The sequence below is a fragment of the Streptomyces fumanus genome, assembly GCF_014655295.1.
In the GTDB taxonomy this organism is placed as follows: domain Bacteria; phylum Actinomycetota; class Actinomycetes; order Streptomycetales; family Streptomycetaceae; genus Streptomyces; species Streptomyces fumanus.
Genome location: NZ_BNBI01000003.1, coordinates 450986 through 508656 on the forward strand (window position 1 = coordinate 450986; position 57671 = coordinate 508656).

Sequence of the window (57671 nt, forward strand, 5' to 3'; positions counted from 1 at the left end):
TAGACGGACCGGGTGAGGTCCTCGGCGGCCCGCAGCGCGGCGGTGATCCGCGCGTCGTGGCGGCCGGTGCGCCGGCTCCACTCCAGCAGGGCCCGGTCGGCGCCGTGCGCGGCCAGCAGGTCCGCCGGGAGGTAGACCCGGCCCCGGTCGAGGTCCTCGCCGACGTCCCGCAGGAAGTTGGTCAGTTGGAAGGCGACGCCGAGGGCGGCGGCGTGCGGGGCGGCGGTGGCGCGGGCGGTGACGGTGCCCAGCACCGGCAGCATCTGCAGGCCGATGACCGCGGCCGAGCCGTGCATGTAGGCGCGCAGGTCGGCGTAGGTGGCGTAGTCGGTGACCGTGAGGTCGCTGCGCATGGACGCCATGAAGTCGGTGAAGTGCGCGGGGTCGATGGCGTACCGGGCGGCGGTGTCGGCGACGGCGAGGACCACCGGCTCACCGGCCGGGCGGCCGCCCGCCAGGGCCGCGCGCAGCCGGGCGTCGAGCCGGTCCAGGGCGGCGGCGCGCTCGGCGGCGGTGGCGTCCGCGTGGAGGTCGTCGACGATGTCGTCGGCGTGGCGGGCGAACCCGTACAGGGCGTGCACGGCCGGCCGGCGGTCGGCGGGCAGCAGCCGGGTGGCCAGGAAGTAGGTGCGGCCGTGGCGGGCGTTGAGCCGCCGGCAGCGGGCGTAGGCGGCGCGCAGGCGGGGGTCGGTGACGCCGGCCGCGTCGAGTTCGCGGCGGGTCACCGGGGGCCGCCCGGCCGGCCGGTGATGCGGGCGGCGGCGAGCTTGCCGGAGAGCAGCACGGTGGGCACGCCGACGCCGGGGGTGGTGCCGCAGCCCGCGAGGACCGCGTTGGCGGTGCCGCGCACCAGGTTGCGGGGCCGGAAGGGGCCGGTCTGGGCGAAGGTGTGGGCCACCGAGAACGGGGTTCCGGCGGCGTGCCCCAGGGCGGTCCAGTCGGCGGGGGTCACCAGGCACTCCTCCTCGATGGCGGCGGCCAGTCCGGTCAGCCCCCGGCGTTCCAGGGTGGCGAGCAGGCTCGCCCGGTAGCGGGGCCCGAGGGCGTGCCAGGTGTCGGCGGCCGGTCCGATGTCGGTGTTGGGGCAGGGCGCGAGGACGTAGTGGAGGTGCCGGCCCTGGGGGGCGAGCGTGGGGTCGCCGGCCGTGGGGCGGGTGATCAGCAGGGACGGGTCGCTCATCAGGGTGCCGGTGCGGGTGAGTTCGTCGAAGGTGCGCTCCCAGGCGGCGCCGAAGGACAGGGTGTGGTGCGCCAGGTGGGGCCAGGTGCGGGTGGTGCCGGCGTGCAGGACGACGGCGGACGGGGCGTGCCGCAGACGGACCGGGCGGCGCGGGCGGCGGCCCAGCAGCTTGTGGACGACCGGCAGGTCGGGGGTGAGGACGACGGCGTCGCAGGGCACCCGGCCGGCGGTGGTGACGACGGCGGTGACGCGGTCGCCGGAGCGTTCCAGCGCGGTGACGTCCTGGCCCAGGCGCAGCTCGGCGCCGGCGCCGGCGGCCGCGGCGGCCAGCGCCCGGGGCAGCGCGTGCATGCCGCCGCGCGGGAACCAGACCCCGGCGACGGTGTCCATGTAGGCGATGACGGCGTACGCGGCCAGCGCCCGGGCCGGTGCCACCCCGGCGTACAGGGACTGGAAGGAGAACACCCGGCGCAGCTTCTCGTCGCGCAGGAACCGGCCGATGCGCGCATCCAGCCTGCCGAAGCCGCCGAGGGCGGCCAGCTTGGCCAGGTCGGGGGTGAGCAGACCGAGCGGGGAGTCGAAGTTGGCGTCGATGAACCGGCGCCGCTGCACGGCGTACAGCCGGGTCAGCCAGGTCCGCAGCCTCCGGTATCCGGCCGCCTCCCGGGCCCCGGCGAACCGTTCGACCTCCGCCTCCATGGCGGCCGCGTCGGTGTGCACGTCCAGGGAGCTGCCGTCGGCGAAGCGGGCCCGGTAGGCGGGGTGCAGCGGGATCAGGTCGACGTGGTCGCGCAGCCGTTCGCCGACTGCCGCGAACGCCTCGTCGGCCAGGTCCGGCATGGTCAGCACGGTGGGCCCGGTGTCCATGCGGTAGCCGCCGCGCTCCAGGCGCCCGGCCCGTCCGCCGGGCAGCGCCTCGCGCTCCACGACGGTGACCCGCCGCCCGGCGCCGAGCAGGTGCAGGGCGGCGGAGAGCCCGGCGAGCCCCGCGCCGACCACCACGACGTGATCGGTGCGCCCGGGCACGGTCCGGGTCATCGCGGCCCCCGGCGGGCGCGTACCCGGCCGGGTCGGGTCCCCTGCATCCCGTGTCCTCTCGTCGCTGGGCTCGCCGGAACGGTACGGCGCTACACCTTCCCCGGCCGGGAGAGGCGGCACCCGGGTTGGTCCGATCACGTACGCCGCTCACCCGCGCGGCGGACACCCGGCGCGCCGCCCGCCGCGTGCCCCGGTCCGGGCCGGGCACGCGCGGGGCATACTCCCGGGCGGCGGGCCGACGGCGAGGAGGCGGGTGTGCGGGACGCGGACATCGTGATCGTCGGCGCCGGGGCGGCCGGCCTGTCGCTGGCGCACCGGCTGCCGGTGCCCGCGCCGCACCGCCCGGCCCCGTCCGTCGTCCTGCTCACCGCGCCCGCCGGGCCGCTGACCCCGCCCGCGCGGACCTGGTGCTTCTGGGAGCCGGGCGCGGGCCGCTTCGACCGGGCGGTGACGGCGTCCTGGGAGTGGCTGCGGGTGCGCGGCCGGGACGGGACGGTGGTGCGGCGGCACATCGCGCCGGAGCGGTACAAGATGATCCGCTCCGACGACTTCGAGGCCCTGGTCGACTCCGATCTGGCCGGGCGCCCGGGGCTGCGGCGCCTGACCGCCACGGTCGGCGCGGTGACCGCGCTGCCCGGCGGGGGCGCGCGGGTGCGGGCCACCGGTGCGGACGGCGCCCCGCTGGAGCTGCGGGCCCGCTGGGTGTTCGACTCCCGTCCGCCGGAGCGCCCGCCGCCCGCCCGGACCCGGCTGCTCCAGCACTTCCGCGGCTGGTTCGTGCGCACCGAACGGCCGGTGTTCGACCCCGGGGTGGTGGAGCTGATGGACTTCCGCACCCGGCAGCCCGAGCGGGGCCTGTCCTTCGGGTACGTCCTGCCCACCGGCCGCCGCACGGCCCTGGTCGAGTACACCGAGTTCGGGCCCGCCCCGCTCACCCCGGAGGCGTACGACCTGGCCCTGGACGACTACACCGGCCGCGTCCTGGGCGCCGGGGCCGCCCGGGTCCTGGCGACGGAACAGGGCGTCATCCCGATGACCGACGCCGCCTGGCCCCGGCCGTCCGGACCGGTCTTCCGGATCGGCGTGGCGGGCGGGGCGACCCGGCCCGCCACCGGCTACACCTTCGCCGCCGTGCAGCGGCAGACGGAGGCGGTCGCCACCGCCGTGCGCGCCGGCCGCCACCCGGCGCCGCCGGCCGCGCACCGGGGCCGGGCCCGGCTGATGGACGCGGTGCTGCTGCGCGCCCTGGACACCGGCCGGGTCGACGGCCCCGACCTCTTCCTGCGCCTGTTCGCCCGGGTGCCGGCCGGGCGCCTGCTGCGCTTCCTCGACGGCCGGACCGGGCTGTACGAGGACCTCGCGGTCGGCGTCCGGGTCCCCGTCCCGCCCATGCTGCGCACCGCGGCGGAACTGCCCTGGCTGCGCCGCCGCCCCGCCCCCTGACCCAGGAGCCCCGCCCATGCCCCCGTACCCGTACCTCACCGTCCCGCGAGCGGGCCGCGCCCCCCGGCCGCCGGGCCGGGACCGGCGGGCCCGGATGCTGGCGCCGCCGCCGGGGCGGGAGCGGATCGGCGGCGGGGCGCCGTCCGTGGGGGTGGTCGGGGGCGGCATCGCGGGACTGGCGGCGGCGGCCGTGCTCGCCGAGCGCGGGGTGCGCGTGGTGCTGTACGAACGCGAACCCGTGCTGGGCGGCCGGGTCGCCGGGTGGCCGGTCGCGCTGCCCGACGGCACCCGGGCCACGATGAGCCGGGGCTTCCACGCCTTCTTCCGCCAGTACTACAACCTGCGGTGCCTGCTGCGCCGGACCGACCCCGGCCTGGACCGGCTGACCGGGCTGCCCGACTACCCGCTGGTGCACGCCGACGGCTTCCGCGACGGCTTCCGGCGGGTGCCGCGCACCCCGCCGTGGAGCGCCCTCGGCTTCGTCGCGCTCAGCCCCAGCTTCGGGCTCCGGGACCTGGCCGCGCTGCGCCCGGCCGCCGCGCTGCCCCTGCTGGACATCAGCACCCGCGCGGTCCACGCCCGCTACGACCACGTCAGCGCCCAGGACTTCCTGGACGCCCTGCGGTTTCCCGCCGCCGCCCGGCACCTGGCCTTCGAGGTGTTCTCGCGGAGCTTCTTCGCCGACCCCCGGGAGCTGTCGGCCGCCGAGATGGCGCTGATGTTCCACATCTACTTCCTCGGCTCCAGCGAGGGCCTGCTGTTCGACGTGGTGCGCGAGCCGTTCCCGCAGGCCCTGTGGGACCCGCTGGCCGGGTACCTCGCCGCGCACGGCGTGGAGCTGCGCACGGCCACCGAGGTCGCGTCGGTACGTCCGCTGCCCGGCGGCGGGCACGAGGTGGACGGCGGCTCCGGCACCCGGCGCCACGACGCCGTCGTGCTGGCGCTGGACACCGGGGGGCTGAAGGCGGTGGTGGGCCGCTCCCCCGGGCTCGGCGACGCCGGGTGGCGGGAGCGGGTGGCGGGGCTGCGGACCGCGCCGCCGTTCCTGGTCTCCCGGCTCTGGCTGGACCGGCCGGTGGCACCGGACCGCCCCGGGTTCCTCGGCACCGGCGGCTACGGGACGCTGGACAACATCAGCGTCCTGGACCGCTGGGAGGGCGAGGCGGCCCGCTGGGCGGCCCGGACCGGCGGCTCGGTCGTCGAACTGCACGCCTACGCGCTGCCCGCCGCGGCCGTCCCGGACGTCGAGGCCAAGCGGCTCGTCGGGCAGTTGCACCGCGTCTACCCGGAGACCCGGGACGCGGGGGTCGTCGGCGCCCGGCACGAGTGGCGCGCGGACTGCCCGCTGTTCCCGGTCGGCGGCTACCGGGACCGCCCCGGCGTCCGCACCCCCGACCCGTCGCTGGTCGTCGCCGGGGACCTGGTCCGCACCGGGCTGCCGGTCGCCCTGATGGAACGCGCCGCCACCTCCGGAATGCTCGCCGCCAACGCCCTGCTGGCCCGCTGGGGCGTCCGGGGCGAGACGCTGTGGACGGTGCCCGACCGGGGCCGCTCGCCGCTGCTGCGCGCCCTGGCCCGCGCGGGCGGCGCCGCGCACCGGCGACGGCGCGGGGCGTGAGCCGCTACCGCCCCGGTGCCGTCCGGTCCGCCCGGCCGCCCGCGCCGAGCGGACCGGTCGGGTCGAGGACGCCCCGGGCCTCCAGCCGGGCCACGTCCCGCCGGTACACCCGCAGCACCAGGGACGGCAGCGCGGCCCGCGCCATCTGCCCGAACCGCACGAACCCGGGGACGTACACGGCGGTACGGCGGCGCTCGATCGCCCGGACCAGCCGGGCGGCGACGTGCTCGGGCGAGCTGATGCCCCGGGCCGGGCGCGGCAGGCCGGCGCGCACCTGGCGCAGGACGGCGTACCGGTCCGCGTCGCGGATCATGTCGGTGTCGATCCAGTTGAGGTAGGCGAAGCCCACCGCGACCCCGTGGTGGACGACCTCGGCGCGCAGCGCGTGGGCGAAGGCTTCGACGCCCGCCTTGGAGGCGCAGTAGGCGCTCATCATGGGGGCCGCGCCGATCGCCGCGGAGGAGCCGATCTGGAGGTGGTAGCCGGCCGTCTCCAGCAGGTCCGGCAGGAAGGCGCGGGCCGTGTGGGCGCTGCCGATGAGGTTGACGTCGACGACCCGGCGCCAGGCGTCGGGGTCGGAGGTGAGGAACGCCTCGCCCCTGGCGATGCCGGCGTTGGCGACGACCACCGAGGGCGGGCCGAGCCGGGCCCGCACCCGGCCGGCCGCCTCGTCCAGCGCCGCCGGGTCGGTGACGTCGGCCTCGCAGGTCACCGCCGGGGTCGGCAGGGTGGCGGCGACCGCGTCGAGGCCGGGCTTCTCGTGGCCGACCAGGGCGAGCCGGGCCCCGCGCCCGGCACAGGCGCGGGCCAGCGCGGCGCCCAGCCCGCGGGCGGCTCCCGTCACCACGACGGTACGGTCACGCAGCGGGCTGTCCGTCATCGCCGGCTCCTTATCCGATCAGACGCCGGTCGCCGCTGCGGTCGCGGCGGGTCAGCAGGCGCTGCAGCCGTTCCGGGGCGGCCCAGCGGTTGCGGCGCAGCACCGCGCGGGCGGCGTTGGCGCCGGGCGCCCCGTGCACGCCGCCGCCCGGGTGGGCGCCGGCCGAGGCGAGGAAGAGCCCGGCGACCGGGGTCTCGGGGCGGCCGGTGCCGGGCAGCGGCCGGAAGAACAGTTGCTGGTGCATGGCGGTGGTGCCGCCGTTGATGGCCCCGCCGTGCAGGTTGCGGTCCATGGTCTGCAGGGTCGGCGGGGCGAGGATGCGGCGGGCGCGGATCACCGAGCGGAAGCCGGGCGCGAACCGCTCCACCTGGCGTTCGACCCGGTCGGCCATGATCTCCTGCTCCTTGGCGTCCCACCGTCCGGTGAGCCCCTCGTCGCCGGCGTCGCCGCGGACGTCGTGCGGGAGGTGGGTGTACGCCCAGGCGGACTCGGTGCCGTCCGGGGAGCGGGACGGGTCGGCGGTCGTCATCTGCCCGAACAGCGAGAACGGCCGGTCGGGGATCTGCCGGCGGCTGATCTGGGACATGAACCGGGTCAGCTCGTCGACGCCGTCGGCCAGGTGCACGGTGCCGGCCCCGGCCGCCTCCGGGGAGCGCCAGGGCACGGGTCCGTCCAGCGCCCAGTCGACCTTGAAGGTGGCGAAGTCCCACTGGAAGCGCCGCAGGTCGTCGAGGACCTGGGCGGGCAGGTCGGCGGCGTCGACGAGTTCGCCGTACAGGGCGGGCACGGACACGTCGGCGAGGACGGCGTGCCGGGCGGTGACCGTGCCGCCGTCGGCGGTGCGTACGCCGACCGCGCGGCCGTCGCGGACCAGGACCCGCTCGACCCGCCGCCCGCAGGTCAGGGTGGCGCCCCGGGAGCGCAGCCGGTGGACCAGGGCGGCCGTCAGCGCGCCCGCGCCGCCGACCGGGACGGGGAAGCCGTACGTCTGGCCGAGCATGGACATCAGCCAGCCGAAGCCGCCGCTGCCCGCGGCCTCGGGCGCGAGGTCGGCGTGCAGGGCGTTGCCGGCCAGGATCAGCCGGCCGCCCTCGCCCCGGAACTCCTCCTCGCCCAGGCGGCGCACCGGCAGCACCAGGGTGCGGGCCAGCCGCAGCCCGCCCCCGCCGCGCAGCCGGGCGGCCAGCCGGGCGGTGGCCCGGACCGGCGGGAACGGCGTGAACAGGGCGTCCAGGATGTCCCGCCGGTTGCGTTCCCACACGTCGTGCAGCCGGTGCCAGGACCGGCCGTCGCCGGGGGCGAAGGCGTCGAGGGAGGCGGCGGTGGTGCGCACGTCCCGGTCGAGGACCGCGCAGGTGCCGTCGGTGAGCGGGTGGGCCAGCACGTGCGGGGCGTGGCTCCAGCGCAGGCCGTGGTCCTGCAGGCGCAGCCCGGCGAGGACCGGCGAGGCGGCGGCGAGCGGGTAGAAGGAGCTGAACAGGTCGTTGACGAAGCCGGGGGCCACCTGGTCGTCGTGGCGCACCGCCCCGCCGGGTTCGGGCTGCTCCTCCAGGACGTGCACGTCCCAGCCGGCGTCGGCCAGCAGGTTGGCGGCGACCAGCCCGTTGGGCCCGGCGCCGATCACGACGGCGTCAGGCACGGCTCGCTCCGGGCCGCGCGGAGGCCGTCCCGGGACCGGCCGCGTGACCGGCCTCGGACTCGCACAGCTTGGCCAGCCGGGCCAGCATGGCGCGGTGCCGCAGATGGATCAGCAGGTCGACGCCCGTGTTGTGGACCAGGCCGCCGGGGCCGCGCAGCGGGTGCTCGTCGACGAGGACGAGGGTGTCCCGGCCCCAGGGGCGCAGCTCGATGGCGATCCGGGCGGTGCCGAGCGGGCCCGCCTTGGCCTCCAGCTCCAGCACGGAGCCCTCCTCGCAGCGCCGGACGACCGTCTCGTTGGTCAGTTTCAGGGGCCCGAGGGGCACCGCGTACCGGATGGTGGAGTCCACCTCGGGCCAGTTTCCCCGGTCGGGGGTGACGTCGGAGGTGCCCACCACCCACTCCGCGTACCGCTCGCCGTCCGCGAGCACGGCCCACACCTCCTGCGGGCTCGCCTGGATCAGTCGATGCCGAACTGCCACGCGCTCCTCCAAGTTCCCGGATCGCGACTGCCGCGTCCCGCACTGAGTGCCCCGTCCGGGGCCGGCCAACCGGAGCACGGCGGGCGCGTTACGGGAGGCGCCGCGCGCGGCGGGGTGACCTCGCCGCTCGCCGCCGTCGGCGCCCGGAGGCCACGGGCGGGCGCGGCTGCCCCGGCCGTGGCGGCGAGCCGCCACGCGCGCGTTACGGGAGGTGGTGCCGCGCTCGGGAGGGATGCGCTGGCCGTCCGTTGCGGTTGCCGTCCGGAGGCCACCGGTGACCATGGGCCCGACCCGGACCTTCCGGCGAGCCGCCACGCGCGCGTTACGGGACGCGCCGCGCGCGGGAGGGATGACCTCGCCGCTCGTTGCCGTTGCCGTTGCCGTCCGGAGGTCGCCGATGTCCATGGAGCCGGAGCCCGCCCTGCGGCAGGCCGTCGAGGCGGTCGCCGCGCTGTCGGCGGACGCGACGCCGGTCGCCGAGCACACCGCGGGCGGGCTGTGGCGGCTGCCCCGGGCCGCCGACGCCGTGACCCGCGCGCTGCGCTCCGGTGACCGGGCGGTGCGCGACCGGGGCTGGCTGATGGTACGGACCCGGGTGGCCGAGGAGATCGGCTCGGGCCGCGACTGGACCCGGGAGGCGGCCACCTGGCTGGCGTGCGGGGACGCCCGCTGGGAGGAGTCGGCCCGGATCACCGCCGATCTGGCGTGGCGGGCGCGGGCCGAGGGGCGCAGCGCCCTGCTGTTCCTGACCGGCGGCCACGTGGCCGCGACCGATCCGGCGACGCCGTACGGACGCGCCCTGTGGCACTGCTTCCTGACCACCCTGCGCTACGACTTCCGCTGCGCGGCGATCGAGGAGTTCTTCACCGGCGTGGACCGGCCCCTGGACCCGTACAGCGAGGCCATGCGTGCCTTCGCCCTGCTCGGCCGCTCCCGCCCCGAGGGGCTGGGACTGCTGACGGCCGTCATGGCCCGCGCGGCCCACGACGAGAAGGTCGTGCACGCCCTGCTGCACGGGCTCTGGCTCGGCGAGGACCTGCCCGGACAGCCGGAACGGATGCTCGAACTGCTCCGCGCCCCGGCCTTCGCCGACGGCCTCGGGGCGGAGGCCCTGTACCGCAGGGCGTCGGCCCTGCGTCGGCTGCGCCGGTTCGACGAGGCGCTGACCGCCGTGCAAACCGCCATCGACTCCCTCGACCCCGGTCAGACCGTCGTCCACGCCGACTGCGTCCGCGAACGCGCCCTGATCCTCGCCGAACGCGATCTGCACCGCGACGGGGGGACGCGCTTCGGCTGACGGGGTGGGAGGGGGCGGGACGCGGGGCTGCGCGGAGGGGAGACGCTCAAGTCATCGCATTGGCATGGACCTATCAACATCGGCTCGCTAAGCTGCCCTCCTGAGAGCGCTCTCACACCGTGGTTGTTCCACCACCCCCACCCTGCTGGAACGACGAGAGGCATCCCCCTCCATGAGACGCAGCAGATTCCGGCACGCCGGACTGGCCCTCCTCCTCGTCCTCGGCGGTTGGACCGCCGCCGGTTCCCTGCCCGCCGCCGCGGACGACTCCCCCACCCCGCCGGCCTCCCCCGGCCTCCTCCAGGCCATGCAGCGCGACCTGGGCCTGACCCGGGCCGAGGCCGAGGACCGGCTGGCGGCCGAGCGCCGCGCCACCGACCTGGAACCGGCGGCGCGCCGGGCCGCCGGTGACGCCTACGGCGGCTCCTGGTTCGACGCCGAGGAGGGCCGGCTGACCGTGGCCGTCACCTCCGACGCCCCCGCCACGACGGTACGGGCCGTGCGGTCCACCGGCGCGGCGGTCCGCACCGTCGAGCACAGCGCCCGCGCCCTGGACACCGCCCGGGCCCGCCTCGACCGGCTCGACGCGCCCCCGGGCGTCAGCGGCTGGCACGTCGACCCGGCCGCCAACTCCCTGGTCGTCGAGGTCGTCGCGGCCGAGCGCGCCGACAACGATGTCCGGCGCTTCCTGGACCGGGCCCGCGCGGCCGGTCCGGTCACCGTGCGCACGGTGCCGGGCACGCCGCGCACGTACGCGGCCGGCACGGTCGGCGGCGACCCCTACTACACGGGCAACGTGCGCTGCTCCATCGGTTTCTCGGTGCACGGCGGGTTCGTGACGGCCGGTCACTGCGGCGGGCCCGGGGCCGGGGTGAGCGGCTGGGACCGCTCGTACATCGGGACGTTCCAGGGCTCCTCGTTCCCCGACAACGACTACGCCTGGGTCAGCGTGGGCAGCGGCTGGTGGACGGTGCCGGTCGTGCTCGGCTGGGGCACCGTCCCCGACCAGCTCGTGCGCGGCTCGGCGGAGGCGCCCGTCGGCGCGTCGGTCTGCCGGTCCGGGTCGACCACGCACTGGCACTGCGGCACCGTGCTGGCCAAGAACGAGACGGTCAACTACAGCCAGGGTGCCGTCCACCAGATGACCAAGACCAGCGTCTGCGCCGAACCCGGTGACTCGGGCGGCTCGTTCATCAGCGGCGACCAGGCGCAGGGCGTCACGTCCGGCGGCTGGGGCAACTGCTCCAGCGGCGGCGAGACCTGGTTCCAGCCGGTCAACGAGATCCTCAACCGGTACGGGCTGACGCTGCACACGGCCTGATCCCACCCCTGTCCGGGCCCGCGGCCCGGTACCGCCCCCCGTCCGGGGCCCGTTCGCGCGGCGGCGGGTCCCGGGCTCATTCGTAGTACGGGACGGGCTCACGCGGGGTACGGGCCCCGGGCTCACTCGGGATACGGGTCGCGGATCTCGCCTCCCCGGGCGGTGCTCAGCCGGCGGTAGGCGGCGCGGGCGTGGACCACCCGGGCCAGGGCCGTGCCGGCCACGGCCGCGGCGAACAGGCAGGCCAGCCAGAGGGTGTCCCGGGAGCCGGTCCAGGTGAGGGTGCCCGCGGGCGGGACGGCGAAGCCGTTGAGGGACAGCCAGCACAGCACGGCCGTGCCGGGGGCCGCCGTGAACCGGGCGCAGAGCCCCAGCAGGCCGGCCAGCAGGGACAGCACCGACAGGGCGAGGCCCGGGCGGCCGGGCCCGACGACGGTGTTGAGCACCGCCACCAGGACCAGCGCCCCCGCGAAGGCCGCCGCCCACACCAGGGGGGCCGCGACGGGCCGGGGAACCGGCCTCGGACCACTGCCCAGGGGCACCCACTCGATCATGCTGACGGCTCCTTCCGGTCCCGGGCGGCGTCGGCCACCGCCGGCCCTCCGGAAGGATTGTCCTACCGAGGGCCGGTCCGGGCGGCGGCCAGGGTGACCGGACGCACCACGGGACCCGGCGGGGCCGCCTACCGCTCGGCCTCCACCGGCCGGCGTGCCGGAGCGGGTTCCGCCGCACTGTCGTCGGGCGGCGCGCCCCCGGCCGGGAGCGGTACCCGGGCGGCGCGCAGGCCGGCCGCGAGCACCTGGGCCCGGCCGGCGACGATGGGGCCGAGGACGGCGAGCACGAGGACGTATCCGGCGATGAAGGGCGCGAGCCGGGGGTCGAGTCCGGCGCTCGCGGCCATCGCGGCGAGGACCAGCGCGAACTCGCCGCGGGCCACCAGGGTGGTGGCGATCTCGGCGGCCGGTTCGGGCCCGTAGCGGTACAGCTTGGCGACGCACAGCCCGGCGAGGACGTTCATGACCAGGGTCAGCACCGCCGCCGCGGCGACCGGTCCGGCGACGGAGGCCAGGTCGCCCGGGTCGATGGCGAGCCCGAAGGCGAAGAAGAAGATCGCGGCGAAGGCGTCGCGCAGCGGGTGCACCAGTTCCCGCACGCGCGGCCCGGAGGGCGTCCCGGCGATGATGAGGCCGACCATGAACGCGCCGATGGCGTCGGCGACCCCCAGCAGCTCGGAGACCCCGGCGACGAAGACGGCGGCGCCGAGGAAGCTGATGACCAGCAGTTCGTCGTCCCGGGTGGCGATCAGGCGGCCGACGAGCCGGGTGCCGAAGCGGGCCGCGGCGGCCAGCAGCAGCAGGAACCCGAACGCCTTGCCCGCCTGCAGCGCCGTCTCCCCGGCGCCCTGGGCCCCGCTGATGACCGGCTGGAGGGCGGCGAGGTAGAGGGCGAGGAAGATGTCCTCCACGACGATGACGCCGAGGATCAGCCGGGTCTCGGGGCGGCCGAGGCGGCCGGTGTCGATGAGGATCTTGGTGACGATCGCGGAGGACGAGATGCCCAGCACCCCGGCGAGGACCAGGGCCTCCCGCGTCCCCCAGCCCAGGGCGAAGCCGAAGCCGAGTCCGGCGCCGACGTTGAGCAGCAGGTAGACGCCGCCGGCGGTGAGCAGCTTGCGGCCGCCGCCGCGGAGGTCGTCGAGGTGGAACTCCAGGCCCAGGTAGAACAGCAGCAGCACCAGGCCGAGCGCCGAGAGCATCTCGAAGTCGTGCGCGTCCTGGACCAGGACGACACCCGGGGTGTGCGGGCCGAGCAGGATGCCGGCGAGCATGAACAGCGGGATGGTCGGCAGTCCGATCCGGCCGCCGAGCCGGGCCAGGACGGCGGCGGCCAGGAAGGCGCCGCCCATGGCGAGCAGGGTGTCAGCGTGTCCCACGGCTCACCGCCTTCGACCGCGCGGCGGGTCGGGATCTCTGCGTGTTTCGGGGATGGATGCGGGTCCTCCTCGGTCTGTCGTCGTGCGGCCGGAAGACACCGGGCACGGGGGTGTGGGGGGCGGCTCCGCTGCCGTGGGAGCGCGGAGCGCGGCGTTCCTCAACCCTCACCGGACGGGGCGGGGGAGGCCATCGGGGTCGGCACCCATTTCCCCGGCCGGTCGACACCCACGCGCGCCCGCCGGTCGTCGACACCCACACGCGTCCGCCGGTCGGCACCCACGCGGGACCGGTCGCCGACGCCCGTGCGGGACGGGGCGGACCCGGAGGCGGGCCGCAGCCGACTCGGGGATCCCGGCTGCGGCCCACCGGCCGACCCGGACGCGGGAGGACGGCACGCCCGGGTACTCCCTTCGGCTTCCCGGGCCCCCCGCCCCGACACTCGGCCGGGCGGGTGATCGGTCCCCGACGGGTCAGGACGCGCGGTGGGTCATCGCACGGGCGAGGGCGTGCAGTTGCCGGCAGGCGTCCGCGGTGGGCCGGGCCTGGGCGAGGGCGCGCAGGGCCGCCGCCGACTGGCGGTGCGCCTCCTCCTCGGCGGCCCGCCGTCCGCCGGTCTCCTCCAGCAGGCGGCGGGCGAGGGCGATGTCGTCCGCGCCGAGGGGGCCGGGGGCGCGGTACAGGTCCCGCAGCCGACGGGAGGCGGCGCCGGGCGCGGCGAGGGCGGCGACCACGGGGAGGGACTTCTTGCGGGCGGCCAGGTCGGCGCCCACCGGCTTGCCGCTGAGCGCGCTGCGGCCCCAGATGCCGAGGATGTCGTCGGCGCACTGGAAGGCCACGCCGAGGCGGCGGCCGAACTCGCGCAGCCCGGCCACCCGGTCGGGGTCCGCGCCGCCCAGGACGCCGCCGAGGGCGCAGGCGCAGCCGATCAGCGCGCCGGTCTTGCCGGTCGCCATGGCGAGGTAGTCGGCCACCGACACCTCGGACGCCTGCTCGAAGGCGACGTCGCGGCTCTGGCCCTCGACCAGTTCCAGCAGCGCGCCGACAAGTTCCTGGGCGGCGGGCCCGTTTCCGCCGGGGGCGTCGGTCAGCGCGCGCAGCGCGGCGACGAGCAGCGCGTCGCCGGTCAGGACGGCCGCGGGGGTACCGAACAGCGACCAGGCGGCGGGGCGGTGGCGGCGCAGCGCGTCGCCGTCGATGACGTCGTCGTGCAGCAGCGTGAAGTCGTGCACCAGCTCCACCGCGACGGCGCCGGGCACCGCCGCCGAGGGGCGCGCGCCGACCGCGAGGGCGCAGAGCAGCGTCAGCGCGGGCCGTACCGCCTTGCCGCCGCCGGGCGCCGCGGAGCGGGGAGCGCCGTCGGCCTCGCACCAGCCCCGGTGGTAGCGGGCCACCAGGCGCTCGGCCGCCGGGAGTGCCTCGACCGCCGCCCGCAGCGCGGGGGTCAGCGCCTCGTCGACCCAGTCCAGGCGCGGGAAGTCGGCAACGGGGGCCGAGTCGGTGGACTGCGACACGGACAACTCCTCACACGGGCGGGACGGAAGAGGCGGACCGGAACACGGGCGGGACGAAGAGGCGGACCGAGCCGGGGCGGAGACGGTCCGCCGCCGGACCACCGGGCCACCCGGCCGCCAGGCCGCCAAGCCACCCGGCCACCCGGCCACCCGGCCACCCGGCCACCCGGCCACCCGGCCACCCGGCCAGTCAATCGGCCGACCCCGCCGCCTCACCGCCCCGCAGCACCGCACCCGGCCAAGAATCACCACAGCAGCGCAGCTCCGCCCCCCCCGCCGCCCGTACGTACGCCGGCCCCGCCGCGGGCTGCGGCGGGGCCGGCACAGGGTACGAGGAGGACGTCACCGCTCCACGGGTCACCGGGCACGTGACCCGCGGGGCGGCCACCGTCGCTGACGGGTCGTCAGCACGGCGTGGTAGCCATCAGTTTCTCGAAGGAGGCCATGCAGTCGGGGCAGTGCCGTGCCCGTTCACCGTCGGTGGCCGCGACGCGTTGGCGGAGTTGCTGACCGCACAACGTGGCCGCGGCCTGCTTGGCCATCACATGCCACACCAAGGCTCCGCCCGGCTTTTCCGGGCCCACACACATCTCGTACATCTCGGCCTCCCAGGGTGGACGCCGCTGTCACCCTCAAGGAGACACCGGATCGGCCGTGACCTGAAACGTGCGGGGTCCAATCGGGTGAACGCCCCCCTGCGGCCGGGGCGGAGACAAGACCCGGCGGGCCACCCGCCGGAGAGAAAACGATCAGCCATCCGGCCCCGCACGTGTGGCCACCTGACGTCCCGTCGGAACGGCGGACCGGCCGGTCCTCGCTCAGGCGCTGACGGCGTCCTTGGCGCCGGCGGGGGCGCGGACGCCGGTGAGGACCACGCCGCTGCGGGGGCGGGTGGGCATCCGCCGCAGCGGGATGGACAGGTCCTGCTCGGGCAGCGTGTACTCCAGGCGGGCCAGCCGGACCGCGAGGGCCTCCAGCAGGCCGACGGTGACCCGTTCGCCGGGGCAGCGGTGGCCGGTGCGGGGGTCGCCGCCGCCCTGCGGTATCAGGTCGTCGGCCCGGACGGCCCGGTCCAGGAACCGTTCCGGGCGGAAGGCGTACGGGTCGCCCCAGAGCGCCTCGTCGTGGTTCTGCCCGTAGACGTCGAGCAGGACGAGGCCGCCGGCCGGCAGGGAGTGGCCGTGCCAGGTCAGATCGCGGACGGCTCGGCCGCCGAGGAACGGCGCGAACGGGTAGAAGCGCCGCACCTCGTGCGCCCAGGCGGTGGCGAAGGCGGCGTCGCCCGACCGCAGGGGCTCGCGGTGGTGCGGCCACCGGTGCAGGGCGTGCGCGGAGAAGGCGACGAACCAGCTCACGGCGGTCGTGGGGCGGATGACGTTCAGCAGTTCCACCGCGGCCGTCTTCGCGTCCAGCGGCTCGCCCGACAGGTCGCGGTGGCGGACCACCCGGTCGAGCATCGAGCCGTCGGGCGCGGTGGCCGCACCGGCGCGTACGTCCTCGACCAGGCGGGCGAGGCGGTCCTGCTGCCGGCCGCGGGCGCGGCGGGCCCGCCAGTGCCGGGGGCCCGCGGTGGCGAACCCGTCGACCATCGCGAGCAGGTCGGCGGCGGTCCGCCGGGTCTCCGGCGCGTCGGCGGCGGGGAGCCCGGCCCAGCGGCCGACGCCCTGGGAGAGGGCCACGGCGGCCTCGTCGAACAGCACGACGCGGGGGCGTCCGCCCCAGGAGCGGACCGCCTCGTCCCAGGCCGCGGTGACGTGCTCGGTGACGCCGGCGACGCTGCCCGGGTCGAGCAGCGGCAGGAAGTACTCCTTGCGGGCGCGGTGGGGGGCACCGTCGAGGGTGTGCACCGCGCCGTGTCCGAAGAGGGTGCCGAGCACCGGTTCGGGCAGGGCGCCGTGCCGCCGGACACGGGTCTCGTCGTAGAAGAACCGCACCGCGTCCGGTCCCCGCACGGCCAGCGCGGGCCGGCCCATCAGCCGGGTCGGCATCACCGGTCCGGGGCTGTCGCGCATGCGGTTGGGCAGCCACGCGTAACCCTCGGCGAGCAGCGGCAGGGAACGGTCGATCAGGGGGCGGCGCTGTGCGTTCATGGCGCACGGGTGCCCCCGGCCGGTCCCGGGACACCTGGGACGGCCGGGGCGCGAGGGGCGTTCAGGCGGCGCTGTGCCGGGCCTGTTCCTCCAGGCGCAGCAGGCTGGTGTCGAGGGCGTCGGTGACCTCGCGGGGGCCCGGGTCGTGGTCGTCGTCGAAGAACGACAGGTGCACGATCACCTCGCTCTCCCCGCTGCCGATGCCGGCCACCTGGAGCCAGCCCGCGTACGCGCCTCCCTCGCGGGTGCCCCACTCGACCCGCATCTGCTCGGGCCGGGCGCGCAGCAGCGCGGCGGTGTCCGCGCCGGTGCGGTCCTCGTGCACGGTGACGGCGGGCGGGTCCTCGACGTGGACGTGCAGGGCACGGGGCAGCCAACTGTCCATCCGGCCGGCGTCGGCGGCCTCGGCGAAGACCCGGTCCGGCGGGACGGGCATGGTGCGGGAACGCTCGTACTCGGTCATGGGCACACCCCTTCTCGGCTCGGTGTCGTACCCCGCACCGCGTGCCCGGTACGGCGCGGCCGAAGCGTCCGGGCGCGGTCCCGCTCGGCGCGCGGGCGGCGGCGCCCGGTGCCAGACTGCTGCGCGGACGTGCCCCACCACCGCGACGGGTTCCCGACGAGGGGAGACGAGGTGACCGCGCAAGAGCCGGGCGACACGCTGCTCCAGGAGTTCCTCGCCGACCCGGAGCATCTGACGATGGACCTGTCCACCGTGGTGGCGCGCTGCGCCAAGGCGATGTGCCTCCAGCACGCCGTGGTCTACCTCACCGATCTGCAGCAGCGCCACCTCGTCCCGCACACCGACGTGGCCGCGTCGCTGCCCATCGACGGCTCGCTGGCGGGCTGGGCGTACCGCACCCAGTCGCTGCGGGTGGAGGAGGCCGAGACGGAGGGGGTGACCGCCTGGTTCCCGCTGCTGGACGGGGCCGAGCGGCTGGGGGTGCTGGCCGTGAACCAGACGGCGCTGACCGCGGGCTCGCTCACCCGGGGCCGGGCGCTGGCCTCGCTGCTGGCCATGCTGATCTCCTCCAAGCGGGCGTACGAGGACTCCTTCGTCCGGCGGACCCGCACCGAGAAGATGCAGTTGCCCGCCGAGATGCTGCGGGCCTTCCTGCCGCCGCGCACCATCGGCAACGCCCAGGTGGTGTCGACGGCCGTGCTGGAACCGGCGTACGAGATCGGCGGTGACGCCTTCGACCACTCGCTCACCGAGACGGCGCTGCACACCACCGTGCTGGACGCCATGGGGCACGACCTGGCGTCCGGGCTGACCAGCGCGGTGTCGCTGGCCGCCTGCCGCAACGCCCGGCGCAGCGGTGCCGACCTGCCCGAGCTGGTGGAGTCCGTCGACCACGCGCTGGCCACCTGGCTGCCGGACAAGTTCTGCACCGCGGTCATCGCCCAGCTCGACCTGGCCACCGGGGTGCTGCGGTGGAGCAACTGCGGGCATCCGGCGCCGCTGCTGATCCGGGACGACCGGCTGCTCATCGACGCCCTGGAGCGCGAACCCGATCCGCCCATGGGCCTGCCCGCGAGGCTCGCCTCGCGGCCCCGGCAGATCCACGAGTACTCCCTGGAGCCGGGCGACCGGGTGCTGATGTACACCGACGGGATCACCGAGGCCCGCACCCGGGAGGCGAACCTGATGGGCCTGGAGCGGTTCGCGGACTACGTCATCCGGGCCACGGCCGGCGGCGAGCTGGCACCGGAGTCGCTGCGCCGGCTGATCCACTCGTTGCTGGACGCGCAGACCGACCGGCTGCGGGACGACGCGACGCTGCTGATGTTCGAGTGGCGGCCCCCGCTGCGCTGAGCGGGGGCCGGGCGGGTCTCACACCGGGTGGCCGTGGTCGCGCAGCCACCGGTGGACGGTGTCCTTGTCGCCCGGGGTGATCCGGACGGGCGCGTCCACCCGGGGTCCCTCGTCCGCGTTGAAGGCGGTGTCGGTGACCCGGGCGGTGACCCAGGTGGCCAGGTCCTCGGCGGCCCGGCCGGACAGTGAGCCGTCCCGCCAGCCCGCGCGGGCCCGTTCGGCCGCGGTCCGGTCGTGCCGTTCGGTCTCCGCCAGCCAGGCCGTCACGACCCGCTCGACGGTCGCGTCCCGGGCGTCCTGCTTCTCGTTGCTGTTCATGCCGTCCGGGTGCCCACGGCGGCGCGATACGCCCCTCCCGGGCCGCCCGGGCCGTGTCGGCGGTGCCGTGCCGGGTACCCGCACAGCCACGATCGACCGGAACCACCGGGACACCGGGAAAGGGGACAGGAATGACGCAGCCCGCCGACGAGCACGCTCTCGACCCGCGCGCCGGCGTGTCCGAGCTACGTCCGGCGGGGGACGCCGTACTGGTGCCGGCCGCGGAGATCCGCGAGGAGGATCTGCCCGCCGACCGCAACCAGGCGATCCTCCAGGCGGCCAAGCAGGTCGGGGCGCTGCTGAAGAAGACCGGGCTGCCGTTCGCGCTCGCGGGCAGCGTCGCGGTGTACGCGCACGGCGGCACCCAGAACCTCCAGCACGACGTGGACTTCTGCATCCGGCCGCAGGACGCCGACGCGGTGGCCGGGGCGCTGGCGGAGGCGGGCCTGACCGTCTACACGCCGCCGGAGGACTGGCTGCTGAAGGCCACCTGCCTCGGCCAGCAGGTCGACCTGATCTTCGAGCTGGCGCACGAGCCGGTCAGCACCGAACTCCTGGACCGTGCCGAGGAGCTGTCCGTCGACTCGGTGCTGATGCCGGTGCTGTCGCCGACCGATCTGCTGGGCGGCCTGCTCGCGGCCTTCTCCGAGCACCACTGCGACTTCGGCGCGGTCCTGCCGATCGCCCGCACCCTGCGGGAGAAGATCGACTGGGACGCGCTGCGCCGCGCCCGCGGGGACGAGCCGATGCCCGCCGCCTTCTTCTACATCCTGGAACGGCTGGAGATCGTTCCGCCGAAGGAGGACCACTCATGAGCGACCCCGTCGCACCCCGGGAAGGCACCGGCGGGAACGTCGAGTACCGCGTCGCCCACCTGCACGACCGGCTCGCCGCCGAGGAACTGGGCGAACTCGGCGTCCGGGCGGAGATCCGGGCCGGGGCGATCGCGGTCACCGGCACCGTGCCGTCGGCGCAGTGCCGCGAGACACTGCTGCGCGTCGTCCGGGAGGAGCTGACCGGGCTGACCGTGCACACGGACATCGTGGTCGCCGCGACCACCGGCCCCGACCACGCGGAGGAGCTGTGAACATGCGCGTCGCCGCCGTCGGTGACATCCACATGGGGGCGGACAGCCAGGGCCTGCTGCGGCCCGCCTTCGAGACCCTGGACGACTGTGCCGACCTGCTGCTGCTCGCCGGTGACCTGACCCGGCACGGCACCCCGGCGGAGGCCGAGGTGGTGGCCCGGGAGGTACGGGACCTGCCGGTGCCGGTGGTGGCCGTGCTCGGCAACCACGACCACCACGACGAACGGCCCGAGGAGGTCACCGCGATCCTCCAGGACGCCGGGGTGACGGTCCTGGAGGGCACGGCGACGGTCGTCGAGTGCGCCGGGGCCCGGGTGGGCATCGCCGGGACGAAGGGGTTCGGCGGCGGGTTCGTCGGGCGCAGCGCCGGGGAGTTCGGCGAGCCGGTGATGAAGGAGTTCGTCCGCACCACGCGGCGCAGCGCCGACTCGCTGTGCGCCGCGCTGAAGGACCTCGACGGGCAGGACTGCGCGGCGCGGATCGCGCTGACGCACTTCTCCCCCGTCGCCGACACCCTCGCGGGCGAGCCGCCGGAGATCCACCCGTTCCTCGGCAGCTATCTGCTGGCCGAGGCCATCGACACGGCCGGCGCGGACCTCGCGATCCACGGCCACGCCCACCTGGGCTCCGAGCACGGCATGACGGCCGGCGGGGTCCGGGTGCGCAACGTGGCCCAGCCGGTGATCCGGCGGGCGTTCAACGTCTACCACCTGGGCGGTGAGGGCTGACCGCCCGCGCGGCGCCTACTCCACGGCGGTGGCCCGTCCGAGGGTGGTGACCTCGGACGGGTACCGCGCGACCGGTATCTCCCGGAAGCCGAGCCGGTCGTAGAAGGCCCGGGCGGAGGTGTTGGCCGTGGACATCACCAGGTGGACGCGGGGCACCCCGCGCTCGTGCAGGGCCTTGAGGAACCGGTGCATGAGGGCCCGGCCGTGCCCCTTGCCCTGCCACTCGGGCAGCAGGTCGATGTGCAGATGGGCCGGGTGGTCGGCGAGCTCCGGGGCGATCATGCGCTCGGGGTCGTGCAGCAGCCCCGCCATCGTCTCGTCGGGGCCGGCCGGCGGGCCCTCGGGCGCCGGGTAGCGGCCGGCGACCCGAGGCAGCCAGCGGGTACGGAACTCGGTGACGAAGCGCGGGGTGTCGGCGGTGCCCAGGATGTAGCCGACCGCGCGGCCGGTGCCGTCGTCCAGCACGAAGGCCAGCTCGGGCTCCAGGTGCACGTACGGGGCGGCGAAGATCGCGGGCAGGATGCCCGGGTCCCGGTAGACGGGCCGGGCGTCCAGGCCGTTGTGGGCGGTGCGGACGCAGATGTCGTCCAGGGCCTCGGCGTCCTCGGGACGGTACGGGCGTACGGTGGCGGTCGCAGACGTGGTCACCGCAGTATCGTGCCTGCTCTGGGAACGTACCCACAATGCCTTTCCGCCACCGGCCGCGCGGCGGGTACGGGCCCGGGGCCGGCGGCCGGGCGGAGCGTCCGGCCGGAGCCGGCTCGGGAGCCGTGCGGCGGCATTCCGCCGCCGCACGGGTGGCGTGCCGAATGGCGGCGGCCCGGTGGGGAACCCGGCGGTCAGCGAAAGGCGCGACCCCTGAGCCGTCTGGAGAAACACCATGAGTCTTCTGCGCGTGGCCGGCCGTCCGATGCTCGCCTCGATGTTCATCGCCGGCGGTCTGCACTCCTACCGCCGCCCCCAGGACGTGGCCCCGGCGGCCGAGCCCGTCGTCCGTCCGCTGGCCGAACGGGTCTCCGCGCTGCCGGACGGCACCGAGCAGTTGGTGAAGATCAACGGTGCGGTGCAGGTGGTGGGCGGTGTGCTGCTGGGCATCGGACGCTTCCCGCGGCTGTCCGCGCTCGCCATCGCGGCGACGGTGGTGCCCACCACCCTCGCCGCGCACCGCTTCTGGGAGGCGGAGGACCCGGGCGAGCGCGCCCAGCAGCGCATCCAGTTCCTGAAGAACCTGTCCATGCTCGGCGGCCTGCTGATCGCGGCCGACGACACCGGCAGCGCGCCCTCGGTGCTGTGGCGCGGCCGGCACGCCGCGCACGAGCTGCGGCGCGACGCCCGTCTGGTACGGCGTTCGGTCCGGGCGACGGCGCGGCCGGCGACCGCCGCCGGGAGCGTACGGGCGAAGCTCGCCCACTGACCCGCCCTCCGGTGTGGACCTGCCCGTGCCGTGGCCCCGGTGGTCACGGCACCGGCGTGTCCGGGGTGCCGGGGGTGCCGGGGTCGCACAGCAGGTCCAGGGCGAGGGCGGCGGTCCAGGAGAAGTGGCGGGCGCCTCGCGGGGTGCCGGTGACGGGGTCGACGTACTCGGCGAACGCGGTGCGCCCGGCCTCGGTGAGCACGGCACGCCGCAGGCGCTCGGCGTCGGTGTCCAGACGGTGGGTGCGCAGGCCCCGCTGGATCAGCCAGGCGGTGTTGAACCAGGCGGGGCCGCGCCAGTAGCGCTGCGGGTCGAAGGCGGGGCCGGTGAGGTCGTAGCTGGGGACCAGCCCGGTGGCCGGGGCGCGGAAGCCGGGGCCCGTGAGGGTGGCGCGCAGCGCGGCGGCGACGCCGGCCGGCAGGTGCGGGACGATCAGCGGGACCAGGCCGGTGACCGCGCGTTCGGGGACGAGGGTGTCGGTGCGCAGGTCGCGGGCGCGGAAGAGACCGGCGTCGGCGTCCCACAGGCGGGTCACCAGGTGCCGGGTGAGCGCGTCGGCGCGGGCGGTGTGCGGGGTGCCGTCGCGGCCGAGGGCGCGGGCGGTGGCGGCGAGGGCGTGCTCGCCGGCGATCAGCAGGGCGTTGAAGCAGGGGTCCTCCAGGGCGAACCCGTGGGCCGCCCGCCGGTCGTCGTAGCCGGCCTCGCGGTAGTCGGCGGCGAGGCGGACGTAGCGCCCGTAGTCGAGGTCGGTGGGCCGGTCGGCGGCCCGGCCGTGGGCCAGGTCGGCGCGGCGGAAGGCGTCCGGCGGGGCGGGCTCGACGCGGGCGAGGGCGCGGTCCCAGCAGGGGCTGTTGTCGGTGCCGGGCTCCCAGGGGTGGACGACCGCCGCGAGGCCCCCGCCGCCCAGGTCGCGGCGGGTGAGGAGGTAGTCGTGCCAGGCGGTGAGCCGGGGGTAGAGCCGGGCGAGGAAGCCCCGGCGGCGGGACCGGTCGGGGTCCGCCCGGTGCACCAGCCAGGCGGCCAGGGCGTGCACGGGCGGCTGGACGATGCCGGAGGTCTCCGGGGCGGGGGGCGCGCCCGCCGGGTGGCCGGCCCGGGAGGACCGCCAGAAGCCGGGGCCCGGAAAGTAGGCGTCCTCGGGGACGGCGGGGTTGAAGACGATGTGCGGGACCCGGCCGTCGGCCCACTGGGCGGCGAACAGCGACTCCAGTTCGCGCTGGGCGCGGCGGACCGAGAGGTGGCGCAGGCCGATGGCGACGAACGCCGAGTCCCAGCTCCACTGGTGGGGGTAGAGGGTGCGGGAGGGCACGGTGGAGGCGCCGGTCCAGTTGCCGAGGAGGACCCCGGTGGCGCCCCGCCGCAGGGCCTGGTCCGTGCCGGGTGCGGGCCGGACCGGCCGGTCGGCGAGCGAGGTCACGCGCCGGACCTCCCGGGAGGAAGGGCCGGGTCGCCCGACTCGCGTGCCGGGCCGGGCGGTTGGGCGGACGGCGGTACGGCATCGCCGGGCTCGGCGGCCTCCGTCCGGCGGGGGCCGGTGAAGGGGACGACGCGTTCCACGGATGGCTCCGGAAGGGGGATGCGGGTGCGGTTGCGTCGACAATAGCCCTTACTTATGTCGTGTCAACACGCAAAACTGATGCGGTGATGTCTGATGAGTAGGCGTAAGCGGCACGGAAGCACCCGTACGGGGGACCCGGCCCGCGTTAGCCCGCCGGGGCCCGGGAAACCCGATGGTCGTGGCGCACGACTCGGCGTCACGAGCCGCGCGGAGGTGAGGACATGGGACACGGCGGAAACGTCATCGACGAACTGACGACCGATCACCGAGAGGTCGCGGAACTCTTCGGGAAGATCGAGGCGCTGCCGTCCGGCCACAAGGACCGCAAGCTGTACGCGGATCAGGTCACGATGGAACTGGTCCGGCACTCGGTGGCCGAGGAGGCGTACCTGTACCCGGCCGTGCGCCGGCACGTGCCGGGCGGGGACGCCATCGCGGACAAGGAGCTGGAGGAGCACGCCGAGGCCGAGCAGCTCATGAAGGACCTGGAGCGGCACGCGCCGGACGACCCCGAGTTCGACCGGCTGGTCACCCGGCTGATGCGGGAGATCCGGGCGCACATCGCCGACGAGGAGGGCAACCTCTTCCCCCGGCTGCGGGAGGCGTGCTCGCCGGAGGCGCTCGACGAACTGGGCGACAAGGTCCGGCAGGCCAAGAAGACGGCCCCGACCCGGCCGCATCCGGCGGCCCCGGACAAGCCGCCGATGAACAAGATCCTGGCACCCGGCGCCGGCCTGGTCGACCGGGTCCGCGACGCGCTGACGGGACGCGGCAAGCCGGAGTGAGCCGCCGCCGGTACCGGTACAGGGGCCCGCCGCATGACAGCGGCGGGCCCCTTGTCGTGGGGCGACGAGGAGCGCCGCGACGGGGTCGGGGGCGTCGCGCGCCGCTCCCGTACGTGCGCGGGATCAGCCGCGTGTGCCCAGCAGCGCCGCCACCGCCCCCGTCACCTCGTCGGGGTCGGGCCCGTCCGGCCCCGTCGTGGGGGCGCCGGTGAGGACCGCCGTGGGCACGCGGTACGTGTGGGGGGCCGGGGTGGTGAGGGAGACGACCGGGGTGCCGACCGCGTCGGCCAGGTGGGCGGGGCCGGCCGAGGCGGTGACGACGGCGTCGGCGGCGCGCAGCACCCCGGCGAGTGCCTTGGCGGTGGTCCGTCCGCCGAGGTCGACGGCGATGTCGCCGCTGACCCGCCGGGTCAGGTCCGTCTCGTCGGGTCCGCCGGTGACGACGACGCGGTGTCCGGCGTCGCAGAGCCGGGCGACCAGCGCCGCGCCCCGCTCGGCGGCCCAGGCGCGGCCGGGCTCGCCGGCGCCGGGGTGGACGACGACGTACGGGCCGTTGCCGGTCAGGGCGGCGGTGTCGGGGGCGGGCCGGACCCGGAGCCGTCCGTCGTCCCCGGCGCGCAGCCCGAATCCCATGGCGACCGCGGCGTCCAGGGCCCCCGCCGCGTCCGGGCCGCCGTCGGCGGGGTCCGCGCCGGGGCCGATGTGCCGGACCCGGGCCGTGCGCAGAAGGCGGGCCGGGGGCAGCGGGCCGTCCGGGTCGGGGCCGATGTGCCGCACCCGGGCCGTGCGCAGGAGGCGGGCCGCGGGCGGCAGGCCGTCCGGGTCGGGGCCGAGGACGAGGGCGACGTCGTACGCCTCCTGCCGGAGCCGCCGGACCAGGCCGGCCGCCGGGGACTCGGTGCCGTCGCGGGTGTCGTCCCAGACCACCACGTCGTCGACGTGCGGCAGCAGCTTGGCGGCGGGGGCGCCCCGGGCGCCGCAGAGCATGGTGACCCGGCCCGCGCGGGTGGCCACCGCCCGGACCGCCGGGCCGGCCAGCAGGACCTCGCCGAATCCGCCCGGGTGGGCGACGAGCGCCTTCATGTCCAGTACTCCTCCCCGTCGCGGCCCACCGCGGCCGGGACGGTGCCGGTGCGGTCCGTGAGCGAGGCCACGGTGCGGGCGAGCCCCTCGGTCCAGGGCACGGCGGGCATCCAGCCGAAGATCTCGTGGGCGAACCCGGTGACCGGCCGTGGCGGTTCGGGGACGTCCGCGGCCGGGCCGGTGACGGCCGGCGGGGTGGCGCAGCCGGTCAGCTCCAGCACCCGGCGGGCGATCTCCAGGGCGGTCGGCGCCTCGTCGCCGCCGAGGTCCACGGGCCGTACCGACCGGCCGGCCGCGACCCGGAGCACGCCGTCGACCATGTCGTCGACGTAGCACAGGGAGTGCCGCCCGCCGCCGTCGCCGGGGACGGTGACCGGTCCGCCCGCCAGGGCCTGCGCGAGGAAGGTGCTCGGTACGCCGCCGTCGTCCGTGCGCATCCGGGGGCCGACGGTGGCGAACAGCCGGACGGTGCCGGCCTCGGCGCCGGGACCGGCCGCGTGGGCGGCGGTCAGGGCCTCGGCGAAGCGGACGGCCTCGGCGTACACCCCGAGCGGGCCGAACGGGTCGGTGCCGCCCTGCGGGGCGGGTCCGTCCGGCAGCGGGGTGGAGGCGAGCAGGAAGCGGGCGCCGTCCCGGTCGGCGGCGGCCAGCGCGGCGCGGGTACCGGCGCTCGCGGTGTCCAGCAGTTCCAGCGGCCGGTCCGGCCGGGCCACCGGGCAGGGGCCGGGCCCGGCGAGGTGCAGCACCAGGTCGTACGGGCCGTCGCGGGAGCCGACCGCGCCGGGTTCGGTGATGTCGCGCTCCAGGAAGCGGAAGCCGGGGCGGCCCGCGAGGTGGGCGACCTTCTCGGCCCGGCCGGTGGAGAGGTCGTCCAGGCAGTCGACTTCGACTCCTGAATCGAGCAGGCGGGTGCACAGGTGGGAGCCGAGAAAGCCCGCGCCGCCGGTGACCAGGGCCCGGGTCCAGGGCGCCCGGCCGTCCGGCCGGGCGCCGTACGCCGCCATCGGCATCATGAGGACGACCTTCCTTCCCCCGCTGCGCTGACGAGCGGGTCCCGGGTGCCCCACCGAGTCGCTTTCATAACCTGACGGCTACCGCGCCCCGTGGGCCGGGCCGGGCCGGGCGGCCGGTGCGTCAGGTGCGTCCGGTCAGGCGGCCAGCGCCTCGCCCGGGTCGAGGCGGGTGAGGAGCTGGGCGTGGTGCAGCGCGGTGACGGGGGCCAGGAGGTCGGGGTGGCGCAGCAGGGCGGCGGCGCGGCGGTCGCCGTCGTCGGGGGCGAGCAGGCGGCGGAACTCGGCCGGGTGGCCGCCCTCCCCGGCGAGCGCGGCGACGGCCCGGCCGGCCAGGCCCGGGTCGGTGAGCAGGGCCGCCGCCCAGCTCGCCACGACCTCGTCGACCCAGGTGCGCCAGGCGGGCCCGTCGGGATCGTCGGCGCCGGTGACCCAGTCGAGCCGGGCCGAGCCGCCGGGCCCGGCGAGGCCGAGCAGCGCGATGTCCATAGGGGTGGGGTAGCGCAGCCGGGCCGCGACCGTGACGGCCTGGCGGGCCTGTACCTCGCAGAGCGCGGCGGCGAGCGCGCCGCCGGTGGCCGGGTAGGCGCGCGTCAGCCACTGGGTGGTCGCGGCGATGACCGGGGAGAGATCTGCGTGCACTGCGGGAACGTCCCAACTGCTCTTCGACTCCAAGGGGACCTGCGGGAACGGTAGCCCGCGTCCCGGGCCGGGCGACATGGCCCGAAGCGCACGGATCGCGCGGCTTCGGACACACCCGCCGATTCCGTACATCCCGGCCCGTACGCCCCGTACGCCCCGTCCCGCGGCCCGCGCGCCCGTCCCGTCTGGACGCTCCCGTCCCGGCCCGTACGCCCCGCCCCGGTCGGTGGTGGTCGTCCGGGGATGCGACCCTGGATAGTTGTCGATCATGTGAGCCGGTCCGGTTCACCGAGGGAAGGAACCCCGCTGAGCAACGCCGTCCTCGCCGAAGCCGTGCCGGTCGTCCTGCTGCTGGGGGTGCTGGTCTTCGCCGTCGTCCGCCCCCGGGGCCTGCCGGAGGCCGCCGCGGCCGTGCCCGCCGCCGCGCTGGCCGTGGCGCTCGGCACGGTCACCCCGCACGCGGCCTGGGCGCAGGTGCGCAGCCTGCTGCCGGTCGTCGGGTTCCTGGCGCTGGTGCTGGTGCTGGCGCACCTGTGCGCGCGGGAGGGCCTGTTCGAGGCGGCCGGCGCGGTGGTGGCCCGCCGGTGCGGCGGCAGTCCCCGGTCCCTGCTGGCCGGGGTGTTCGCGGTGGCCTGCGCGGTCACCGCCGTGCTGAGCCTGGACGCCACCGTGGTGCTGCTCACCCCGGTCGTCCTGGCGACCGCCGCCCGGGCCGGCGCCCTGGCCCGTCCGCACGTGTACGCCACCGCGCACCTGGCGAACTCCGCGTCGCTGCTGCTGCCGGTGTCGAACCTGACGAACCTGCTGGCGTTCACCGCGAGCGGGCTGACCTTCACCCGGTTCGCCGCGCTGATGACGCTGCCGTGGCTGGCGGCGATCGCCGTCGAGTACGCCGTCTTCCGCCGCTTCTTCCGCATCGACCTCGGGCAGCGGACCACGCCGGAGGACGCCGGTCCGGCGGACCGGGCCGTTCCGCGCGTGCCCCGTTTCACGCTGGTGGTGCTGGCGCTGACGCTGGCCGGGTTCGCGGTGGTCTCGCTGGCCGGTCAGGAGCCCGCGTGGGCGGCGCTGGGCGGGGTGGCCGTGCTGGGCGGCCGGGAGCTGCTGCGGCGCCGGACCACGGTACGGGAGCTGGTCGGCGCCGCCTCGCCGCTGTTCTGCCTGTTCGTGCTGGCGCTGGGCGTGGTGGTGCAGGCGGTGGTGTCGGGCGGGCTGGCCACGGGGCTGGCCGAGCTGCTGCCGCTCGGCGACGGGCTGCCCGCGCTGCTCGGGGTGGCGGCGGTGGCCGCGCTGCTGGCCAACCTGATCAACAACCTGCCGGCGGTGCTGGCCCTGCTGCCGCTGGCCGCGCCGGGCGGCCCTGGCCCGGTCCTCGCGGTGCTGATCGGCGTGAACCTGGGTCCCAACCTGACCTACGTCGGCTCGCTGGCCACCCTGTTGTGGCGGCGCATCCTGCACCAGCACGGCATCGCCGTGGACCTCGGCCGCTTCACCCGGCTCGGTCTGCTCGCCGTACCGGCGACGCTGCTGGCCTCGACGGCGGCCCTGTGGGCGTCACTGCGCGTGCTCGGCGGGTGAACCGGGCCACCGGGCGGCACGTTACCGGTGCCGGCTCGGCGAACGGCCCTCGTCCGAGCCCGCCGGCCCCCCTCACCACGGCCCGCTCGTGACGGTGGGCCGCCGGACCGCCTCCGCGCTGTCCCTCAGGTGCAGGGCGACGCCGATCAGGGTGCGCAGGGCGGAGGGGCGCAGGTGCTGGGCGCTCTCGGCGGCCAGCACCAGCAGGCAGGAGGCGGCCTGTTCGACGACGGAGACGGGCAGCTCGCCGTGGTTCTCCTCGGCACCGCGGAAGGCCCGCCAGGGCGCGGCGGCGCCGTCGATGGCCCGCTGCACCGCGTGTTCGAGGTGCTCGGCGGCCTGCTCGCACACGGAGCTGGGCAGGATGATCGTACGGGGGAACGCTGAACTGGTCATGGTCTCACTGCTCCCCCGCGACCGGGCCGTCCGATCGGCGTCGGCGGCCGTTTTCACCGGGTCGGCGGGACACCCCTCGGGCAGCCGGGCGGTCGTAGGGTGGCGGCGTGGACACGACGACGGGTGCCTCCCCCATGGCGGACGGTGACGGGCCCGGGGCCGCGGCGGCCCGGCTGGCCGGCCGGGCGGTGACCGGTGAGCGCCGGCGGTCGGGGGCGCTCGCCGAGGTCACGCTCGACGGCGGGCTGCCGGAGCCGGCCGGGCCCCCCGAGCCGCCCGCGCGGCTGCACGGTGACCTGTGGAACGGCAACGTGCTGTGGGGCGCCGACGGCGAGGTCCGGCTGATCGACCCGGCCGCGCACGGCGGGCACCGGGAGACCGACCTGGCGATGCTGCGGCTCTTCGGCTGCCCGCAGCTTGGAGCCGCGCACCCCGGTCGGGGAGCTCGATGACCTCTCCGGGCTCGGCTGGCCGGTATGGACGGACACCTTGGAGCGTGACCCCCGATGGGTCGTCTCCATCGACGGTAGCGCCCGCCGTCTCTTGCGGATCGTCCGTCTCGACGAGGCTCAGACCGCAGTCCAGAACGAGTTGTTCGACTCGGGCGTCGGCATCCCCTTGGACGACTTCCTGTGGTCGACGGTTGAGGGTCAGCGCCCGGTCATCCTCTGCGGCCCGTTGCGCGGGGAGTCCACTACCGAGGCCATGGCCGCCCCGCGAGCCGCTGGCACGCTGCGCGGCATCGCTGCTCGCTGCCTGATCTCCTGACCGCACAACCGCTGCTGGCGGCAGCAACGGGGCGGTCCGACTTCGATGACACGGACTCGCGTTGGTCACCTTCACTGACAACCGGTCGACGATCAGTGGCACGGGCAGCGGCGGACGGCGGCATGCCTGGTGGGCAGGCGGCGGAGCGGAGTGTCACGCTCCCGTCGCGGGGCGCCATGAACAGGCGTCTGCGCAGGTCAGTGCGTGTTTTCAGCGAGCGTGACACCCACCGTGACACGAGCGGGGCCGACGTACAGGAACTGTCAGTCCTTGATGCGGTACAGCGCGGTTAGGCCGTTCCGGTTGTCACCGGAATCGGGAAGACCGTGGTTCGTGACAACAGAGATGCGACATCCCGTCGGCCGGGATGTCCCAGCAGCGATCAGGACACTGCGGAGTAACCGGACGTCATAGGCTTCGCCTTGGGCACTGGCGCGCACTACCTCCGCGACGCCCCTCTCCATGCGCCCGTTCTCGTGTCGCGGCCGACGGCTGTTCGACCACCTCCGTGAGGAGCACGTCGAGCTGGAGCTGGTGCGGCGGCTCGAGGGCCGCGATGTCACGCACCTCCGCTACCGGCTGCTCCGGACCGGGGAGGCGGCGTGAGGACGCTCTTCGTCTCGTACCGCGTCACCGGTCTGGAGCGCTCCCCGCGGTTCTGGACCGCTCTCGGGTACGGCGTGCTGGGCCGGGTGGAGACCGGTGACGGGAGCCGCCTCGTCGTCCTGCAGTTCCCCGGGGAGACCGCGGCTTCGCTGGAGCTGGTGGACGTGGGCAGCGGGGTCGACCACCTCGCGATCCAGGTGGACGGCCTGGCCGGCGCCCTGGAGGCGCCGGCCGGGGCCGGTCTGGATCCGGGGCCCGTCCAGCGTCCGGGTGGCGCCGCGGGCCCGCGGACCTCGTGGCTGACGGACCCGGACGGGTACCGGATCGAGCTGGTGGAGTGGCCGGCCGGGCACTCCGACGGGATGACGGCGGCGGACTTTCCCCGACCGGGTGGACGGTCCTCTCCCCCGGCGGCCGTCGCGGCCCGCGTTCACCCCTGGCCGGTCATCCCCGGGTCAGTCCGGTTCCGTCGTCCGGATCACCATCAGCTTGGTGACCTTGCCGTCGTCGTCGACCACGTCGCGCACGTGACGGAAGCCCAGGCGGCGGCACATGGCCAGGCTGGCGGCATTGTCGGCGCCGACCATGCCGTATGCCTCCTTCAGGCCGAGGTTGCCGGCGGCGTGGCGCAGCAGGCCGCGGACCACCTCGGTGCCCAGGCCGCGGCCCCAGTAGGGGGGTGCGAGGGCGGCGACCAGTTCGTGTCCGTCGACGTTGCCGGTCTTCTTGACCTCCGCGTGCCCGACGAACTGCTCGTCCTGCCAGAGTCCCCACACGTCGAACATCCGCTTGGGGTAGACGTCGTCGAGGATGGCGCGGAACAGGGTGCGGATGTCCGCCTCGGGCACGCGGTCCTGGCCCATCCAGCGGCAGACCTCCTCGTCGCGCAGGAGCTCCACGAAGTGGTCCTCGTCCTCGGGTCGGTAGGGGCGGAAGGTGAGTCGTTCGGTGTGCAGGACCGGTGTCATGCGGGCTCCTCGGGCAGTGCGGGCAGGCGGGCGGCACCGGGCCGGGGCGCGTCGTCCCGGGTGCGCCCCGGCCCGGTCCCGCCGGGTGCGTCAGGCTTCGGCGTTCTCCATGCGTTCCCGCAGGCTGCGCGGGCGCATGTCGGTCCAGACCTCGTCGACGTAGGCGGAGCACTCGGCCTCGGTGCCCTCCTTGCCGACGGGCTGCCAGCCGGCGGGCACCTCGATGTCGGCGGGCCACAGCGAGTACTGGTCCTCGTCGTTGCGCAGCACCTGGTAGCGGGTGTTCTCGTCCATGTCCGTCGGTCTCGCTCTCTGGGTCGTGGCGGGCGGGTCGTTGCGGTGGGTCACGGGTCGGTGGTCCGGTGCGGTGGTGGGGCGCGGCCCACGGGGTGGGGGGTCACCGGCGCTCGCGGGCGTGGTGGGCGATGTGGCGCAGGGCCCGGGCGAAGTCCTCGGCGGCCCGGCGCACGGTGTCGGTGGCGTGCAGGGCGGGCCGGTGGTGCCAGGTGAAGGACAGCCGGCCGCGCTGGACGGCGCCGACGATCTCCAGCGGGTGGGAGCCGCTGTCGCGCGGGTCGTGGTGGCGGCCGAACGAGCCGTGTTCGGCGCGGACCAGGCCGTCCCCGGGGTTCTCGGGGCGGGAGTCCCACTGTCCGAGGTAGTTGAAGACGACCTGTCCGTGGGCGGCGCGTCCCAGGCGCTCGCGCACCTCGGGCGGACCGAAGGTGCGCAGGGCGCCGAAGCCGAGGCCGTTGCCGGGTACGGCGCGCAGTTGGCGGCGTACGGACTTCACCAGGGTGCGCCAGTCGCGGTCGGGGCCGAGGTCGGCGGGTTCGGGGACCTGGAGGGCGACGGGGTGGACGGTGGTGAACCAGCCGACGGTGCGGGTCAGGTCGACGTCGTCGAGCAGGTCCTCGCGGCCGTGTCCCTCCAGGTCCAGGCGGACGTCCTCGTGGCCGGTCCAGCGGGCCAGGGCGAGGGCGAGGGCGGCGAGGAGGACGTCGTTGACGCGGGTGCGGTAGGCGGTCGGCGCGGCGCGCAGCAGCGCCTCGGTGTCCGTCTCGTCCAGTTCGACGGTGAGGGTGTCGACGGTGCCCGTGTCGGGGCCCTCCGGTGTCCCGGAGGGGAGCGGCTCGGTGTCCACGGCGCGTTCCCAGTAAGGCAGTTCGTGGTCGAGGGCGCCGGAGGCGACGTGGGCGGCGAGGCCGCGGGCCCAGTCGCGGAAGGAGGTGGTGCGTTCGCCGAGGGCCACGGGTTCGCCCTGGACCGCCTGCCGGTAGGCGGCCTCCAGGTCGTCGCGCAGGATGCGCCAGGAGACGGCGTCCACGACCAGGTGGTGGCCGACCAGGAGGAGGAAGTCGGGCCGGTCGGCGGCGCCGGTGAACAGGGCCGCCCGCAGCAGCGGGCCGCGCGCGAGGTCGAAGCCGGTGTGCAGGTCGTCGGCGGCCTTCTCCATCGCCGTGTCCGCGTCGGTGGCGGTGAGGCCGCCGAGGTCGTGGCGGGTCAGGAGCCCGTCGCGGTCGGTGTCGCCCGCGGGCGGGTTGTACTGGCGCCAGCCGTCCTGGTCGGCGGTGAAGCGCATGCGCAGGGCGTCGTGGTGGTCGAGCAGGGCGTTGAGGGCGGTCTCCAGGGCGGTGGCGTCCACGCCGGGGGCGAGTTCCACCAGCAGGGACTGGTTGAAGTGGGCGTGGCTGGCGCGCTGTCCGGTCAGGAACCACTCCTGGATCGGGGTGAGCGGCACGTCCCCGCTGACCGCCTCCTCCCCGGTGTGCCGGGGGGCGGTGGTGACGACGCCGGCCAGTTCGGCGACGGTCTGGTGGGTGAACAGGTCGCGGGTGGTCACGTGCAGGCCGTCGCGGCGCAGCCGGGAGACGACCTGCATGCTGAGGACGGAGTCACCGCCGAGGTGGAAGAAGTTGTCGTGCGCGCCGACGTCGGCGACGCCGAGGACGTCGCCCCAGATGCGGGCGACGCGGCGTTCGGTGTCGGTGCGCGGGGGCGTGTGCGGCCCGGTGGCGGAGTGCGTGGGCCCGGGTTCGGGCAGGGCGTTGCGGTCGGTCTTGCCGTTCGGGGTGAGCGGCAACCGGGCCAGCGGCACGAACGCCGTGGGGATCATGTGTGCCGGGAGCAGCCCGGCGAGGTGGTCGCGCAGTTCGGGTACGGGCAGGGGGTCCGGGGCGCCGTCGGCGGGGACGACGTGGGCGACCAGCCGGGCGCCGGAGCGGCCGTCCGGGTCACTGCCGCCGGCGCGCACGGTGACGACCGCGTCGCGCACCAGCGGGCTGCCGCGCAGCGCGCTCTCGATCTCTCCGGGCTCGATGCGGAAGCCGCGCAGTTTGAGCTGGGCGTCGGCGCGTCCGGCGAAGCGCAGGTCGCCGTTGGCGTCCCAGCGGGCGCGGTCGCCGGTGCGGTACATGCGTTCGCCGGGGGCGCCGAACGGGTCGGCGACGAAGCGGGACGCGGTCAGCCCTGGCCGGTGGAGGTAGCCGCGGGCCAGCCCGGGTCCGGAGACGTAGAGGTCGCCGGTGACGCCGGGCGGGACGGGGCGCAGGGCGGCGTCGAGGACGTGGACGCGGGTCGCGCCGGCCGGGCGTCCGATGGGCGGGGCGGCCGCGCCCGGGGTGAGCGGACCGGTCCAGGTGGCGACGACGGTGGCCTCGGTCGGGCCGTACGAGTTGATCATCCGTCGCCCTGGGGCCCACCGCTCGACGAGGTGGGCGGGGCATGCCTCGGCGCCGACGATGAGGGTGCGCAGGTGCGGCAGGGTGTCGGCGGTGGCCGGGTCGACCGTCGCGAGGGCGGCGGGCGGGATCAGGGTGTGGCTGACGCGCCGCCCGGCGAGGACCTCGGCGAGGCGTTCGCCGACGAGGGGGCCCTCCTCCCCGGTGAGCAGGGTGGCGCCGCTGAGCAGGGACACGCACAGCTCCAGCACGGAGGCGTCGAAGCTGGGTGAGGCGAACTGCAGGACGCGGTCGCCGGGGCCGGCGTCGTAGCGGTCGGCGGCCGACGCGGCGAAGGCGGCGAGGCCGCGGTGCGTCACCGTGACGCCCTTGGGGGTGCCGGTGGAGCCGGACGTGTAGATCACGTACGCCGGGTGGTCGACGGTCAGCGGGGAGGTGCGGTCGGCGTCCGTGGGCGCGGTGTCCGGGCCGTCGGCGTCCCACACGGCGGCGGGGTCGTCCAGGACGAGCCAGGCGCCGGCGTCGCGGAGCATGAACTCCCGGCGCTGCTCGGGGTAGTCGGGGTCGACGGGCAGGAAGGCGCCGCCGGCCTTGGTGACGGCGAGCTGCGCCACGACCGTCTCGGCGCTGCGGGGCAGGGCCACCGCCACGATCCGCTCGGGGCCGGTGCCCCGGGCGATGAGGCGGTGCGCCAGCCGGTTGGCGGCGCGTTCGACGTGCGCGTACGTCAGTTCCCGGCCGTCGGCGTCGGCCAGGGCGACGGCGTCGGGGGTGCGGGCGGCCTGTCGTTCGAACAGCTCGGGCAGGGTGGCCGCCGGGACCGGGCGGGCGGTGGCGCGGCCCTGGTCGAGCACGGCCTTGAGCGTCTCGTCGGTGGCGAGCGGCAGGGCGCCGAGCGGCCGGTCGGGGTTCTCGGCGACGGCACTCAGGAGGATGCCGAGCTGGTCGGCCATGCGTTCGGCGGTGGCCGCGTCGAAGAGGTCGGTGTTGTAGGTGAGGACGCCGTGCAGTTCGCCGGTGCCGGTCTCGGCGAACTCGAGGGTGAGGTCGAACGCGGCGTGCCGCAGTTCGGTGTCGATGTCGGTGACCTGGAGGCCGGGCAGGTCTAGGGCGGCGGCCGGGGCGTTCTGGAGGACCACCATGACCTGGAACAGCGGGGTGCGGCTGGTGTCGCGGACCGGCTGGACCTCGTCCACGACCTGCTCGAACGGTGCCTCCTGGTGGGCGAAGGCGTCCAGGACGGTCTCGCGGACGTCGCCGAGGAACTCGGGGAACGGGCGGTCGGGCGTGACGCGGGAGCGCAGCACGAGGGTGTTGACGAAGAACCCGACGAGGTGCTGGACCTCGGCGCGGTCGCGGCCGGAGGTGACGGTGCCGACGGTGATGTCCTCGCCGCCGGTCAGGCGGGCCAGGTATGCCTGGGCGGCGGCGACCAGGGTGGTGAACAGGGTGGCCTGCCGGTCGCGGCCCACCCGGGCGAGGCGGCGGGTCGTCTCGCGGGGCAGGGCGAGCCGCACGGAGGCGCCCCGGTGGGTGCGCACCGCGGGGCGGGGCCGGTCGGTGGGCAGGTCCAGCGTCTCCAGCCCGGCCAGGTGCTCCTTCCAGTACGCGAGGTGGTCGTCGGTGCCGCGCCCGCGCTGCCAGTGGGCGTAGTCGGCGTACTGCACCGGCAGCGGCGGCAACGCGCCTGGCTCCGCGCCGAGTTCGGTGCGGTAGTAGTGGGCGAGGTCGCCGGTGAGCACGCCGGTGGACCAGCCGTCGGTGACGATGTGGTGCAGGGTCAGCGTCAGGACGTGCTCGTCGTCCGCGAGCCGGATCAGGCCCGTCTGCAGGAGGGGGCCGCGCCGCAGGTCGAAGGTGCGGGCGCGTTCGGCATCGAGCAGGTCGGCGAGCCGGGCGTCGCGTGCGTCGCCGGTGAGCTGCGACAGGTCGTGCAGGGTCAGCGGGATGTCCCCGGCGGGGTGGACGATCTGCACGCCGTGGCCGTCGGCCGCGTCGAAGGTGGTGCGCAGTGCCTCGTGCCGCTCGACCAGGGCGCCGAGCGCCGCGGTGAGGGCGGGCACGTCGAGCCGGCCGCGCAGCCGCAGGGCCAGCGCGGTGGTGTACTCGCCGCTGCCGGGCGCGAACTCCTCCAGGAACCACAGGCGTTGCTGGGCGTACGACATCGGGGCGGGCGTGTCGCGGGTGACGGGGGTGATCGTCGCGGGCGGGGTGTCGGCGGGGCGTTCCTCGGTGAGCAGGGCGGCGAGGGCCTCGGGGGTCGGGTGGGTGAACACCGCGCGCGGGGACAGGTCGGTGCCGAACGCCTCGGAGAGGCGGACGGCGAGGCGGATGCTGAGAATGGAGTCGCCGCCGAGCTGGAAGAAGTCGTCCCGCACGCCGGGGCGCGGCACGGACAGGACGTCGGCGAGGACGTCGGTGAAGACCTCCAGCGTGCGGCGCTCGGCGTCGGTGCGCGGCTCGACGGGCGCGTCCTGCGCCGCGCCGGTCGCGGGGTCCGGCGCGGGCAGGGCCGCCCGGTCGACCTTGCCGTTGCGGCTGAGCGGCAGTGCGGGCAGGACGACGAACGCCGACGGCACGAGGTAGTCCGGCAGGGCGGTGCGGGCGAACTCCCGCAGGGACGCGACGTCTTCGGTGCCGACCACGTAGGCGACCAGGCGGCGGCTGCCGGGCCGGTCCTCGCGGGCGAGCACGGTCACGTCGGTGACGCCGGGGTGTCCGGCGAGGACGGCCTCGACCTCGCCGGGTTCGACGCGGAAGCCGCGGATCTTCACCTGGTCGTCGGCGCGGCCCAGGAACTCCACGGTGCCGTCGGGGCGGCGGCGGGCCAGGTCGCCGGTGCGGTACATGCGGCTGCCGGGCGGGCCGGCCGGGTCGGCCAGGAAGCGGGCCGCGGTGTCGCCGGGGCGGCCCAGGTAGCCGCGGGCCACGCCCTCGCCGGAGAGGTACAGCTCGCCCGGGCAGCCGGGGGGCACGGGCCGCAGCCGGCGGTCGAGGACGTGCACGCGCATTGCGTCGAGGGGGTGGCCGATGGGCACGGTGTCGGGGACGGCGGCCGCGTCGGCGAGCGGGAAGGACGTGGCGAACGTCGTCGTCTCGGTGGGGCCGTAGCCGTCCACGACGGTCAGGTCCGGGCAGGCGGCCAGGACGCGGCGTACGGCCGCGGCGGGCACGACGTCGCCGCCGGTCCACACCTGGCGCAGGCCGGTGAAGCAGTCCGGGGCGTCCTGGGCGAGTAGCCGGAACAAGCCGGCGGTCAGCCACAGCGCGCTCAGGCCGGTGTCGCCGATGAGCTGCCGCAGCAGGGCGGCGTCCAGCGGCCGCGAGGGGGCCACGACGACGCAGCCGCCGGTGAGCAGCGGCGCCCACACCTCGAAGGTGGCGGCGTCGAAGGCCACCGGGGAGTGCAGCAGCACCCGGTCGCTCACGCCGCCGGTGAAGCGGCTGTCGGTGGCGAGGGCGGCCACGTCGCGGTGGCGTACGGCGACCGCCTTCGGCTCGCCGGTCGACCCGGAGGTGAACATCACGTAGGCGAGCCGGTCGGGGTCCGCGGGTGCGGCGGCGGGCGCGTCCGGTACGGGGGTGCGCGCGGCGGTGACGTCCTCGGCGGTCAGCCGGACCGCCGCGCCCGCGCGTCCGATCAGCGCGCGGAGCCGGTCCTCGGGGGCGCGGGCGTCCACGGGCACGTAGGCGCCGCCCGCCTTGAGGACGGCGAGCTGGGCGACGACGAGGGCGGCGCAGCGGTCCATCAGCAGGGCCACCCGGTCCTCGGCGCGCAGTCCGCCGGCGAGGAGCCGGGAGGCCACCGCGTCGGACCACTCGTCGAGTTGACGGTACGTCAGGTGCGTGTCGCCGTCGCGCAGCGCGGGTGCCTCAGGGGTGCGGCGGGCCTGCTCGGCGAAGAGGGCGACGGGGCTGCTCGGTCCGGTCCGGCGGGCGGTGGTGTTCCACCGCTCCAGCAGGGCGCGGTCGTCCTCGGTCAGCGCGTCCAAGCCGGTCACGTCCGCGTCGGTCTCCAGGGCGTCGGCGAGGGCGCGCAGGACGACGGTGAGGCGGTCGGCGAGGTGGTCGGCGGTGTCCGCGTCGAACAGGCCGGCGTCGTAGGCGAGGTCGAGGCCGAGGCGGTCACCGAGGTGGGCGCGCAGGCACAGCGGGAAGGTGGGCGCGTCCTCGGCGCGCACCTCCTGGACCTGGACGCCCGTGCGGGCGGTGGCGGACTCGTCGACGGGGTAGTTCTCGAACACCACCATGCTGTCGAACAGCGCCTCGCCGGCCGGGACCTCGCTCAGCGCCTGGATGCGGGGCAGGGCGAGGTGGTCGAAGCGCCGGGTGTCGCTCTGGTGCTCCTGCACCGCGCGCAGCCAGGACGCCGCTCCCCCGCCCTCCACCCGGACGCGGGTGGGCACGGTGTTGATGAACATGCCGATCATCGACTCCACGCCGGGCAGTTCGGCCGGGCGTCCGGAGACGGTGGTGCCGAACACGACGTCGGCGCGGCCGCTGTGGCGGGCCAGGAGCAGCGCCCAGGCGCCCTCGATGACGGTGTTCACCGTGAGCCCGGCGCGGGCGGCGCCCTGCCGCAGCCGTGCCGAGAGGTCCTCGTCGAGCCGGCGGCTGGTGAGGGCGGCGGCGCGGGCGCGGTGCTCCTGGGCCGGTGTGCGGTCGTAGGGCAGCGGGGTGCGGGCGGCGAACCCGGCGAGCGTCTCGGTCCAGTGGGCCTCGGCGGCGGTCTCGTCCTGGTCGTGCAGCCAGCGCAGGAAGTCGGCGAAGGGGCGCCTGACCGGTGCGGGGGCGGCTGGGCCGCCGGTGAGGGCGGCGTAGCGCTCGCACACCTCGGTGAGGAGCCGGCCGGTGCTCCAGCCGTCCAGGATCAGGTGGTGGGAGGACCACAGGAGCAGGACCTCGTCGCCGGGCAGTGCGGCCAGCGTGATGCGGGTGAGGGGTGCGGTGGTCAGGTCCATGCCGGTGGCGCGGTCGGCGGCCAGCAGGTCCTCGGTGGCCGTCGCCCGCTCCTCGGCCGTGAGCCGGCGCCAGTCCAGGTGGGTGACGGGCAGCTCCACGTGCCGGTGCACGACCTGCACGGGGTGCGGCAGGCCCTGCCAGTGGACGCTGGTGCGCAGGGCCTCGGTGCGGTCGGCGACCTGTTGCCAGGCGGCGGCGAAGCGCTGCGGGTCGCTCACCCCGGACAGGCGGACGGCCACGCGGTCGCAGTAGGCGCCCGCCGTGTCGACGAGGCCGTGGAAGAGCATGCCGGCCTGCAGCGGGGTCAGCGGCAGGACGTCGGCCACGTGCCGGCCGGAGCCCACGAGGCGGTCCAGCTCCGGCTGGCCGAGCCCGGCCAGCGGGAAGTCGGACGGGGTGCGGCCGCCCGCGTCCGGGGAGGCGCAGTGGGCCGCGATCTCGCGCAGCGCCGCGCACATCTCCTCGGCGAGCGTGCGGACGGTGGCCTCGTCGTAGACGGCCGGCGGGTAGGTCCAGCCGAGTTCGAGCCGGCCGTCCTGCACCACGCCGGTGATGTCCAGCAGGTAGGACCGGGGGGCGTCGGGGTCGGTGTCGGAGCCGGCCGGGGGCAGGGCGGCGGCGTACAGGCCGCTGCCGCCCGCGTCGGCGTCCCACCGGCCGTGGTAGTTGAAGCCGACCCGCGGTGCCGGGGCGCCGGCCAGCGGGCTGTCGGGCAGCAGGTGGCGCAGCGCACCGTGGCTCAGGCCGCGCAGGGGCACCGCGCGCAACTGCTCCTTGACCGAGCGCAGGGTGTCGTGCCAGCCGGCGTCGGGGGCGGTGGTCAGCGCGAGCGGGAACTCGGCGGTGAACCAGCCGACCGTGCGGGACAGGTCCAGGTCGTCGAAGAGGTCCTCGCGGCCGTGGCCCTCCACACCGACCAGCACGCTGTCGCGTCCGCACCAGCGGGCCAGGGTGCGGCCGAGGGCGCTGAGCAGGACGTCGTTGACCTGGGTGCGGTAGACCTCGGGGACCTGGCGCAGCAGGGCCTCGGTGGTCTCCGGCTCCAGTTCCACGGTGACCGTGGCGGCGGTGCCGTGGGTGTTGGGTCCGGTCCGGCCCGCGGGCAGGTCGGCGGGTGCCTCGGCGGTGCGCCGCCAGTGGCCGAGGTCGCCGTCCATCGCACCGGAGCGGGTGTGGGCCTCCAGCCGGGCCGCCCAGTGGCCGTAGGCGGTGGTGGCCGGGGGCAGCTCGACGGGCTGTCCGGCGGCGGCCTGCCGGTGCGCGGTCTCCAGGTCGCCCAGCAGGATGCGCCAGGAGACGCCGTCGACGGCCAGGTGGTGGACGGTGAAGAGCAGTTGGGCGGGTGCGTGCGGGCCGCGGTCGAGGAGGAGGACGCGCGCCACCCGGCCCTCGGTGGGGTCGAGGGCGGCGCGGGCCTCGTCCGCGAGGCGGACCGCCTCGGTCTCCAGGGCGGGGCCGTCGAGGCCGGTCACGTCGTGCCGGGTGACGGTGCCGTCCGGGACGCCGGGCAGGACCTCCTGGCGCCAGCCGTCCTCGGTGCGGCGGAAGCGGGTGCGCAGCGCCGGGTGGTGGCGTACGACGGCGTCGGCGGCGGTGCGCAAGGCCGACAGGTCGGTGCCGGGTGCGAGTTCGAGGCGCTGCGACATGGTGAAACGCAGCGGCTCACCGGGGGTGCGGCCGTCGAGGTACCAGCGCTGGATGGGGGTGAGCGGTGCCTCGGCGGGGGCGGTCGTGCCGGTGGTGGCCGGTGCCGACTCGGTGACGCGCAGGGCGAGTTCGGCGACGGTCTGGTGGCGGAAGACGTCCTTGGTGGTCAGCGCGAGGCCGGCCTGGCGGGCCCGGGAGACGATCTGGATGCTGAGGATCGAGTCGCCGCCGAGCGTGAAGAAGTTGTCGCGTGCGCCCACCCGTTCGACGTGCAGCACGTCGGCCCAGATCGCGGCCAGCGTCTGTTCGGTGCCGGGGCGGGGCGGCACGTAGGCGGCCGTGGTGCCGGGCTGGACCGGCGGGGCGGGCAGGGCGCGCCGGTCGGTCTTGCCGCTGGTGGTGCGCGGGATCCGGGTCAGCGGCACGAACGCCGCGGGCACCATGTGGTCCGGCAGGGTGCGGCGCAGCGCGAGGCGCAGCTCGTCGGCGGCCGGGGCGGTGTCCCCGGCGGGCACCAGGTACGCCACGAGCATGCGGCGGCCCGCGTGGTCGCGTGCCGTGACGACGGCGTCGGCGACGTCCGGGTGGGCGAGCAGCGCGGCCTCGATCTCGCCGGGTTCGATGCGGAAGCCGCGGATCTTGATCTGTTCGTCGGCGCGGCCCAGGAACTCCAGCAGCCCCTGGGCGTCGCGGCGGGCGCGGTCGCCGGTGCGGTACATGCGCTCCCCCGGCGCGCCGAACGGGTCGGCGAGGAACCTGGCGGCGGTCAGGCCGGGCCGGCCGAGGTAGCCGCGGGCGACCTGGGCGCCGGCGAGGTACAGCTCGCCGGGCGTGCCGGGCGGTACCGGGCGCAGGGAGCCGTCGAGGACGTAGGCGCGCAGGTTGGCGCCGGGCCGTCCGATGACCGGCCGGTCGGGGCGGTCGGTGACGCGGCCGTAGGTGGCGTCGACGGTGCACTCGGTGGGGCCGTACATGTTGTAGGCGGTGACGCCGAGTTCGGCGGCCGCGCACAGCTCGCGCCAGGTGTCGGGGCCGGTCGCCTCGCCGCCGACGAGCAGGACGCGGGGGTGGTGGCGGCCGGGGGCGAGGAGGCCCGCGGCGAGGAGTTCGCGCAGGAAGGACGGGGTGACGTTGACCAGGTCCAGGTTCCGGTCGGCGATCCGCGCGCAGAACGCCTCGGGGTCCAGGCGCACGTCCTCGTCGATGAGGTGGACCTCCTGGCCGAGGGCGAGCAGCAGCGGGCCCTCCCAGGAGGTGTCGAAGGAGAACGAGGCGCTGAGCGCGGCGCGCAGCCGCCGCCCGTCCGCGGTGTGCGGGGCGACGAGCCCCGCGCGGTGGTCGTGGCAGAGGTTGACCAGGTGGCGGTGTTCCACGACGACGCCCTTGGGGCGGCCGGTGGAGCCGGAGGTGTAGATCATGTAGGCGGCGTGCCGCGGGAGCAGCGGGGCCGGTCGGTCGCGGTCGGTGACGTCGTGGGCGGGCAGCCGGTCCCAGGGGGTGGCGCTCAGCGCGTCGGCGGTGAGCACGACGCGCGGGGCGGCGTCCTGGAGGAGCCCGGCGGCGCGTTCGGCGGGCAGGTCGGGGTCGAGGTGGAGCAGGGTGGCGCCGGACTTGGCGACGGCGAGGACCGCGACGACCAGCTCGGAGGTGCGCGGCAGCCGGACGGCGACCACCCGCTCGGGTCCGGCCCCCAGGGCCAGCAGGTGGTGGGCGAGCCGGTTCGCGCGGTCGTTGAGGGCGGCGAAGTCGAGGGTGGCGTCGCGGGCGACCAGCGCGGTCGCGTACGGGGTGCGGGCGGCCTGGGCCTCGAACAGGGCGGGGTAGGTGGTGTCCGGGACGGGGAGGCGCACGCCCTGCCCGTCGTGCAGCACCCGCCGCCGCTCGTCGGGGGTCATCAGCTCCAGCGCCCGCACGTCGCGGTCCGGGTCGCGCACCGCCGCCTCCAGCAGCAGGCGCAGGCGGGCGGCCAGGCCGCGGACGGTGTCCTCGTCGAACAGGCCGGTGTCGTACTCCAGGTGGCCGGTGACGCCGCCGTCGCCCTCGACGAAGTCGAAGGCCAGGTCGAAGGTGGCGTGCCGGACCGGCGGCAGCAGCGGCTCGGCGTCCAGGCCGGGCAGTTCGGGTGCCTCGGCGCCCAGGTTGTGCAGGGCGACCATGACCTGGAACAAGGGGGTGCGGCTGGTGTCCCGTTCGGGCTGGAGGACGTCCACCAGCCGTTCGAAGGGCACGTCCTGGTGGGCGAAGGCGTCCAGGACGGTGCCGCGCACCTGCTCCAGCAGCGCGCGGAACGACGTGCCGGGCCGGACCTCGTTGCGCAGCACCAGGGTGTTGACGAACATGCCGACGACGTCGTGCAGTTCGGGGCGCTCACGGCCCGCGGTGACGGTGCCGAGGGCGAAGTCGTCCTGGTCGGCCCAGCGGGACAGCAGGACCGTGCAGCCGGCGAGGAGGGTCATGTAGAGGGTGGCGTCGGCCTCCCGGCCCCGCTCGCGCAGCCGGTCGGTCAGCTCGGCGGGCAGCGTGAAGGTCACCAGCGCGCCGTCGCGGGAGCGGACGGCGGGGCGCGCCCGGTCCGTCGGCAGCTCCAGCGGCGGTACGCCGGCGAGCCGCTCGCGCCAGTGGGCGAGTTGCCGCTCGACCTGGTCGGTGCGGGCGCGCTGCCAGGCGGCGTGGTCGGCGTAGCGCACGGGCAGGCCGGGGAGTTCGGGGCGGCGGCCCTCGCGGGCGGCCGCGTACAGCTCGCCCAGGTCCCGGCCGAGGACGCCGAGGGACCAGCCGTCGGTGACGATGTGGTGGACGGCGAGGGCCAGGACGTGCTCGTCGTCGGCGGTGCGGGCCAGGCGGGCGCGCAGCAGCGGCCCGGCCGCCAGGTCGAACGGCGTGGTGGCCTCGCGCTCCAGCAGGTCGTCCAGCGCGGCCGTCGGGTCGGCGGCGGTGGTGAGGTCGTCCACGGTCAGGGCGGCCGGGTGCGGCGGGTGCACCACCTGCCGGGGCTGCCCGTCGTGTTCGGCGAAGGTGGTGCGCAGGGACTCGTGGCGGGCGACGAGGCCGTCCAGGGCGGTCCGCAGGGCGCGCTCGTCGAGCGGGCCGCGCAGGCGCAGCACGGACAGCGTCGTGTACTCGGTGCTGCCGGGCTCGAACCGGTCGAGGAACCACAGGCGTTGCTGGGCGTACGACAGCGGCGCCGGGGTCTGCGGGGCGGTCGCCGGGATCGCGTCGGCGGGCGTGGCGGAGGTGTGGCCCACCGGGTCGCCGAGTTCGGCGGCGAGCGCGGACACGGTGCTGTGGGTGAACAGCACGCGCGGGGACACCTCGGGGCCGAACGCGGCGCGCAGCCGGGCGGTGACGCGGACGGCGAGGATGGAGTCGCCGCCGAGCGCGAAGAAGTCGTCGCCGGCGGACACCTCCTCGACGCCGAGGACGTCCGACCAGGCGGCGGCGACCGCCCGTTCGGCGGGGGTGCGCGGTGCGGTCCGGTCGGTGTCGGCGGCGTAGCCGTCCGCCGTGGGGGCGGGCAGGGCGCGCCGGTCGAGCTTGCCGTTGACGGTGAGCGGGAGGGCGTCCATCGGGACGTAGGCGGCGGGCACCATGTGGGCGGGCAGCAGCCGCTCCAGGTGGGCGCGCAGCTCGGCCGTCGGCGGTGTCGCGCCGCCGGTGCCGACGACGTGGGCCACCAGGCGGCGGGTGCCGGAGGTGTCCTCGAACACGCCGACGGCGGTGTCGGCGACCCCGGGGTGGGCGTGCAGGGCGGCCTCGATCTCGCCGGGCTCGATACGGTAGCCGCGGATCTTCACCTGGGCGTCCGCGCGGCCCAGGTACTCCAGGGTGCCGTCGGGCCGCCACTTCGCCCGGTCGCCGGTGCGGTACATGCAACTGCCGGCCGGGCCGAACGGGTCGGCGAGGAACCGGGTGGCGGTCAGGCCGGGGCGGCCCAGGTAGCCGCGGGCCAGGCCCTCCCCCGCGACGTACAGCTCGCCGGTGGCGCCCGGCGGCAGGGGGGCCAGGTCCGGGTCGAGCACGTACACCCTCAGGTCGGGTATCGCGACGCCGATGGGGCTGGCGGGGCCGTGCGCGGCGGTGGCGGGGTCGAGCGGGGCGTGGGTGACGTGCACGGTGGTCTCGGTGATGCCGTACATGTTGACCAGCCGCGGGGTGTCGGCCGGATGGCGGGCCCACCAGTCGGTGAGCCGGCCGACGTCGAGGGCCTCGCCGCCGAAGATCACGGTGCGCAGGGCCAGGCGGGCGCCGGTGTCGGGGTGTTCGGCGTCGGCGCGGACGAGCGGGTAGAACGCGGACGGCGTCTGGTTGAGGACGGTGACCCCTTCGTCGGCCAGCAGCCGCAGGAAGTCCTCCGGGGAGCGGGCGGTCTCGTCGGGCACGACGACGAGCCGGCCGCCGTGCAGCAGCGGGCCCCACAGCTCCCACACGGAGAAGTCGAACGCGTAGGAGTGGAACAGCGTCCACACGTCGTCCGGGCCGAAGCCGAACCACGGGCGGGTGCGGGTGAACAGGCGCACCACGTTGGCGTGCGGGACGACCACGCCCTTGGGGCGGCCGGTGGAGCCGGAGGTGTAGATGGCGTAGGCGGGGCTCTCCGGCAGGGGGCGGCGGGCCGGCGCGGGGCCGGTCGCCGGGCGCCGGGCCAGGTCGGCTTCCTCGTCCGGGGCGTCGAGGAGGACGACGGGCACACCGGTGCCGTCGACGCGGGCCGCGGTGCCGGTGGTGGTCACCAGGGTGACGGGGGTGGCGTCGGCGAGGAGGTGGGTGATGCGTTCGGCGGGCGAGTTCGGGTCGATCGGCAGGTAGGCGGCGCCGGTCTTGAGCACGGCGAGGACGGCGACGACCTGGTCGGTGGAGCGGGGCAGGGCGAGGGCGACGAACCGTTCGGGCCCGGCGCCGAGTTCGGCGAGCCGGTGGGCGAGGCGGCCGGCGCGGGCGTCGAGGGTCGCGTAGTCCAGGTGCTCGGTCCCGCAGGTGACGGCGACGGCACCGGGGGTGCGGGCGGCCTGCGCCTCGAACAGGTCCACGAGCGTCTCGGCGGGGCGGCCGGACGCGGTGCCGTTCCAGTCGGTGAGGATGCGGTGCCGTTCCTCGGCCGTCGTCCAGGCCAGGGCGCGCAGCGGCCGGTCGGTGCCGTCGGCGAGCCCGGTCAGGAGCAGGCAGAGCCGGTCGGCGAGGGCGTGGACGGTGGTCGCGTCGAAGAGGTCCGGGTCGTGGGCGAGGTCGAAGCCGAGGCGCTCGCCGTGGTAGGCGCGCAGCACGAGCGGGTAGTTGGTGGCGTCGCGGGACGAGACGTCGGCGAGGCGGATCCCGGACCCGGCCGTGCGGGCCTCGTCGAAGGGGTAGTTCTCGAAGGCGACCATGCTGTGGAAGAGCGGGCTGCCGGACGGCACGTCGCTGAGCTGGGTCAGCTCGGCGAGCGAGGCGGCGGCGAACCGTCTCGACTCGGCCTGGGCGTCCTGGAGTTCGCGCAGCCAGTCCCCGGCGGGGCGGGCCGGGTCCACGCGGACGCGGGTGGGCACCGTGTTGATGAACATGCCGACCATGGACTCGACGCCGGGCAGGTCGTCGGGCCGTCCGGAGACGGTGGTGCCGAACAGCACGTCGTCCTGGGCGGCGTAGCGGGACAGCAGCAGCGCCCAGGCGCCCTGGACGACCGTGTTGAGGGTGAGTCCGGCCTCGCGGGCGGTGCGGGCGAGACGGGCGGACGCCTCCGCGTCCAGGCCGGCCGTGTGCAGGGCGGCGGAACGGGCCCGGTGGGCCTCGCGCGGGGGCCGGTCGGTGGGCAGCGGAGTGGGTTCGGCGAAGGCGGCGAGGACACCCTGCCAGTGGGCGCGGGCGGCGTCGGGGTCCTGGTCGGCGAGCCAGCGCACGTAGTCGCCGAAGGGCCGCCGCAGCGGCGGCCGGGACTCGGTGCCGGCGGTGAGCGCGGCGTACTCCTCGCACACCTCGGTGAGCACCTGGGCGAGGCTCCAACCGTCCAGGACGATGTGGTGGGAGGTCCACAGCAGGTGCAGGCGGGCGTCGGGCAGCCGCACCAGGGTCAGGCGCATCAGCGGCGCCGCGGCGAGATCGATGCCCCGGGCCAGGTCGTCGGCGCGCAGCCGGGTCAGGCGCTCGGCGCGTTCCACCTCGTCGAGCTCGCGCCAGTCGAGGTGGGTGACCGGCACGCGCACGTCGCGGCGCACGACCTGGAGGGGGACGGGCACGTCCTCCCAGACGACGCAGGTGCGCAGGGCGGGCGTGCGGTCGGTGACGCGCTGCCAGGCGGTGGCGAAGGCGTGCGGGTCGGCGACGCCGTCGAGGAGCAGGCCGGCCTGGTCGACGTAGACGTCGTCGGGGCCGCCGACCAGCCGGTGGAAGAGCATGCCCTCCTGGAGCGGGGTGAGCGGCAGCACGTCCTCCACGTCGCGGCCGTCGCCGACGAGGCGGTCCAGGCGCTCCTGGTCGAGGCGGGCCAGCGGGAAGTCGGACGGGGTGCGGCCGCCCGCGCCGGGCCGGGCGCAGTGCTCGGTGATCGCGGCGAGCGCGCCGGTCATGCCGTCGGCGAGGGCGCTGACGGTGGTCTCGTCGTGCACCTGGTCGCTGTAGTGCCAGGTGAGGTGGAGCTCGCCGTCGGTGACGACGGCGGACACGTCCAGCAGGTGGTCCAGCGGTGTGTCGGGGGCGATGTCGCGGCCGGGCGCCGCGCCCGCCGGGGCGAAGTCGCCGCCGTCGGCGGCCTCCCACTGGCCGTGGTAGTTGAAGCTGATCTGCGGCAGCGGTACGTCCTTCAGGGCGCGGGCGGCCGGGTCGGGCGAGCCGAGGCGGGCCAGGGCCTCGTACGTCAGGCCGTGCCGGGGCACGGACCGCAGCCGCTCCTTGACCGCCTTGAGGGTGGCCCCCCAGTCGGGCGCGACGGACGGTCCGGCGGGCGCGAGGGTGACGGGGTACTGGGCGGTGAACCAGCCCACGGTGCGGGACAGGTCCAGGGTGTCGTCCTCGCGGCCGTGGCCCTCGAGCAGGACGGTCACGCGTTCGGCGCCGGTCCAGTCGGCGAGGACCCGGCTCAGCGCGCCGAGCAGCACGTCGTTGACCTGGGTGCGGTAGACGGCGGGCACCCGGCGCAGCAGCGCCTCGGTGGTGGCGCGGTCCACGCGGGTGTCGAGGGTGCGGACCGAGCCGGCCCGCGGGGTGCCGGGGCGGTCGACGGGCAGGGGGGTGCGGGGCTCGGCGGCCTCGGCCGTCCAGTGCGCCAGGTCGGCGTCGAGGTCGCCGTCGCGGACCCGGCGTGCGAGGTGCGCGGCCCAGTCGGTGAACGGGGTGGCGACGGGCTCGAGCCGGACCGCCTCTCCCCCGGCCGCCTGCCGGTACGCCTCGGCGAGGTCGGCGAGGAGGATGCGCCAGGAGACGCTGTCCACCGCCAAGTGGTGCGCGGTGACGAACAGTCGGGGTCGCTCACCGGTGCGCGTGAACAGGGCGGCGCGCAGCAGGGCGCCGGCCTCGGGGTCGAGGGCGGCGCGGGCGGCCGTGGCGGCCCGTTCGCGCTCCGCCGCCGGATCGGCGGCGCCGGAGAGGTCGTGGCGGGTGAGCAGTCCGGTGGCCGGGCCCTCGCCGGGGTGCTGCCGCCAGGTGCCGCCCGCGCGGGCGAACCGGGTGCGCAGCGCCGGGTGGTGGGCGGCGAGCGCTTCCAGGGCGCGCTCCAGGGCCGGCTCGTCGAGGTCGTACGGCAGGTCCAGCAGCATCGACATGGTGAAGTGCCGCAGCGGGCCGTGGGTGGCGAAGAACCACTCCTGTACGGGGGTCAGCGGCGCCGGGCCCTCCTCGGCGGGGCGCCGGGGCGCGGGCACCCGGTCGGTGCGCGCGGACGCGGCGGCGGCGAGGTCGGCGACGGTCTGGTGGCGGAAGACGTCCCGTGAGGTCAGGTGCAGCCCGGCCGCGCGGGCCCGGGAGACGGCCTGGATGCTGAGGATGGAGTCGCCGCCCAGCTCGAAGAAGTTGTCCGTCACGCCGACCCGGCGCGCGCCGAGCACCTCGGCCCAGATGCGGGCGAGGGTCTCCTCCTCGGGGGTGCGCGGGGCGACGAACTCCCGATCCCGCTCGGTGCCTTCGAAGTCGGGCGCGGGCAGGGCACGCCGGTCGACCTTGCCGCTGACGGTCATCGGCAGGGCGTCGAGCACGGTGAAGGAGGACGGCACCATGTGGTCGGGCAGCACCTGCCGCAGGGCCGTCCGCACCTCGCCCGGGGCGGGCCGGGCGGCGGGGCCGGCGGGGACCAGGTAGGCAGCGAGCCGGACGTGGCCGTGCGGGTCGGTGACGGCGACGACCGCGGCGGCGGCGACCTGGGGCAGGTCGGTCAGGGCCGCCTCGACCTCGCCGGGCTCGATGCGGTGGCCGCGCACCTTGACCTGGTCGTCGGCGCGGCCCAGGTAGTCCAGGCGCCCGTCGGCGCTCCAGCGGGCCAGGTCGCCGGTGCGGTACATGCGGGTGCCGGGCGGGCCGAACGGGTCGGGCAGGAACCGGGCGGCCGTCAGTCCGGGCCGCCCGTCGTAGCCGCGGGCCAGTTGCGCACCGGCCAGGTACAGTTCGCCGCCGACGCCGGGCGGGACGGGCCGCAGGCGGTCGTCGAGGACGTAGGCGCGCACGTTGGGCAGCGGCCGGCCCACGGTCGGCGGGCCGTCGCCGGATATCCGGCAGGCCAGCGCGTCGACGGTGCACTCGGTGGGGCCGTAGAAGTTGTACGCGGCCACGTCCCGCCGTGCCGCCAGCTCCCGCCACAGGGCGGGGCCGACGGCCTCGCCGCCGAGCATGAGGACGCGCGGGTGGTGGCGGGGGTCGGTGAGCAGCCCGGCGGGCAGGAGCTGGCGCAGATAGGTGGGGGTGAGGTCGAGGAAGTCGATGCGGTGCTCGACGACGTACTCGACCAGGGCGGCGGCGTCCAGCCGGGTCGCCTCATCGACCAGGTGCAGCGGGTGGCCGTCGGCCATCAGCAGCACGCCCTCCAGCGAGGTGTCGAAGGAGAACGACGCCGTGAGCGCCACCCGCAGCGGTCCGCCGCCCGCCTCGGCGACGAAGCCCTCGCGGTGGCCCGCCAGGAGGTTCGCCAGCGACCGGTGGGCCACGGCGACGCCCTTGGGGCGGCCGGTGGAGCCGGAGGTGTAGATGACGTACGCGGTGGTGTCGGGGTGCGGGGACGGCAACGGGGCGTCGGCGGGGGCGTCTTGGGCGTCGTACGCCTCCCGCAGCGCGGCCTCGTCCAGGACCAGCGCGGGGCGCGCGTCGTCGAGCAGGAACCGCACCCGGTCCTCGGGCAGCGCCGGGTCCAGAGGCAGGTAGCCGGCGCCGGCCTTCCAGACGGCGAGGATCGCCACGATCATGTCGGCGGTGCGCGGCAGCCGGAGGGCGACCAGGCGTTCGGGGTCCGCGCCGCGCGCCACGAGGTGACGGGCGACGCGGTCGGCGCGCGCGTCGAGCGTCGCGTGGTCCAGGCGGACGTCCCCGGCGACGAGGGCGGTGGCGTCCGGGGTGCGGGCCGCCTGCCGGGCGAACAGCTCGGGCAGGGTCTCCTCGGGGACCGCGAGCGCGGTGGCGTTCCAGTCGTGCGTCACCTGCCGCTCCTGCTCGGGCGAGAGCAGGGGCAGGGCGCCGAGCGGGCGGTCGGGGTCGGCGGCGGCGCCGTCCAGGGTGCGCAGCAACTGGTCCGCCATGCGTGCGGCGGTGGCCGCGTCGAACAGGTCGGTGCGGTACTCCAGCAGGCCGGTCAGCCCGTCGCCGTCGGGCACGAACTCGACGCTCAGGTCGAAGGTGGCGGCCCGCCGGGGCACGGCGACCGGGGAGGCGGACAGGCCGTGCGGGTCGGGTGCGGTGGGCGGTGCCGGGTGCAGCAGGACCATCACGTCGAACAGGGGGTTGCGGCCGGCCTCGCGGGTCGCGCCGACGGCCTCGACCAGCCGCTCGAACGGCGTGTCGCCGTGCGCGAAGGCGTTGTTGACGGTGTCCGCGGCGGCGGTGAGCAGGTCCCGGAAGGAGCCGCCGGTCTCGACGCGGGTGCGCAGCGCGACGGTGTTCACGAAGAACCCGACGGCCCGCTCCAGGTCGGTGCGGCCGCGGCCGGGGGTGAGCGAGCCGACGGTGATGTCGTCCTGCCCGGACCAGCGGGCCAGCAGGGTCTGGCAGGCGGCGACCAGGGCGGTGAACAGGGTGGTGTGCCGGTCGGCCGCGAGCTGCTTCAGCCGGGCGGTGGTGGTGGCCGGGACGGTGAAGGTGTGCACCGCGCCCGCGCCGGACTCCTCGCCGCGGCGGGGCCGGTCCAGCGGCAGTTCGGGGGCGACCGCCCCGGACAGGTGCTCCTTCCAGTACGCCAGGTGGCGTTCCAGCCGGGCCCCGGAGAGCTGCTCGCGTTGCCAGACGGCGAAGTCCGGGTACTGCGTGGCGACCGGCGCCAGGGCCGGGCTCGCGCCCCGGGCGAGGGCGTCGTAGGCGGTGATCAGCTCGTCGAGCGCGACACCCATGGACCAGCCGTCGGTGACGATGTGGTGGGCCGTCAGCAGCAGGACGTGCGCGTCGGGTGCCTCCCGCAGGAGCAGGGCGCGCAGCAGCGGCCCGGCCTCCAGGTCGAAGGGGCGCTCGTACTCGGCGACCAGCGCCGCCTCCAGGTCGGCGCCGGCCGTTCCCGTGAGGTCGTGGACGGGCAGCGGGAGCGGTCCGGCGGGGTGCACCCGCTGCGCCGGGGTGCCGTCGTGCTCCTCGAACGTGGTGCGCAGCGCCTCGTGCCGCGCCACCACGTGCTCCAGTGCGGCGGCCAGGGCGGTGTGGTCGAGGGCGCCGGTCAGGCGCAGCGCGACGGCGCTGTTGTAGCGCGGGTCGCCGGGGCGCAGCCGGTCCAGGAACCACAGGCGCTGCTGGGCGAAGGACAGCGGCAGCGGGCGGGTGCGGTCGGCGCGCGGGATGGCCTGCCGGGCGGTGCCGGCGGCGGCCCGGCCGGCCAGCCGGCGGCGGAGTGCTTCCTGGAGGTCCTGCGGAAGGGCCTCGGCACGGTTTCGCTTCGAAGACGTCATGGTCGTCCGGTCCTCACCGTTCTTCGTGGTCGCTGTCGCCGCGTGCGGCGTCTTCGAGTTCGCTCAGCACCTGTTCCTCCACCAGGTCCGCCAGGGCGGCGACGGTGCGGCCCACCAGGACGTCGCGCGGCGTGAGGTGCACGCCGAAGGTGTCGTTGGCGCAGGAGGCGATGAACAGGGCGCGCAGGGAGTCGCCGCCCAGGGCGAAGAAGTCGTCCTCGGCGCCCACGGTGGTCTCCAGGACCTCCTCCCACATGGCGGCGACGGCCTCCTCGGTGGGCGTGCGGGGCGGTACGTGCGCGGCGTCGGGCTGCCGCGTCTCCGGGGCGGGGGCGGGCAGCGCGGACCGGTCGGTCTTGCCGTTCTCCGTGAGCGGGAAGCGGTCCATCGGCACGAACGCCGAGGGCACCATGGGGCCGGGCAGGGTGCGGGCGGCCAGGGCCCGCAGGTCGGCGCCGGTGGGCGGTTCGGCGCCGGGGGCGACCAGCACGTGGGCCACCAGGCGCGGCAGCCCCGGCTCGTCCTCCCGCACGCTCACCACGGCGTCCAGCACCGCCGGGTGGCGGACCAGGGTCGCCTCCACCTCGCCGGCCTCGATGCGGTGGCCGCGCAGCTTGAGCTGGTGGTCGGTGCGGCCGAGGTAGTGCAGTTCGCCGCGGGCGTCGCGGCGGACCAGGTCGCCGGTGCGGTACATGCGGGCGCCGGGCGGTCCGAACGGGTCGGCGGTGAAGCGGGTCGCCGTCAGACCGGGACGGTGCAGGTACCCGCGGGCCAGGGCCGGTCCGGCCAGCCACAGTTCGCCGGGCACCCCGTCGGGGACGGGGTGCAGGTGGGCGTCGAGGACGTAGGCGGCGGTGGCGGGCAGGGCGCGGCCGACGGGCGGTGCCTCACCGTCCGGTGCGAGCGGATCGGACCAGGTGGCGACGACGGTGGCCTCCGTGGGCCCGTAGGAGTTGATCATGCGGTGGTGGGGTGCCCAGCGGGCGACCAGTTCGGCCCGGCAGGCGTCGGCGCCGACGATCAGGGTGTGCAGGTCGGGCAGGGTGCCGGGGGTGTCCGGCGGGAGGGTGGCGAGCGCGGCGGGCGGCAGCAGGGTGTGCGTGATGCGCGCGTCGCGCAGGACGCCGGCCAGTTCGTCGCCGAGCAGCGGCCCGGGCGGCGGTACGACGAGGGCCGCGCCGTGCGGCAGGGACATGCACAGCTCCAGCACCGAGGCGTCGAAGCTGGGCGTGGCGAACGCCAGCACGCGGTCCCCGGCACCCACCTGGTAGTGCGCGGCCTCGGCGGCGGCGAACGCGGCCAGGCCCCGGTGGGTGACGACGACGCCCTTGGGGGTGCCGGTGGAGCCGGAGGTGTAGATGACGTAGGCCGGGTCGTCGAGGTGCAGCGGGCGGACCCGGTCGGGGTCGGCGGGTCGGTGGTCCGGCGTGCCGTCGGGCGGCGCGGCGAGCAGGCCGGCGACCTCCTCGGCGGTCAGGGTGACGGCGGGCCGCGCGTCGCGCAGCATCAGCGCGACCCGCTCGGCCGGGTAGCCGGGGTCCACCGGGAGGAACGCGGCGCCCGCCTTGGCCACGGCGAGCTGGGCGAGGACCATGTCGGCCGAGCGCGGCAGGACCAGCGCGACGATGTCGCCGGGGCCCGCCCCGCGGGCGATGAGCCGGTGCGCCAGCCGGTTGGCGCGGGCCTCCGCCTGCGCGAAGGTGAGCGTGGACTCCCCGGTGTCGAGGGCGGGTTCGCCGGGCCACCGGTCGACGGCGGCCTCGATCAGCGCGGGCAGCGTGGCGGGGGGCGGCGGCGCCTGCTGCGGGCGGGCGGGTCCGTGCAGCAGCCGGTGGCGTTCGGCCGGCGGCAGCACGTCCACCGTCCGCAGCGGCTCCTCGTCGCCGGAGGCGGCCAGGGCGGTCAGGGTGTGCATCAGCCGGGCGGCCAGGGCCTCGGCGGTGGCCTCGTCGAAGTACCGCGGGTCGTGTCCGAGTTCGACGGTCAGCTCGTCACCCGGCGAGATCACCACGGTGAGCGGGTAATTGGTCGCCTCGCGGGCGTCGAGGCCGTGCACGCGCACGCCGTGCGCGCCGGCGGTGGCGTCGCCGACCGGGTAGTTCTCGAACACCAGCAGGCTGTCGAACAGGGGGGTGCCGGCGGGTACGTCGCTCCACTGGTGGAGGTCCGTCAGCGGTACGTGGTCGAAGCGCCGGTCCTCGGCGCGGGCGGCCTGCAGCGCCCGCAGCCAGGCGGGGCACGGGGCGGACTCGTCCACGGTGACCCGCGCGGGCAGTGTGGTGATGAACAGGCCGGTGATGGTGTCCGCGCCCGCCAGGTCGGCGGGACGGCCGGAGACCGTGGTGCCGAAGCACACGTCCCGCCCGCCGCCGGAGCGCGCCAGCAGCAGCGCCCAGGCGCCCTGGACCAGGGTGTTGAGGGTGAGCCGGTGGCGGCGGGCGAAGTCGGTCAGCCGGGCGGTGCCGGCCGCGTCGAGCCGCTGCGACAGCCAGGTGCCCGACCGGGCGGCGGCGCCCGGGGCGGGCCTGCGGTCGTACGGCAGCGGGGTCGGCACGGCGTACCCGGCGAGGGCGGTCTTCCAGTGCTCCTCGGCCGCGGCGCCGTCCCGGCCGGCGAGCCAGGCGGCGTAGTCCGCGAAGGGCCGCCGGGCCGGGAGGCGGGGCTCGGTCCCGGCGGCGAGCGCGGCGTGCGCCTGGAGGACGTCCGACAGCACGTGGAAGACGCTCCAGCCGTCCAGCAGGACGTGGTGGAAGGTCCACACCACGCGCACCTCGTCCGGGCCGATCCGGATCAGGGTGACGCGCAGCAGCGGGGGGCGGCCCAGGTCGATGCCGTGGGCGCGGTCCTCGTCGAGCAGGCGGCGCAGCGCGCCCTCCCGCTCGGCCGGGTCGAGGCCGCTCCAGTCGAGGCGGGTGACGGGCAGGGGCACGTGGCGGTGCACGGTCTGCAGCGGGACCGGGACCCCGGTCAGGGCGACGGCGGTGCGCAGCACGGGCGTGGCGTCCACGACATGCTGCCAGGCGTCCGCGAGCAGCGCGGGGTCGCGCACGCCGTCGGCGACGAAGGTGATCTGCTCGACGTACAGGCCCTCGCCGGGCTCGTCCATGCCGTGCACGACCATGCCGGTCTGGGTGGGGGTGAGCGGATAGACGTCCGTCACGGCGTGGCCGTCGCCGACGAGCCGGTCGACGGCGGCCTGGTCGAGGGCGGCCAGCGGGAAGTCGGACGGGGTGCGGCCGCCCGCGCCGGGCTCGGCGCAGTGCGCGACGATCCGGCGCAGTTCCTCCGCGGTCTCCTCGGCGAGGCGGGCGACGGTCTCCGGCCGGTGCACCCCGCGGGAGTACGACCAGGTGAACTCGAGGCGCTGGTCGGTGACGCGGCCGAGCACGTCGATGAGGTGGGGCCGCTCCGCCGAGCGGTCCATGCCGCCGGTCAGTCCCTCGTGGGGCGCCCGCAGCAGGCCGTCGCCGCCGGCGTTCCGGTCCTGCCGGCCGAGGTAGTTGAAGGCGATCTGCGGCAGGGCGGGAAGGCCGGCTCCCGCCGTCGGGTGCAGGTGGCGCAGCGCGCCGTAGCCCACTCCCCCGCGCGGTACGGCCCGCAGGTTCTCCTTGACGGTCTTGAGCGCGGTGCCGAGGTCGGCGTCGCGGGGCACGTCGAGGCCGACGGGGAACATGGTGGTGAACCAGCCGACGGTGCGGGAGAGGTCGACGCCGTCGAAGAGGTCCTCGCGGCCGTGGCCCTCCAGGGCGACCACCACCCGGTCCTGTCGCGTCCAGCGGGCCAGGACCCGGCCGAGGGCGGTCAGCAGGACGTCGTTGACGCGGGTGCGGTAGGCGTCGGGCACCTCCTTCAGCAGGCGCCGGGTCTCCTCGGCGCCGAGGCCCACGGTCACGGTCTCCTCGTCGGCGGCGGTGTTGGCGCCGGCGAGGTCGGCCGGCAGGCCGGTGGGGCGCAGGGCGCTCCAGTGGGCGACCTCGTCGTCGAAGCCGCCGTCGGCGGTGTACGCGGCCAGGCGCCGCGCCCAGTCCCGGAAGGACGTGGTCTTCGCGCCGAGGTCGGGTGTCCCGCCGGCGCTCAGCGCCCGGTGGGCGGCCTCGAGGTCTTCGAGGATCACCCGCCAGGACACCGCGTCGACGACCAGGTGGTGGGCGGCCAGCAGGAGGACGGCCGGCCGGCCGCCGTCCCGGTGGCACAGGGCGGCCTTCAGCAGGGGCCCGTCCGCCAGGTCGAACGCGGAGCACAACCCGGCGGCCACGTCGGCCGGTTCCCGCGGGGCGCGGTGCACCTCCAGGTGGGGTGCGGTGCCGGGCGGGGTGCCCACCTGCCGCCACCGGCCGTCGCCCGAGGGCTCGTAGCGCATGCGCAGCGCGTCGTGCTGCTCCAGGACCGCCGCGAGGGTGGCGCGCAGCAGCGCCTCGTCGGTGTCGGGCGCCACCTCGAAGGAGACGGCCTGGGTGAAGTGCGCCGGGTCGCCGGTGAGGGTGTCGAACAGCCAGTGCTGTACGGGGGTGAGGGGGACGTCGCCGACGACCGGGCCCTGGTCGGCCGTGGCGGTCGCGGGGCCGGCCGGTGCGGTGTCCACCGCGGCGGCGAGCTCGGCGATCGTCTGGTGGGCGAACAGGTGACGGGGTGTCAGGATCAGCCCGGCGCGGCGGGCGGCGGAGACGATCTGGATGCCGAGGATGGAGTCGCCGCCGAGTGCGAAGTAGTTGTCGGAGGCGCCCACTTCGGGCACGCCGAGGACCTGCGCCCAGATCGCGGCGAGGGCCTGCTCGGTCGCGGTGCTCGGCGGCCGGGTGTCCTGCGGGGTGACGGCGGCGGACCACACCGGTTCCGGGAGGGCGCGCCGGTCCAGCTTGCCGGTGGCGCCCAGCGGCAGCCGCTCCAGCGGCACCACGGCCGCGGGGACCAGGTGGTCGGGCAGGGTGCGGGCGAGGAACGCGCGCAGCTCGGCCGGTGCCGGGAGGTCGCCCGCGCGGGGCACGGCGTAGCCGACGAGGCGCTTGTGGCCGTCGTGCTCCACGACGCGGGCGGCGGCCGCGGCGACCTGCGGGTGCCGGGCCAACGCGGCCTCCAGCTCGCCGAGTTCGATGCGGAAGCCGCGCACCTTCACCTGGTCGTCGGAGCGGCCGAGGTACAGCAGGTCGCCGTCGGCGCTCCAGCGGACCAGGTCGCCGGTGCGGTACATGCGGCTGCCGGGCGGGCCGAAGGGGTCGGCGAGGAAGCGGCCGGCGGTCAGGCCGGGCCGGTTCAGGTAGCCGCGGGCCACGCCGGTCCCGGCGAGATACAGCTCGCCGGGCGCCCCGACGGGCACGGGCCGCATGCGGGCGTCCAGGACGTAGGCGCGGGCGCCGCCGACGGGCCGGCCGATGGGCGGCACCCGGTCGGGGTCGGCCGGGTCGCAGGTGAAAGCGGTGGCGTAGACGGTGGCCTCGGTGGGGCCGTAGATGTTCATCACCCGGCAGCCGGGGACCGCCGCGCGCACCTGCTGGACGGCGCGGGCGGGCAGGGCCTCGCCGGCCAGGACGACGGTGTCGGCGCCCACGCGCACGGTGTCCTCGGCGAGCAGCCGGCCGAGGGCGGACGGGACGGCGCTGAGCAGCCCGGCCCGCCACGGCCCGGACCGCTCGGCGAGGGCCAGCAGGTCGCGGACGACCTCCACCCGGCCGCCCGCCAGCAGCGGCGAGAAGATCTCGAACACCGACACGTCGAAGTTGAGCGAGGTCGACGCCACGACGTGGGCGAGCCCGCGGCCGCTGAACTCGGCGGCGGCCCAGTCGGTCAGCGCCACCACGGAGGCGTGCGGGACGACGACGCCCTTGGGCCGGCCGGTGGAGCCGGAGGTGTGGATGACGTAGGCCGGGTGGTCCGGCAGCAGCCTGCCGCGCCGCTCGCCGTCGCCGACGGGCGTGGCGGACGCGGCGGCGAGCCGGGCGGTCCAGTCGGGGTCGTCCAGGGTGATCCGTGTGTACGGGCCCTCCGGCAGTTGTGCGGAGGTCTCCGCGCTGGTGATGACGGCGTCGGGGCGTACGTCCTCGAAGAGGAACGCGATGCGCTCCGCGGGGTAGCCGGGGTCGACCGGCAGGTAGGCGGCGCCGCTCTTGAGGACCGCGAGGAGCGCCACGACGAGGTCGGCGGTGCGGGGCAGGGCCAGGG

General features: G+C 76.3%; 33 protein-coding genes and 3 pseudogenes (2 of these 36 running past the window's edge). 15 read left to right on the top strand and 21 right to left on the bottom strand.

The genetic code is table 11. The annotated features are described in order from the left end of the window. Both IE316_RS09185 and crtI read right to left on the bottom strand, forming a co-directional pair. Positions 1-725, bottom strand: partial view of a phytoene/squalene synthase family protein gene (locus IE316_RS09185; protein WP_190203667.1) — the 5' portion only. The gene continues 250 nt to the left of window position 1, outside the view; 725 of the gene's 975 nt are visible here — the first part of the coding sequence; it begins with the start codon at positions 723-725; its stop codon lies off the left edge, out of view. Beyond that, positions 722-2218, bottom strand: coding sequence for a phytoene desaturase family protein (gene crtI, locus IE316_RS09190; protein WP_190203668.1), 1497 nt, complete (start codon positions 2216-2218; stop codon positions 722-724). The genes IE316_RS09185 and crtI overlap by 4 nt, the downstream gene beginning before the upstream one ends. 255 nt (positions 2219-2473) lie before the next feature. On the opposite strand from crtI, the gene IE316_RS09195 reads away from it, so the two are divergent. Together IE316_RS09195 and IE316_RS09200 are read left to right on the top strand one after the other, a co-directional pair. Then, positions 2474-3661 carry a lycopene cyclase family protein gene (locus IE316_RS09195; RefSeq protein ID WP_190203669.1) on the top strand — a complete coding sequence of 396 codons (1188 nt, stop codon included), beginning with the start codon at positions 2474-2476 and terminating at the stop codon, positions 3659-3661. Between the two features lie 16 nt (positions 3662-3677). Then, positions 3678-5279 (top strand): FAD-dependent oxidoreductase, encoded by a 1602-nt coding sequence (locus IE316_RS09200; RefSeq protein WP_190203670.1) that lies wholly within the window; start codon positions 3678-3680, stop codon positions 5277-5279. A 4-nt stretch (positions 5280-5283) separates the two neighbouring features. On the opposite strand, the gene IE316_RS09205 is transcribed toward IE316_RS09200, so the two are convergent. From IE316_RS09205 to IE316_RS09215, 3 genes are read right to left on the bottom strand one after another with little or no spacing between them, the layout of a single operon-like run. Beyond that, positions 5284-6159, bottom strand: a complete 876-nt coding sequence (locus IE316_RS09205; protein WP_190203671.1) for an SDR family oxidoreductase — start codon at positions 6157-6159, stop codon at positions 5284-5286. A 10-nt stretch (positions 6160-6169) separates the two neighbouring features. Further along, a complete protein-coding gene (locus IE316_RS09210) occupies positions 6170-7798 on the bottom strand; it encodes a phytoene desaturase family protein (protein ID WP_190203672.1) in 1629 nt (542 codons plus the stop codon). Continuing rightward, positions 7791-8279 (bottom strand): SRPBCC family protein, encoded by a 489-nt coding sequence (locus tag IE316_RS09215; protein ID WP_190203673.1) that lies wholly within the window; start codon positions 8277-8279, stop codon positions 7791-7793. Before IE316_RS09215 ends, IE316_RS09210 begins: the two co-directional genes overlap by 8 nt. Positions 8280-8676: 397 nt before the next feature. Here IE316_RS09215 and IE316_RS09220 point away from each other — a divergent pair, with 397 nt between their 5' ends. Both IE316_RS09220 and IE316_RS09225 read left to right on the top strand, forming a co-directional pair. Further along, positions 8677-9576, top strand: a complete 900-nt coding sequence (locus IE316_RS09220; protein WP_190203674.1) for a hypothetical protein — start codon at positions 8677-8679, stop codon at positions 9574-9576. A 172-nt stretch (positions 9577-9748) separates the two neighbouring features. Beyond that, entirely contained in the window at positions 9749-10897 is a 1149-nt protein-coding gene (locus IE316_RS09225; protein ID WP_190203675.1) for a S1 family peptidase, read from the top strand. A 122-nt stretch (positions 10898-11019) separates the two neighbouring features. Here the strand turns inward: IE316_RS09225 and IE316_RS09230 are convergent, their stop codons facing one another. The 5 genes from IE316_RS09230 to IE316_RS09250 form a co-directional block, all read right to left on the bottom strand. Then, positions 11020-11451 carry a hypothetical protein gene (locus tag IE316_RS09230; protein ID WP_190203676.1) on the bottom strand — a complete coding sequence of 144 codons (432 nt, stop codon included), beginning with the start codon at positions 11449-11451 and terminating at the stop codon, positions 11020-11022. Between the two features lie 128 nt (positions 11452-11579). Continuing rightward, entirely contained in the window at positions 11580-12830 is a 1251-nt protein-coding gene (locus IE316_RS09235; RefSeq protein WP_190203677.1) for a cation:proton antiporter, read from the bottom strand. A gap of 471 nt (positions 12831-13301) precedes the next feature. Continuing rightward, positions 13302-14342 (bottom strand): polyprenyl synthetase family protein, encoded by a 1041-nt coding sequence (locus IE316_RS09240; RefSeq protein ID WP_190203678.1) that lies wholly within the window; start codon positions 14340-14342, stop codon positions 13302-13304. An 818-nt stretch (positions 14343-15160) separates the two neighbouring features. Continuing rightward, positions 15161-16432: a cytochrome P450 gene (locus IE316_RS09245; protein WP_190203679.1), complete on the bottom strand. Its 1272-nt coding sequence runs from the start codon at positions 16430-16432 to the stop codon at positions 15161-15163. 61 nt (positions 16433-16493) lie between these two features. Continuing rightward, positions 16494-16895: an SRPBCC family protein gene (locus IE316_RS09250; RefSeq protein ID WP_190203680.1), complete on the bottom strand. Its 402-nt coding sequence runs from the start codon at positions 16893-16895 to the stop codon at positions 16494-16496. A 237-nt stretch (positions 16896-17132) separates the two neighbouring features. On the opposite strand from IE316_RS09250, the gene IE316_RS09255 reads away from it, so the two are divergent. Then, positions 17133-18248 carry a PP2C family protein-serine/threonine phosphatase gene (locus IE316_RS09255; RefSeq protein WP_308438908.1) on the top strand — a complete coding sequence of 372 codons (1116 nt, stop codon included), beginning with the start codon at positions 17133-17135 and terminating at the stop codon, positions 18246-18248. 18 nt (positions 18249-18266) lie between these two features. Here IE316_RS09255 and IE316_RS09260 read toward each other — a convergent pair whose 3' ends face one another. Continuing rightward, entirely contained in the window at positions 18267-18566 is a 300-nt protein-coding gene (locus tag IE316_RS09260) for a hypothetical protein (RefSeq protein WP_190203682.1), read from the bottom strand. A gap of 131 nt (positions 18567-18697) precedes the next feature. On the opposite strand from IE316_RS09260, the gene IE316_RS09265 reads away from it, so the two are divergent. The 3 genes from IE316_RS09265 to IE316_RS09275 are packed head-to-tail and all read left to right on the top strand — an operon-like array spanning position 18698 to position 20381. Continuing rightward, complete coding sequence (locus tag IE316_RS09265; RefSeq protein WP_190203683.1) at positions 18698-19381, top strand: nucleotidyltransferase family protein; 684 nt, start codon at positions 18698-18700, stop codon at positions 19379-19381. Then, the gene (locus IE316_RS09270) at positions 19378-19653 is read left to right on the top strand and encodes a hypothetical protein (RefSeq protein WP_190203684.1); all 276 of its coding nucleotides are present in this window, start codon (positions 19378-19380) and stop codon (positions 19651-19653) included. The genes IE316_RS09265 and IE316_RS09270 overlap by 4 nt, the downstream gene beginning before the upstream one ends. Before the next feature lie 2 nt (positions 19654-19655). Then, positions 19656-20381 (top strand): metallophosphoesterase family protein, encoded by a 726-nt coding sequence (locus IE316_RS09275; RefSeq protein ID WP_229910283.1) that lies wholly within the window; start codon positions 19656-19658, stop codon positions 20379-20381. A gap of 15 nt (positions 20382-20396) precedes the next feature. On the opposite strand, the gene IE316_RS09280 is transcribed toward IE316_RS09275, so the two are convergent. Beyond that, entirely contained in the window at positions 20397-21029 is a 633-nt protein-coding gene (locus tag IE316_RS09280) for a GNAT family N-acetyltransferase (RefSeq protein ID WP_229910284.1), read from the bottom strand. A 232-nt stretch (positions 21030-21261) separates the two neighbouring features. On the opposite strand from IE316_RS09280, the gene IE316_RS09285 reads away from it, so the two are divergent. Continuing rightward, positions 21262-21795, top strand: coding sequence for a DoxX family protein (locus IE316_RS09285; RefSeq protein ID WP_190203687.1), 534 nt, complete (start codon positions 21262-21264; stop codon positions 21793-21795). A gap of 43 nt (positions 21796-21838) precedes the next feature. On the opposite strand, the gene IE316_RS09290 is transcribed toward IE316_RS09285, so the two are convergent. After that, on the bottom strand, positions 21839-23212 hold the full coding sequence (locus IE316_RS09290; RefSeq protein ID WP_190203688.1) for an MGH1-like glycoside hydrolase domain-containing protein: 1374 nt from the start codon (positions 23210-23212) through the stop codon (positions 21839-21841). A gap of 362 nt (positions 23213-23574) precedes the next feature. Between IE316_RS09290 and IE316_RS09295 the strand changes: the two genes are divergently transcribed. Next, positions 23575-24138: a hemerythrin domain-containing protein gene (locus IE316_RS09295; protein WP_190203689.1), complete on the top strand. Its 564-nt coding sequence runs from the start codon at positions 23575-23577 to the stop codon at positions 24136-24138. A gap of 123 nt (positions 24139-24261) precedes the next feature. Here the strand turns inward: IE316_RS09295 and IE316_RS09300 are convergent, their stop codons facing one another. The 3 genes from IE316_RS09300 to IE316_RS09310 form a co-directional block, all read right to left on the bottom strand. After that, positions 24262-25221, bottom strand: a complete 960-nt coding sequence (locus IE316_RS09300) for a glycosyltransferase family 9 protein (protein ID WP_190203690.1) — start codon at positions 25219-25221, stop codon at positions 24262-24264. Continuing rightward, positions 25218-26234 (bottom strand): NAD-dependent epimerase/dehydratase family protein, encoded by a 1017-nt coding sequence (locus tag IE316_RS09305; protein WP_190203691.1) that lies wholly within the window; start codon positions 26232-26234, stop codon positions 25218-25220. The genes IE316_RS09300 and IE316_RS09305 overlap by 4 nt, the downstream gene beginning before the upstream one ends. Before the next feature lie 135 nt (positions 26235-26369). Next, complete coding sequence (locus IE316_RS09310; RefSeq protein ID WP_190203692.1) at positions 26370-26873, bottom strand: hypothetical protein; 504 nt, start codon at positions 26871-26873, stop codon at positions 26370-26372. A gap of 333 nt (positions 26874-27206) precedes the next feature. Between IE316_RS09310 and IE316_RS09315 the strand changes: the two genes are divergently transcribed. Next, the gene (locus IE316_RS09315; protein WP_229910299.1) at positions 27207-28451 is read left to right on the top strand and encodes an SLC13 family permease; all 1245 of its coding nucleotides are present in this window, start codon (positions 27207-27209) and stop codon (positions 28449-28451) included. 72 nt (positions 28452-28523) lie between these two features. Here the strand turns inward: IE316_RS09315 and IE316_RS09320 are convergent, their stop codons facing one another. Continuing rightward, entirely contained in the window at positions 28524-28847 is a 324-nt protein-coding gene (locus tag IE316_RS09320) for a hypothetical protein (RefSeq protein WP_190203694.1), read from the bottom strand. A 242-nt stretch (positions 28848-29089) separates the two neighbouring features. On the opposite strand from IE316_RS09320, the pseudogene IE316_RS09325 reads away from it, so the two are divergent. The 4 genes and pseudogenes from IE316_RS09325 to IE316_RS35405 all read left to right on the top strand — a co-directional run. Beyond that, positions 29090-29266: pseudogene (locus IE316_RS09325) on the top strand (fructosamine kinase family protein); the annotation flags it as partial. Beyond that, entirely contained in the window at positions 29265-29615 is a 351-nt protein-coding gene (locus tag IE316_RS09330; RefSeq protein WP_190203695.1) for a hypothetical protein, read from the top strand. The pseudogene IE316_RS09325 and the gene IE316_RS09330, both read left to right, overlap by 2 nt. Positions 29616-30098: 483 nt before the next feature. Beyond that, positions 30099-30221: pseudogene (locus IE316_RS09335) on the top strand (dihydrofolate reductase family protein); the annotation flags it as partial. After that, positions 30218-30601 (top strand): annotated as a pseudogene (locus IE316_RS35405) (VOC family protein); the annotation flags it as partial. The pseudogenes IE316_RS09335 and IE316_RS35405, both read left to right, overlap by 4 nt. Before the next feature lie 75 nt (positions 30602-30676). Here IE316_RS35405 and IE316_RS09340 read toward each other — a convergent pair. From IE316_RS09340 to IE316_RS09355, 4 genes are all read right to left on the bottom strand, one after another. After that, positions 30677-31189, bottom strand: coding sequence for a GNAT family N-acetyltransferase (locus IE316_RS09340; protein WP_190203696.1), 513 nt, complete (start codon positions 31187-31189; stop codon positions 30677-30679). Between the two features lie 90 nt (positions 31190-31279). Then, a complete protein-coding gene (locus IE316_RS09345; protein ID WP_137304256.1) occupies positions 31280-31483 on the bottom strand; it encodes an MbtH family protein in 204 nt (67 codons plus the stop codon). Between the two features lie 103 nt (positions 31484-31586). Then, complete coding sequence (locus IE316_RS09350; RefSeq protein ID WP_190203697.1) at positions 31587-51515, bottom strand: non-ribosomal peptide synthase/polyketide synthase; 19929 nt, start codon at positions 51513-51515, stop codon at positions 31587-31589. Positions 51516-51528: 13 nt separating this feature from the next. Then, on the bottom strand, positions 51529-57671 hold the end of the coding sequence (locus tag IE316_RS09355; RefSeq protein ID WP_190203698.1) for a non-ribosomal peptide synthetase. The gene runs 12523 nt beyond the window's last position; only the last 6143 of its 18666 coding nucleotides appear in the window; its start codon lies beyond the right edge, outside the window; it ends in the stop codon at positions 51529-51531.

What these genes read in the sequence shown, in the direction of transcription:
- crtI (WP_190203668.1), bottom strand. Translation starts at nt 2,218, where the DNA reads ATGACCCGGACCGTGCCCGGGCGCACCGATCACGTCGTGGTGGTCGGC.
- IE316_RS09200 (WP_190203670.1), top strand. Translation starts at nt 3,678, where the DNA reads ATGCCCCCGTACCCGTACCTCACCGTCCCGCGAGCGGGCCGCGCCCCC.
- IE316_RS09205 (WP_190203671.1), bottom strand. Translation starts at nt 6,159, where the DNA reads ATGACGGACAGCCCGCTGCGTGACCGTACCGTCGTGGTGACGGGAGCC.
- IE316_RS09220 (WP_190203674.1), top strand. Translation starts at nt 8,677, where the DNA reads ATGTCCATGGAGCCGGAGCCCGCCCTGCGGCAGGCCGTCGAGGCGGTC.
- IE316_RS09225 (WP_190203675.1), top strand. Translation starts at nt 9,749, where the DNA reads ATGAGACGCAGCAGATTCCGGCACGCCGGACTGGCCCTCCTCCTCGTC.
- IE316_RS09230 (WP_190203676.1), bottom strand. Translation starts at nt 11,451, where the DNA reads ATGATCGAGTGGGTGCCCCTGGGCAGTGGTCCGAGGCCGGTTCCCCGG.
- IE316_RS09245 (WP_190203679.1), bottom strand. Translation starts at nt 16,432, where the DNA reads ATGAACGCACAGCGCCGCCCCCTGATCGACCGTTCCCTGCCGCTGCTC.
- IE316_RS09250 (WP_190203680.1), bottom strand. Translation starts at nt 16,895, where the DNA reads ATGACCGAGTACGAGCGTTCCCGCACCATGCCCGTCCCGCCGGACCGG.
- IE316_RS09255 (WP_308438908.1), top strand. Translation starts at nt 17,133, where the DNA reads ATGGACCTGTCCACCGTGGTGGCGCGCTGCGCCAAGGCGATGTGCCTC.
- IE316_RS09260 (WP_190203682.1), bottom strand. Translation starts at nt 18,566, where the DNA reads ATGAACAGCAACGAGAAGCAGGACGCCCGGGACGCGACCGTCGAGCGG.
- IE316_RS09265 (WP_190203683.1), top strand. Translation starts at nt 18,698, where the DNA reads ATGACGCAGCCCGCCGACGAGCACGCTCTCGACCCGCGCGCCGGCGTG.
- IE316_RS09270 (WP_190203684.1), top strand. Translation starts at nt 19,378, where the DNA reads ATGAGCGACCCCGTCGCACCCCGGGAAGGCACCGGCGGGAACGTCGAG.
- IE316_RS09275 (WP_229910283.1), top strand. Translation starts at nt 19,656, where the DNA reads ATGCGCGTCGCCGCCGTCGGTGACATCCACATGGGGGCGGACAGCCAG.
- IE316_RS09285 (WP_190203687.1), top strand. Translation starts at nt 21,262, where the DNA reads ATGAGTCTTCTGCGCGTGGCCGGCCGTCCGATGCTCGCCTCGATGTTC.
- IE316_RS09295 (WP_190203689.1), top strand. Translation starts at nt 23,575, where the DNA reads ATGGGACACGGCGGAAACGTCATCGACGAACTGACGACCGATCACCGA.
- IE316_RS09300 (WP_190203690.1), bottom strand. Translation starts at nt 25,221, where the DNA reads ATGAAGGCGCTCGTCGCCCACCCGGGCGGATTCGGCGAGGTCCTGCTG.
- IE316_RS09305 (WP_190203691.1), bottom strand. Translation starts at nt 26,234, where the DNA reads ATGATGCCGATGGCGGCGTACGGCGCCCGGCCGGACGGCCGGGCGCCC.
- IE316_RS09320 (WP_190203694.1), bottom strand. Translation starts at nt 28,847, where the DNA reads ATGACCAGTTCAGCGTTCCCCCGTACGATCATCCTGCCCAGCTCCGTG.
- IE316_RS09340 (WP_190203696.1), bottom strand. Translation starts at nt 31,189, where the DNA reads ATGACACCGGTCCTGCACACCGAACGACTCACCTTCCGCCCCTACCGA.
- IE316_RS09345 (WP_137304256.1), bottom strand. Translation starts at nt 31,483, where the DNA reads ATGGACGAGAACACCCGCTACCAGGTGCTGCGCAACGACGAGGACCAG.
- IE316_RS09350 (WP_190203697.1), bottom strand. Translation starts at nt 51,515, where the DNA reads ATGACGTCTTCGAAGCGAAACCGTGCCGAGGCCCTTCCGCAGGACCTC.